This is a genomic window from Halomonas sp. 3H (assembly GCF_024206005.1).
GTDB lineage: Bacteria > Pseudomonadota > Gammaproteobacteria > Pseudomonadales > Halomonadaceae > Halomonas > Halomonas campaniensis.
Window position 1 is genome coordinate 2,695,010 of the sequence record NZ_CP100360.1, and the last position, 57,270, is coordinate 2,752,279.

The 57,270-nt window shown below is 66.6% G+C and carries 48 protein-coding genes, 2 tRNA genes and 3 rRNA genes (2 of these 53 only partly in view); 24 read left to right on the plus strand and 29 right to left on the minus strand.

Annotated features, from left to right (window positions below; all coding sequences use genetic code 11):
• The 3 genes from NFC98_RS12560 to NFC98_RS12570 all read left to right on the plus strand — a co-directional run.
• Positions 1–737, plus strand: the 3' portion of a protein-coding gene (locus tag NFC98_RS12560; protein ID WP_254275284.1) for an MATE family efflux transporter. The gene continues 712 nt to the left of window position 1, outside the view; the window shows 737 of its 1,449 coding nt (coding positions 713–1,449); the start codon falls outside the window, past its left edge; the stop codon is at positions 735–737.
• Between the two features lie 22 nt (positions 738–759).
• On the plus strand, positions 760–1,764 hold the full coding sequence (locus NFC98_RS12565; RefSeq protein ID WP_254275285.1) for a DUF3080 family protein: 1,005 nt from the start codon (positions 760–762) through the stop codon (positions 1,762–1,764).
• 115 nt (positions 1,765–1,879) lie between these two features.
• Positions 1,880–2,593, plus strand: coding sequence for a hypothetical protein (locus NFC98_RS12570; protein WP_254275286.1), 714 nt, complete (start codon positions 1,880–1,882; stop codon positions 2,591–2,593).
• Between the two features lie 77 nt (positions 2,594–2,670).
• Here NFC98_RS12570 and tusA read toward each other — a convergent pair whose 3' ends face one another.
• Positions 2,671–2,937, minus strand: a complete 267-nt coding sequence (gene tusA / locus NFC98_RS12575) for a sulfurtransferase TusA (protein ID WP_254275287.1) — start codon at positions 2,935–2,937, stop codon at positions 2,671–2,673.
• A gap of 43 nt (positions 2,938–2,980) precedes the next feature.
• On the opposite strand from tusA, the gene NFC98_RS12580 reads away from it, so the two are divergent.
• Positions 2,981–3,271 carry an antibiotic biosynthesis monooxygenase gene (locus NFC98_RS12580; protein WP_183332693.1) on the plus strand — a complete coding sequence of 97 codons (291 nt, stop codon included), beginning with the start codon at positions 2,981–2,983 and terminating at the stop codon, positions 3,269–3,271.
• 27 nt (positions 3,272–3,298) lie between these two features.
• Here NFC98_RS12580 and rlmM read toward each other — a convergent pair whose 3' ends face one another.
• Both rlmM and NFC98_RS12590 read right to left on the minus strand, forming a co-directional pair.
• On the minus strand, positions 3,299–4,366 hold the full coding sequence (gene rlmM / locus NFC98_RS12585) for a 23S rRNA (cytidine(2498)-2'-O)-methyltransferase RlmM (protein ID WP_254275288.1): 1,068 nt from the start codon (positions 4,364–4,366) through the stop codon (positions 3,299–3,301).
• Entirely contained in the window at positions 4,363–4,803 is a 441-nt protein-coding gene (locus tag NFC98_RS12590; protein WP_254275289.1) for a DUF2721 domain-containing protein, read from the minus strand. Before NFC98_RS12590 ends, rlmM begins: the two co-directional genes overlap by 4 nt.
• Positions 4,804–5,106: 303 nt before the next feature.
• Between NFC98_RS12590 and gdhA the strand changes: the two genes are divergently transcribed.
• Positions 5,107–6,459, plus strand: a complete 1,353-nt coding sequence (gene gdhA, locus NFC98_RS12595; RefSeq protein WP_254275290.1) for an NADP-specific glutamate dehydrogenase — start codon at positions 5,107–5,109, stop codon at positions 6,457–6,459.
• 521 nt (positions 6,460–6,980) lie between these two features.
• On the opposite strand, the gene rrf is transcribed toward gdhA, so the two are convergent.
• The 11 genes from rrf to NFC98_RS12650 form a co-directional block, all read right to left on the minus strand.
• A 5S ribosomal RNA gene (gene rrf, locus NFC98_RS12600) occupies positions 6,981–7,096 on the minus strand.
• Between the two features lie 86 nt (positions 7,097–7,182).
• Positions 7,183–10,071: ribosomal RNA gene (locus NFC98_RS12605) — 23S ribosomal RNA — on the minus strand.
• A 347-nt stretch (positions 10,072–10,418) separates the two neighbouring features.
• Positions 10,419–10,494 (minus strand) — tRNA-Ala (locus NFC98_RS12610).
• Positions 10,495–10,500: 6 nt separating this feature from the next.
• Positions 10,501–10,577: transfer RNA gene (locus tag NFC98_RS12615), tRNA-Ile, on the minus strand.
• A 98-nt stretch (positions 10,578–10,675) separates the two neighbouring features.
• A 16S ribosomal RNA gene (locus tag NFC98_RS12620) occupies positions 10,676–12,213 on the minus strand.
• Together the 16S, 23S and 5S rRNA genes with 2 tRNA genes alongside form the textbook arrangement of a ribosomal RNA operon.
• Before the next feature lie 648 nt (positions 12,214–12,861).
• Positions 12,862–14,343 (minus strand): 2-methylcitrate dehydratase, encoded by a 1,482-nt coding sequence (gene prpD, locus NFC98_RS12625; RefSeq protein WP_254275291.1) that lies wholly within the window; start codon positions 14,341–14,343, stop codon positions 12,862–12,864.
• Positions 14,344–14,472: 129 nt separating this feature from the next.
• Entirely contained in the window at positions 14,473–15,651 is a 1,179-nt protein-coding gene (gene prpF / locus NFC98_RS12630) for a 2-methylaconitate cis-trans isomerase PrpF (protein ID WP_254275292.1), read from the minus strand.
• A gap of 98 nt (positions 15,652–15,749) precedes the next feature.
• A complete protein-coding gene (gene acnD, locus NFC98_RS12635; RefSeq protein WP_254275293.1) occupies positions 15,750–18,365 on the minus strand; it encodes a Fe/S-dependent 2-methylisocitrate dehydratase AcnD in 2,616 nt (871 codons plus the stop codon).
• An 85-nt stretch (positions 18,366–18,450) separates the two neighbouring features.
• Positions 18,451–19,578 carry a 2-methylcitrate synthase gene (prpC, locus tag NFC98_RS12640; protein WP_254275294.1) on the minus strand — a complete coding sequence of 376 codons (1,128 nt, stop codon included), beginning with the start codon at positions 19,576–19,578 and terminating at the stop codon, positions 18,451–18,453.
• Positions 19,579–19,619: 41 nt separating this feature from the next.
• Positions 19,620–20,525 carry a methylisocitrate lyase gene (gene prpB, locus NFC98_RS12645; RefSeq protein ID WP_254275295.1) on the minus strand — a complete coding sequence of 302 codons (906 nt, stop codon included), beginning with the start codon at positions 20,523–20,525 and terminating at the stop codon, positions 19,620–19,622.
• A 31-nt stretch (positions 20,526–20,556) separates the two neighbouring features.
• Complete coding sequence (locus NFC98_RS12650) at positions 20,557–21,267, minus strand: GntR family transcriptional regulator (RefSeq protein ID WP_254275296.1); 711 nt, start codon at positions 21,265–21,267, stop codon at positions 20,557–20,559.
• A 228-nt stretch (positions 21,268–21,495) separates the two neighbouring features.
• On the opposite strand from NFC98_RS12650, the gene pabB reads away from it, so the two are divergent.
• Together pabB and NFC98_RS12660 are read left to right on the plus strand one after the other, a co-directional pair.
• Positions 21,496–22,857 carry an aminodeoxychorismate synthase component I gene (pabB, locus tag NFC98_RS12655; protein ID WP_254275297.1) on the plus strand — a complete coding sequence of 454 codons (1,362 nt, stop codon included), beginning with the start codon at positions 21,496–21,498 and terminating at the stop codon, positions 22,855–22,857.
• Between the two features lie 133 nt (positions 22,858–22,990).
• A complete protein-coding gene (locus NFC98_RS12660; protein WP_254275298.1) occupies positions 22,991–23,722 on the plus strand; it encodes a phosphoadenylyl-sulfate reductase in 732 nt (243 codons plus the stop codon).
• A gap of 62 nt (positions 23,723–23,784) precedes the next feature.
• Here NFC98_RS12660 and cysB read toward each other — a convergent pair whose 3' ends face one another.
• Positions 23,785–24,756, minus strand: a complete 972-nt coding sequence (gene cysB, locus NFC98_RS12665) for an HTH-type transcriptional regulator CysB (RefSeq protein WP_254275299.1) — start codon at positions 24,754–24,756, stop codon at positions 23,785–23,787.
• 275 nt (positions 24,757–25,031) lie between these two features.
• On the opposite strand from cysB, the gene trxA reads away from it, so the two are divergent.
• Positions 25,032–25,355, plus strand: coding sequence for a thioredoxin (gene trxA, locus NFC98_RS12670; protein WP_183331473.1), 324 nt, complete (start codon positions 25,032–25,034; stop codon positions 25,353–25,355).
• A 55-nt stretch (positions 25,356–25,410) separates the two neighbouring features.
• Here the strand turns inward: trxA and NFC98_RS12675 are convergent, their stop codons facing one another.
• Both NFC98_RS12675 and serS read right to left on the minus strand, forming a co-directional pair.
• Complete coding sequence (locus NFC98_RS12675) at positions 25,411–26,526, minus strand: AI-2E family transporter (protein ID WP_254275300.1); 1,116 nt, start codon at positions 26,524–26,526, stop codon at positions 25,411–25,413.
• A gap of 160 nt (positions 26,527–26,686) precedes the next feature.
• A complete protein-coding gene (gene serS / locus NFC98_RS12680; RefSeq protein ID WP_254275301.1) occupies positions 26,687–27,964 on the minus strand; it encodes a serine--tRNA ligase in 1,278 nt (425 codons plus the stop codon).
• A 195-nt stretch (positions 27,965–28,159) separates the two neighbouring features.
• On the opposite strand from serS, the gene NFC98_RS12685 reads away from it, so the two are divergent.
• From NFC98_RS12685 to NFC98_RS12705, 5 genes are all read left to right on the plus strand, one after another.
• Positions 28,160–31,351, plus strand: a complete 3,192-nt coding sequence (locus NFC98_RS12685) for an FAD-binding and (Fe-S)-binding domain-containing protein (protein ID WP_254275302.1) — start codon at positions 28,160–28,162, stop codon at positions 31,349–31,351.
• A 96-nt stretch (positions 31,352–31,447) separates the two neighbouring features.
• Positions 31,448–32,701, plus strand: a complete 1,254-nt coding sequence (locus NFC98_RS12690; RefSeq protein WP_254275303.1) for a sorbosone dehydrogenase family protein — start codon at positions 31,448–31,450, stop codon at positions 32,699–32,701.
• Between the two features lie 5 nt (positions 32,702–32,706).
• Entirely contained in the window at positions 32,707–33,327 is a 621-nt protein-coding gene (locus NFC98_RS12695; protein ID WP_254275304.1) for a cytochrome c, read from the plus strand.
• 361 nt (positions 33,328–33,688) lie between these two features.
• Positions 33,689–34,933, plus strand: coding sequence for a sorbosone dehydrogenase family protein (locus NFC98_RS12700; protein ID WP_254275305.1), 1,245 nt, complete (start codon positions 33,689–33,691; stop codon positions 34,931–34,933).
• A 91-nt stretch (positions 34,934–35,024) separates the two neighbouring features.
• Positions 35,025–35,345 carry a c-type cytochrome gene (locus NFC98_RS12705; protein ID WP_254275306.1) on the plus strand — a complete coding sequence of 107 codons (321 nt, stop codon included), beginning with the start codon at positions 35,025–35,027 and terminating at the stop codon, positions 35,343–35,345.
• 124 nt (positions 35,346–35,469) lie between these two features.
• Here the strand turns inward: NFC98_RS12705 and trpC are convergent, their stop codons facing one another.
• The 5 genes from trpC to gph all read right to left on the minus strand — a co-directional run bounded on the left by trpC (position 35,470) and on the right by gph (position 40,467).
• On the minus strand, positions 35,470–36,279 hold the full coding sequence (gene trpC, locus NFC98_RS12710; protein ID WP_254275307.1) for an indole-3-glycerol phosphate synthase TrpC: 810 nt from the start codon (positions 36,277–36,279) through the stop codon (positions 35,470–35,472).
• Between the two features lie 26 nt (positions 36,280–36,305).
• Complete coding sequence (gene trpD / locus NFC98_RS12715) at positions 36,306–37,325, minus strand: anthranilate phosphoribosyltransferase (RefSeq protein ID WP_254277840.1); 1,020 nt, start codon at positions 37,323–37,325, stop codon at positions 36,306–36,308.
• Between the two features lie 16 nt (positions 37,326–37,341).
• Positions 37,342–37,926, minus strand: a complete 585-nt coding sequence (locus NFC98_RS12720) for an aminodeoxychorismate/anthranilate synthase component II (protein WP_254275308.1) — start codon at positions 37,924–37,926, stop codon at positions 37,342–37,344.
• Positions 37,927–37,942: 16 nt separating this feature from the next.
• Entirely contained in the window at positions 37,943–39,439 is a 1,497-nt protein-coding gene (gene trpE, locus NFC98_RS12725) for an anthranilate synthase component I (protein ID WP_254277841.1), read from the minus strand.
• Between the two features lie 233 nt (positions 39,440–39,672).
• Positions 39,673–40,467 (minus strand): phosphoglycolate phosphatase, encoded by a 795-nt coding sequence (gph, locus tag NFC98_RS12730; protein WP_254275309.1) that lies wholly within the window; start codon positions 40,465–40,467, stop codon positions 39,673–39,675.
• A 146-nt stretch (positions 40,468–40,613) separates the two neighbouring features.
• On the opposite strand from gph, the gene NFC98_RS12735 reads away from it, so the two are divergent.
• Positions 40,614–41,912, plus strand: coding sequence for an NAD(P)/FAD-dependent oxidoreductase (locus NFC98_RS12735; RefSeq protein WP_254275310.1), 1,299 nt, complete (start codon positions 40,614–40,616; stop codon positions 41,910–41,912).
• Position 41,913: 1 nt separating this feature from the next.
• On the opposite strand, the gene NFC98_RS12740 is transcribed toward NFC98_RS12735, so the two are convergent.
• Entirely contained in the window at positions 41,914–42,198 is a 285-nt protein-coding gene (locus NFC98_RS12740) for a GIY-YIG nuclease family protein (RefSeq protein ID WP_254275311.1), read from the minus strand.
• Positions 42,199–42,202: 4 nt separating this feature from the next.
• A complete protein-coding gene (rpe, locus tag NFC98_RS12745; protein ID WP_254275312.1) occupies positions 42,203–42,904 on the minus strand; it encodes a ribulose-phosphate 3-epimerase in 702 nt (233 codons plus the stop codon).
• A gap of 184 nt (positions 42,905–43,088) precedes the next feature.
• Here rpe and cysP point away from each other — a divergent pair, with 184 nt between their 5' ends.
• The 4 genes from cysP to NFC98_RS12765 are packed head-to-tail and all read left to right on the plus strand — an operon-like array spanning position 43,089 to position 46,928.
• On the plus strand, positions 43,089–44,099 hold the full coding sequence (gene cysP, locus NFC98_RS12750) for a thiosulfate ABC transporter substrate-binding protein CysP (RefSeq protein WP_254275313.1): 1,011 nt from the start codon (positions 43,089–43,091) through the stop codon (positions 44,097–44,099).
• Positions 44,100–44,131: 32 nt separating this feature from the next.
• Positions 44,132–44,995, plus strand: a complete 864-nt coding sequence (cysT, locus tag NFC98_RS12755; protein WP_254275314.1) for a sulfate ABC transporter permease subunit CysT — start codon at positions 44,132–44,134, stop codon at positions 44,993–44,995.
• The gene (cysW, locus tag NFC98_RS12760; protein ID WP_254275315.1) at positions 44,995–45,822 is read left to right on the plus strand and encodes a sulfate ABC transporter permease subunit CysW; all 828 of its coding nucleotides are present in this window, start codon (positions 44,995–44,997) and stop codon (positions 45,820–45,822) included. The genes cysT and cysW overlap by 1 nt, the downstream gene beginning before the upstream one ends.
• Positions 45,819–46,928, plus strand: a complete 1,110-nt coding sequence (locus NFC98_RS12765) for a sulfate/molybdate ABC transporter ATP-binding protein (RefSeq protein WP_254275316.1) — start codon at positions 45,819–45,821, stop codon at positions 46,926–46,928. Before cysW ends, NFC98_RS12765 begins: the two co-directional genes overlap by 4 nt.
• 21 nt (positions 46,929–46,949) lie before the next feature.
• Here NFC98_RS12765 and NFC98_RS12770 read toward each other — a convergent pair whose 3' ends face one another.
• A complete protein-coding gene (locus NFC98_RS12770) occupies positions 46,950–47,375 on the minus strand; it encodes a GNAT family N-acetyltransferase (RefSeq protein WP_254275317.1) in 426 nt (141 codons plus the stop codon).
• Positions 47,376–47,528: 153 nt separating this feature from the next.
• Between NFC98_RS12770 and NFC98_RS12775 the strand changes: the two genes are divergently transcribed.
• A complete protein-coding gene (locus NFC98_RS12775; protein WP_254275318.1) occupies positions 47,529–48,119 on the plus strand; it encodes a YajG family lipoprotein in 591 nt (196 codons plus the stop codon).
• Between the two features lie 81 nt (positions 48,120–48,200).
• Here the strand turns inward: NFC98_RS12775 and NFC98_RS12780 are convergent, their stop codons facing one another.
• From NFC98_RS12780 to NFC98_RS12790, 3 genes are all read right to left on the minus strand, one after another.
• Entirely contained in the window at positions 48,201–48,842 is a 642-nt protein-coding gene (locus NFC98_RS12780; RefSeq protein WP_254275319.1) for a thiopurine S-methyltransferase, read from the minus strand.
• Between the two features lie 14 nt (positions 48,843–48,856).
• Positions 48,857–49,483: a TIGR04211 family SH3 domain-containing protein gene (locus NFC98_RS12785; protein ID WP_183331513.1), complete on the minus strand. Its 627-nt coding sequence runs from the start codon at positions 49,481–49,483 to the stop codon at positions 48,857–48,859.
• A 219-nt stretch (positions 49,484–49,702) separates the two neighbouring features.
• On the minus strand, positions 49,703–50,032 hold the full coding sequence (locus tag NFC98_RS12790; RefSeq protein WP_254275320.1) for a DUF1820 family protein: 330 nt from the start codon (positions 50,030–50,032) through the stop codon (positions 49,703–49,705).
• Between the two features lie 145 nt (positions 50,033–50,177).
• On the opposite strand from NFC98_RS12790, the gene miaB reads away from it, so the two are divergent.
• The 5 genes from miaB to lnt all read left to right on the plus strand — a co-directional run bounded on the left by miaB (position 50,178) and on the right by lnt (position 55,591).
• Positions 50,178–51,521, plus strand: coding sequence for a tRNA (N6-isopentenyl adenosine(37)-C2)-methylthiotransferase MiaB (gene miaB, locus NFC98_RS12795; protein ID WP_254275321.1), 1,344 nt, complete (start codon positions 50,178–50,180; stop codon positions 51,519–51,521).
• 80 nt (positions 51,522–51,601) lie between these two features.
• Positions 51,602–52,696, plus strand: coding sequence for a PhoH family protein (locus NFC98_RS12800; protein WP_254275322.1), 1,095 nt, complete (start codon positions 51,602–51,604; stop codon positions 52,694–52,696).
• Complete coding sequence (gene ybeY, locus NFC98_RS12805) at positions 52,693–53,211, plus strand: rRNA maturation RNase YbeY (RefSeq protein ID WP_254275323.1); 519 nt, start codon at positions 52,693–52,695, stop codon at positions 53,209–53,211. The genes NFC98_RS12800 and ybeY overlap by 4 nt, the downstream gene beginning before the upstream one ends.
• Positions 53,208–54,077 carry an HlyC/CorC family transporter gene (locus NFC98_RS12810; protein WP_254275324.1) on the plus strand — a complete coding sequence of 290 codons (870 nt, stop codon included), beginning with the start codon at positions 53,208–53,210 and terminating at the stop codon, positions 54,075–54,077. Before ybeY ends, NFC98_RS12810 begins: the two co-directional genes overlap by 4 nt.
• A 23-nt stretch (positions 54,078–54,100) precedes the next feature.
• Positions 54,101–55,591, plus strand: coding sequence for an apolipoprotein N-acyltransferase (gene lnt, locus NFC98_RS12815; RefSeq protein WP_254277842.1), 1,491 nt, complete (start codon positions 54,101–54,103; stop codon positions 55,589–55,591).
• Positions 55,592–55,734: 143 nt separating this feature from the next.
• Here the strand turns inward: lnt and phaC are convergent, their stop codons facing one another.
• Positions 55,735–57,270, minus strand: the 3' portion of a protein-coding gene (gene phaC, locus NFC98_RS12820; protein ID WP_254275325.1) for a class I poly(R)-hydroxyalkanoic acid synthase. 285 nt of this gene lie beyond the right edge of the window; the window shows 1,536 of its 1,821 coding nt (coding positions 286–1,821); its start codon lies beyond the right edge, outside the window; the stop codon is at positions 55,735–55,737.

A 57,270-nucleotide genomic window follows, 5' to 3' on the forward strand; every position in this document is an offset into this window, starting at 1 on the left:
CCCGCGCCTACGGCGAGGTCGAGCTCTGGCACTCGCCCACGCCGCCGCGCTGGCGGATGATCGGCGAACTGCTCCATGTGGGCGTGCCGATCGGCGTGGCGATCTTCGTCGAGGTGACCCTGTTCACGCTAATCGCCCTGTTCATTGCCAGCCTCGGCGAGGTGACCGTGGCGGCCCATCAGGTGGCCCTCAACTACACCTCAATCCTCTTCATGCTGCCGCTGTCGCTGAGCATGGCCCTGACGGTGCGGGTCGGCAACACCCTGGGACAGCAGCGCCCCGGCATGGCCCGGCGGGTGGCCTGGAACGGCATCCTGATCGCCCTGCTGGTCGCCGGCCTCAACAGCCTGCTGCTGTGGCTCACCGCCGAGCCGGTGATCGCGCTCTACACCCATGACCCGGCGGTGCAACGCCTGACGCTGTCGCTGGTCATACTGGCCATGATCTTCCAGGTCTCGGACTCGCTGCAGGTCAACCTGGCGGGCGCCCTGCGCGGCTACAAGGACACCCGGGTCATCATGTTCATCACGCTAGTGGCCTACTGGCTGGTCGGGCTGGCCGGCGGCCACTGGCTGGGAACCCGTGGCCTGTTCGGCCTGGTCGACCCGATGGGCGTTCACGGCTACTGGGTCGGCCTGATTGGAGGCCTCACCGCGGCAGCCCTGCTGCTCGGCGAGCGCCTGAGACGCATCAGCAAGGCGGTGGCACATGGACGAATCGACCTCTCTCTCAGCTAGGCCGGCCCTTCGGCAGGGGTGGGTGGCCACGGCCGTGGCGGCCCTGCTGCTGGCCGGTTGCGGCGGCGGCGGCGAGGGCAGCAGTGACACCCTGCTGATCGACTACCAGCAGGCGCTCGCCGCCCGACTGGGCATGGAGGCCCCCGAGCCCCGCCCCCCCGCCAACATCGGAGCCTTCCCCGAGCGTCGCGAACGGCTGGTGGAGATCCCGGAGACCCGCGACGGCATGCTCAACGTCTACGCCCTGCGCGAGTGCCATATCACCACCCTGGTCGCCGAGCGGAATAGCGCTCTGGGGCGGGTGGCCCCCGCCAGCCAGCGTTGGCTCTACGAGCTGGAGCTCTGGAAGCGCCTGGATGCCTGCCTGGCCAGCGACGTCCCGGAGCGCCTCGCCGAGGCCGACCGTGAGCGCCTGGAGCGCCTCGCCGCCATCAAGACCGAGCAGCTGCCCCGGGTCAGCTGGAACTCGCTGTTCGATTCCGACGAGTGGGTCAGGAGCTTCTCCCGGGTGAGTTCACCGCTGGCTCATGAGTCGTTGGCACCACCGCCTGCCCAACGCGATGCGCTGGCCTTCCTGCATGACCTGACGCGCCACCAGTTCCGGCCGGATCGCCAGCCCGATGCCGACCGCCTGGAAGGCCACCTGCAGGCACTCCAGACCCGCCCCTACACGGCCGAGCTGCTGCGCACCCTGATGCTGGCCGAACAGCGCCTCGAGGAGGCCTCCGACCTGCTGCAGATCGCACTGGACCGTCACGACGGCTGCACGCACACGGCCGGCAAGGAGGACGCCCCGACGGCGGTCGACATGGCCGCCTGGCTGAGGCGGCTCGAGGACGCGGCTACCAGCTGGCTTCAGGACATCGACACCCTGCTCGAGGCCCAGATCTCTGGCCCCCAGGCCGTCGGCGACTATCGCCGCCGATGGCTCTCGCTGGAGGCACCGGAGGCGCCGCTGCCCGCCTTCCAGGCTGCCCGCGAGCGACATGACACCCTGCGCGAGCGCCTCGATCGGCGCTGCCGATGACGCGCCAGGGGTTAACCTCCCGGAGCGACTGTGCTATTGGTGGAAGCGAGAGTGCAAGAGTGACGCAGTGCGCTACTGTCCGGCCGCCAGTTCACGCAGCATGTGGAGGGACACCATGGGAATCCCGCTGTCACCCCGCTCCGCCCGGGTCATCGACCTCGAGAGCATGCGCCAGCGTCAGCAAGCCCGACGCCGCCTGATTCGCCTCGCCCCCGAGCTGGATGGCCTGGAGATGGTCTATCGCCTCGCCTCCAGTCCCGACACCCTCTACGGCATGCCCCTGCTGGGATGGGGCCTGCGCGAGGATGGTGAGGTGGTCGGCCTGGTTCCCTGGATGGAGGCCCTGACGCCCTGCCACCGCCTCGACGACGAGGAGCATGGCAGCTTCGTCGGCTACCGGGACCCCGAGACGGAGGAGCTGTTCGAGGTGGCGCCCGAGCACAAGGTGCTGGAACTCGAGCATGCCGCCGCCTACTTCGACTACGAGGAGACCGAGCAGGTCACCCTCATTCAGCAGCTCCCCGAGACCCAGGGCACCCATGCCCTGTGCATGGACGAGGGGAATACCCCCTGGCAGCTCAAGCAGGTCTTCGGATGGCGGCTCTACAGCGACGGCGCCGTGGAGGCCCTGCTGGCGGACGAGCGCCTGGTGGAGTCGACCCCCATCCTGCCGGGCGATGCCTGCCTCTACCCGGGGCACAGCCGCCATCGGGTGGTCTACTTCTTCCAGCGCCAGATCGCCAACCGTATTCGCCGCGAGGACCCCGCCACCCTGGAGGCACTGGCCCTGATGGTGATGCCGGATGCCCCCGAGCCCCCGGCCGACTGAGGCGCGGGCCCTGCTGGTGATGCCGGATGCCCCGAGCCCCCGGCCGACTGAGGCGCGGGCCCGGCGGGCGGACAGGATTAGCCTAAACGGATAAAGTAGAGGTAGCTGCCGTCGTGCTCCTGCCGATGGATCAGCTCGTGCCCGAGAAAGTGGCAGAACTTCGGCACGTCGCGGGTGGTTGCCGGGTCGCTGGCAATCACCTTCAGCACCTGGCCGGCATGCATGTCACGCACCCTGTTGTGCATCAGCATGATCGGCTCGGGACAGTACAGCCCGGTGGTATCGAGCTCGACCTCGAAATCGGGCGGGGCGCCCTCGGGGTGGGTGTCACGGGGATCAACCATCGATGGCCTCGTCGTTGGGAACAATCAGTAGGGAGCAAGCTAGATGATCAAGATCATTATCGAACGTCGGATCATGCCCGGGCTAGAGGAGGAGTACGAGGAGGCCGCCCGTGAAGCCATGCGCCAGTCCCTGGGCGCTCGCGGCTTCGTCGGCGGCGAGAGTCTCGTCGAGCTCGGCCACAGCGACCGGCGTCTGATGATCACCAAGTGGCGCGACATGCGCGCCTGGAAGGAATGGTACACCAGCGAGGAGCGCTCTCGCGTCATGCAGCGCCTGCTGCCGCTGCTGACCGAGGAGGAGCGCATCCGCATCTACGAGCCGACGACCCACTGAGTCGCGTCGCTCCTCCCCACGTGCGTGTCAGCCGCGGAGCCGCACGTGCACCGTCACCTCCTCGCGGTCATGATAGAGGTGACGGCAGCCCACCTCCGCGGCAATGCCGGCCGAGGCCAGCGCCTCCGCGAGGCGCTCCAGGCACGCCGAGACCTCCGGCCAGCGTCGCTTCATCGGCAGCTTGAGATTGAATACCGCCTCACGGCACCAGCGCCGGATGAGCCAGCGCTCGACCATTGCCTCCACCCGAGCCGGCCGGTCCACGATATCGCAGACCAGCCAGTCGAGCCGACAGGGCGGCGCCCAGACGAAGCCGTCTTCCCGGAGGTGCTCCACCAGCCCGGTCGCCATCAGGCCCTTGTCCATCGGGCCGTTGTCGATGGCATAGACGTGCATGCCCCGCTGGACCAGCTGCCAGGTCCATCCCCCCGGTGCCGCACCCAGGTCGGCCGCCTGCATCCCCTCCCCCAGCCGCTCGTCCCACTCGTCCCGTGGCACGAACTCGTGCCAGGCCTCCTCGAGCTTCAGCGTCGAACGGCTCGGCGCCGCATGGGGGAAGCGCAGCCGACGAATGCCCCCCGGCATCTCGCTGCGGTTGCCGGGGAAGCTCATGCCGAGCTGGACCCGGTCGCCGGCACTCCAGAGCAGGTGCAGGCGGCGCCCGCCGGCCTTGCGGCGCAGTGCCCGGCGCTTCTTGAGCAGCGACGCCAGCGGTCGATCCAGCGCCTTGGCCAGCCCGGCCAGGGCCTTGCCGTCGTTGGTATCGGGCGTTTCCTGCCAGAACGACTCGAAGTTCCAGCCACTGGCCACCACCTGATCGACGATGGGGGAGAGGCGATCCTCACGGGAGAGCCGGAGCGGCGGTAGTGCCACCAGGCTCTGCCGAGCAAACACCAGCGAGCCCAGGGGCAATGCCCGGTGCAGTGCGTTGGCCGGCTCGCCACCGTCGAGCCGAAATCGCACGAAGCCGTCCCCGGGGGTGAAGAGCGCCTCCCCTGCCCCACCCGCGGCCGCGGCCTTCTCGGTGACCTCGGCAGCCAGGTCTGGCTCGAATCCCGCCCGGCAGTAGAACAGCAGCTCCGAGGGTGTGGTCATGACTCCTCTCCTGAACGATGCCGCACCGGCGGCGTTGTCGCATCAGCGGCCAACAGGTCCTCGATGTCCTGCAGCTGGACATTCAGGGCATTGGTCGAGATCTGGATCTCCCACAGGGAGTAGACCAGCGAGACGGACAGGCTCACCAGGCTGACACCGAACAGCACCATGCCCGGCAGCTCGAGGGAGAGAAATAGGGCAAACATCGAGAGGGTGCAGAGCAGGAAGCTCAGCACGCCCGCCAGCTGCATGCGCTTGGTGAGGGAGATGCGCTTGCGCAGCAGCAGGATCTGCCTGGCGTTGACCTCCTGATGCTGATTGCGCTCCTCATCTGCCAGCTTGCGAATCAGCTGGGCAAGGACCAGAAAGCGGTTGGTGTAGGCCAGCAGCAGCAGCGAGATGGCGGGGAACAGCAGCGCCGGGGTCGTCAGGGTCAAGGCAGGACTCCGCAGAGGAAAAAACGCCGCACATCATAGCAGCGCGACCCTTGCAGGGGCGACATCGCGCCCTCTCCGTTTAATAAACATTTATGAAGAAACCTCAATGCTCGATCTTGGTGCGGACATATTCGGCACTTTCAAGCGTTTTTGGCTCATATCAATGTCTAATCCACGCATGACCTATACAGTTGCTGCATAATGGTGCATTGCTTTATATTGTGGGTCCTATGAAAAACAATTTCAGACCGGGTCGACACCGCTGCGACCCCTACCACTCTCTTCACACGACAGGAATCGACGATGCCCTACGTTCACGACACTCTCGAGAGTCTGCGCAAGAGCAGCCCGGCCCAGACCGAGTTCTACCAGGCCGCCGAAGAGGTGCTGGAATGCCTGCGCCCGCTCTTCGAGCGCAGCCCGCACTACCATGATCACAGCATCATCGAGCGTATCGTCGAGCCCGAGCGCCAGATCATGTTCCGCATCTGCTGGACCGACGACGCCGGCAAGGTCCGGGTGAACAAGGGCTATCGTGTTCAGTTCAATTCGGCCCTGGGCCCCTACAAGGGCGGCCTGCGCTTCCACCCCAGCGTCACCTCCGGGATCATCAAGTTCCTCGGCTTCGAACAGATCTTCAAGAATGCCCTGACGGGCCTGCCCATCGGTGGCGGCAAGGGGGGCTCCGACTTCGATCCCAAGGGCAAGTCGGATGCCGAGATCATGCGTTTCTGCCAATCGTTCATGACCGAACTGCATCGTCATATCGGCCCGACCACCGACGTCCCGGCCGGCGATATCGGCGTCGGCGCCCGCGAGATCGGCTACCTCTACGGTCAGTACAAGCGGCTTACCGGGCGATACGAGGGCGTGCTTACCGGCAAGGGCCTCAACTGGGGCGGCTCCATCGGCCGCAAGGAAGCCACCGGCTACGGTGCCGTCTACTTTGCCCAGAACATGCTCAAGGCTCGCGGTGAAAGCATCGAAGGCAAGACCTGCCTGGTATCCGGTGCCGGCAACGTGGCGATCTACACCATCGAGAAGCTCTACGAACTGGGTGCCAACCCCGTGACCTGCTCTGACTCACGCGGCACCCTGCATGACCCGCGCGGCATCGACCTGGACCTGCTCAAGGAGCTCAAGGAGGTCAAGCGCACCTCCCTCGAGGCGTATCTCGGCCAGCACCCGGAGGCCAGCTACACCCCGGCCGACGACTACCCGGCCGACGGCCATGCGGTCTGGCGCATCAAGGGCGATATCGCCTTCCCCTGCGCCACCCAGAACGAACTCACCGAGGCGGATGCCGAGACGCTGCTGGGCAACGGCATCACCTGCATCAGCGAAGGTGCCAACATGCCGTCCACCGCTGCGGCCGTGGATCGCTTCCTGGCGGCCAGGATCGCCTACGGCCCCGGCAAGGCCGCCAACGCCGGCGGCGTAGCCACCAGCCAGCTGGAAATGGCACAGAACAGCAGCATGGAGCAGTGGCCCCTCGAGAAGGTCGACGCCAAGCTCAAGGAGATCATGGCCAATATCCACAAGCAGTGCGCCGACACTGCCGAGGAGTTCGGCGAACCGACCAACCTAGTACTGGGTGCCAACATCGCCGGTTTCCGCAAGGTGGCCGACGCCATGATCGACCAGGGCGTGGTGTAAGCCACGCCACTGCTTCACCTCCACGATCGAGAAAGCCCGGGCTTGATGGCCCGGGCTTTTCTTGGTCATGACCTTCTCTGCCGGAAGATGGCGGCAGTGAACGGCATCAGACGTACGGGTGGAAACCCCGGCGCGCCTGCGCCTGGCTCTGCGCCTCGGCAAGCCTCATCACCCCTCGCCACATGCCACGCAGCAGAGGCATGACAACAGCACGGCGGGAATTCGTCTGGTCCCAGATGGTGGGAAAGGTCATCCTGGCGGAACTCATGGATAAGGCCTCGCATCGCGATTCATGTTGCGATGCATTATACCATCGACTATAGACCAAGGTCTAACGGCATCGGCTCCGAGCCTGCGCCCGCAACGTAAAAAGCCCCGTGCTCTTTCGAACACGGGGCTTTTCATAATAGGTGCCTGACGATGATCGCGCCGGGCTCCGGAGGCCGGCACCCCGGGACTCTCCATGGGGAGACCCCCACAACGACGAAACCCCGACCAATGGCCGGGGTTTCTGAAAAGGTGCCTGACGATGACCTACTCTCACATGGGGAAACCCCACACTACCATCGGCGCTAAGCGGTTTCACTGCTGAGTTCGGCATGGGATCAGGTGGTTCACGCTTGCTATGGTCGTCAGGCGAAAAACGGAATCATGCTGGCAACGCGACACGTCTCTGCGTATCCGGCCCCTGTCGGTCGTCATCTCAGACCGCTTGGGTGTTATATGGTCAAGCCTCACGGGCCATTAGTATCGGTTAGCTCAACGCCTTGCAGCGCTTCCACACCCGACCTATCAACCAGCTGGTCTCGCTGGGCCCTTCAGGAGGCTCAAGGCCTCAGGGAAGTCTCATCTTGAAGGGGGCTTCCCGCTTAGATGCCTTCAGCGGTTATCCCGTCCGCACATAGCTACCCGGCAATGCCACTGGCGTGACAACCGGAACACCAGAGGTGCGTCCACTCCGGTCCTCTCGTACTAGGAGCAGCTCTTCTCAAACTTCCAACGCCCACGGCAGATAGGGACCGAACTGTCTCACGACGTTCTAAACCCAGCTCGCGTACCACTTTAAATGGCGAACAGCCATACCCTTGGGACCGACTTCAGCCCCAGGATGTGATGAGCCGACATCGAGGTGCCAAACACCGCCGTCGATGTGAACTCTTGGGCGGTATCAGCCTGTTATCCCCGGAGTACCTTTTATCCGTTGAGCGATGGCCCTTCCATACAGAACCACCGGATCACTAGAACCTACTTTCGTACCTGCTCGACGTGTCTGTCTCGCAGTCAAGCACCCTTATGCTCTTGCACTCAATGCACGATTTCCAACCGTGCTGAGGGTACCTTCGTGCTCCTCCGTTACGCTTTGGGAGGAGACCGCCCCAGTCAAACTACCCACCACACACGGTCCTCGATCCGGATCACGGACCTGAGTTAGAACGCCAATGATGCCAGGCTGGTATTTCAAGGTTGGCTCCACCCGAACTGGCGTCCGGGTTTCAAAGCCTCCCAGCTATCCTACACAAGCAACATCAGCGTCCAGTGTGAAGCTGTAGTAAAGGTTCACGGGGTCTTTCCGTCTAGCCGCGGGTACACAGCATCTTCACTGCGATTTCAATTTCACTGAGTCTCGGGTGGAGACAGCGTGGCCATCATTACGCCATTCGTGCAGGTCGGAACTTACCCGACAAGGAATTTCGCTACCTTAGGACCGTTATAGTTACGGCCGCCGTTTACCGGGGCTTCGATCAGGAGCTTCGCTTGCGCTAACACCATCAATTAACCTTCCGGCACCGGGCAGGCGTCACACCCTATACGTCCGCTTGCGCGTTTGCAGAGTGCTGTGTTTTTAATAAACAGTTGCAGCCACCTGGTATCTTCGACCGGTTCATGCTCCGGGCGCGAGGCCCTTCACACTACGCCGGCGTGCCTTCTCCCGAAGTTACGGCACCATTTTGCCTAGTTCCTTCACCCGAGTTCTCTCAAGCGCCTGGGTATTCTCTACCTGACCACCTGTGTCGGTTTGGGGTACGGTCCCACTGTATCTGAAGCTTAGAGGCTTTTCCTGGAAGCGTGGCATCAATGACTTCCGGACCGTGGTCCGTTCGTCTCGTCTCTCGGCCTTGGGGCACCGGATTTGCCTGATCCCCCAGCCTACTGACTTTCACCAGGACAACCAACGCCTGGCTCACCTAGCCTTCTTCGTCCCCCCATCGCAATACAGTGAGGTACGGGAATATTGACCCGTTTCCCATCGACTACGCCTTTCGGCCTCGCCTTAGGGGCCGACTCACTCTGCTCCGATTAGCGTCGAACAGAAACCCTTGGTCTTCCGGCGGGGGAGTTTTTCACTCCCCTTGTCGTTACTCATGTCAGCATTCGCACTCGTGATACCTCCAGCAAGCCTCTCGACTCACCTTCATCGGCTTACACGACGCTCCTCTACCGCTTGCCATTCGGCAAGCCCGTAGCTTCGGTACCTGGTTTGAGCCCCGTTACATCTTCCGCGCAGGCCGACTCGACTAGTGAGCTATTACGCTTTCTTTAAAGGATGGCTGCTTCTAAGCCAACCTCCTAGCTGTCTGAGCCTTCCCACATCGTTTCCCACTTAACCAGGATTTCGGGACCTTAGCTGACGGTCTGGGTTGTTTCCCTTTTCACGACGGACGTTAGCACCCGCCGTGTGTCTCCCACGCTCGCACTCACCGGTATTCGGAGTTTGCCTCGGGTTGGTAAGTCGGGATGACCCCCTAGCCGAAACAGTGCTCTACCCCCGGCGGTGATACGTGAGGCGCTACCTAAATAGCTTTCGAGGAGAACCAGCTATCTCCGGGCTTGATTAGCCTTTCACTCCGATCCACAAGTCATCCAAATCTTTTTCAACAGATCCTGGTTCGGTCCTCCAGTTGATGTTACTCAACCTTCAACCTGCTCATGGATAGATCGCCCGGTTTCGGGTCTATTCCCAGCGACTGGTCGCCCAGTTAAGACTCGGTTTCCCTACGCCTCCCCTATACGGTTAAGCTCGCCACTGAAAATAAGTCGCTGACCCATTATACAAAAGGTACGCGGTCACAGAACACGTCTGCTCCCACTGCTTGTACGCACACGGTTTCAGGATCTATTTCACTCCCCTCTCCGGGGTTCTTTTCGCCTTTCCCTCACGGTACTGGTTCACTATCGGTCAGCCAGGAGTATTTAGCCTTGGAGGATGGTCCCCCCGTCTTCAGTCAAGGTTTCACGTGCCCCGACCTACTCGATTTCACATGATCAGATTTTCGACTACGGGGCTATCACCCGCTATGGCCACGCTTCCCAGCGTGTTCGCCTAATCAGTCTCATGCTTAAGGGCTGGTCCCCGTTCGCTCGCCGCTACTGGGGGAATCTCGGTTGATTTCTTTTCCTCAGGGTACTTAGATGTTTCAGTTCCCCTGGTTCGCCTCCCAACACCTATGGATTCAGTGTGGGATACCCTGCTTGTGCAGGGTGGGTTTCCCCATTCAGAAATGCCCGGGTCACAGGTCGTTTGCCACCTCGCCGAGCCTTATCGCAGGCTTCCACGTCTTTCATCGCCTCTGGCTGCCTAGGCATCCACCGTGTGCGCTTCATCGCTTGACCATATAACCCCAAGGGGTCTGGTCCGCGATGACGATTCGACAATTGCCGGATACGCTTGAGACGTATCTCGTGTCCTTTCCTTGCGGAAAGAACGTTTGTCAGCATGATTCACATTGTTAAAGAGCAGACTGTCAATCGACAGTCATAAACCGGTCATTGCGCTGTGCAAGGATGGCTTATGACTGCGGATCCGATCAGGTAACGACTGTGTGGGCGGGGGCAGACTCTCATGCAAGAGAGATGGTGGAGCCAAGCGGGATCGAAGTCGAACGCGACCCCGGCGCGACCTCCTGGTGCCGGCAGGCGCTTTCCCAGCTGAGCTAAGGCCAAGTTCCTCAAGAGGAAATTGGTGGAGCCTAGCGGGATCGAACCGCTGACCTCCTGCGTGCAAGGCAGGCGCTCTCCCAGCTGAGCTAAGGCCCCGCTAAATGGTGGGTCTGGGCAGATTTGAACTGCCGACCTCACCCTTATCAGGGGTGCGCTCTAACCAACTGAGCTACAGACCCGGCTTCCAACCACTGGGTCCGCGACCCAAACAGTCTTTTGCTCTGGTCGATCAGGTAATTCATTGTGAGCACTTGCCGCGTGTCGGCGACGTCGTCGTTAAGGAGGTGATCCAGCCGCAGGTTCCCCTACGGCTACCTTGTTACGACTTCACCCCAGTCATGAACCACACCGTGGTGATCGCCCTCCGAAGTTAGGCTAACCACTTCTGGTGCAGTCCACTCCCATGGTGTGACGGGCGGTGTGTACAAGGCCCGGGAACGTATTCACCGTGACATTCTGATTCACGATTACTAGCGATTCCGACTTCACGGAGTCGAGTTGCAGACTCCGATCCGGACTGAGATCAGCTTTCTGGGATTAGCTCCACGTCGCCGCTTTGCAACCCTTTGTACCGACCATTGTAGCACGTGTGTAGCCCTACCCGTAAGGGCCATGATGACTTGACGTCGTCCCCACCTTCCTCCGGTTTGTCACCGGCAGTCTCCCTAGAGTTCCCGACCGAATCGCTGGCAAATAGGGACAAGGGTTGCGCTCGTTACGGGACTTAACCCAACATTTCACAACACGAGCTGACGACAGCCATGCAGCACCTGTCTGTGCGTTCCCGAAGGCACCAAGGTATCTCTACCAAGTTCGCACGATGTCAAGGGTAGGTAAGGTTCTTCGCGTTGCATCGAATTAAACCACATGCTCCACCGCTTGTGCGGGCCCCCGTCAATTCATTTGAGTTTTAACCTTGCGGCCGTACTCCCCAGGCGGTCGACTTATCGCGTTAACTGCGCCACTAAGAACTCGAGGCTCCCAACGGCTAGTCGACATCGTTTACGGCGTGGACTACCAGGGTATCTAATCCTGTTTGCTACCCACGCTTTCGCACCTCAGTGTCAGTGTCAGTCCAGAAGGCCGCCTTCGCCACTGGTATTCCTCCCGATCTCTACGCATTTCACCGCTACACCGGGAATTCTACCTTCCTCTCCTGCACTCTAGCCTGACAGTTCCGGATGCCGTTCCCAGGTTGAGCCCGGGGCTTTCACAACCGGCTTATCAAGCCACCTACGCGCGCTTTACGCCCAGTAATTCCGATTAACGCTCGCACCCTCCGTATTACCGCGGCTGCTGGCACGGAGTTAGCCGGTGCTTCTTCTGTGGGTGATGTCCTTCCTCGAGGGTATTAGCCCCAAGGCTTTCTTCCCCACTGAAAGTGCTTTACAACCCGAGGGCCTTCTTCACACACGCGGCATGGCTGGATCAGGCTTTCGCCCATTGTCCAATATTCCCCACTGCTGCCTCCCGTAGGAGTTCGGGCCGTGTCTCAGTCCCGATGTGGCTGATCATCCTCTCAGACCAGCTACGGATCGTCGCCTTGGTGAGCCATTACCTCACCAACCAGCTAATCCGACATAGGCTCATCCGATAGCGCAAGGTCCGAAGAGCCCCTGCTTTCTCCCGTAGGACGTATGCGGTATTAGCCTGGGTTTCCCCAGGTTATCCCCCACTATCGGGCAGATTCCTATGCATTACTCACCCGTCCGCCGCTCGACGCCTGGGAGCAAGCTCCCATCGTTTCCGCTCGACTTGCATGTGTTAGGCCTGCCGCCAGCGTTCAATCTGAGCCATGATCAAACTCTTCAGTTTAAGATCATATAGTCCTTACCCTTCAAGGAAGGAAGCGGACCAAACTTGGCTCAAGGTTCAAACGTTCTCAAAAAGACCCGAAGGTCTTTGACGAGTCGCTTGCCTTGATGTTTCAGTGACTGGTCACCGACACATCGACAAGCGCCCACATGAATTACCTGATCGATTGTTAAAGAGCGTCTCGCTTGCTGTCGCGACGTGAGCCGTGGCTCCCGTCTCGCCAGCGCCCTGCGAGGAAGGCGTATTCTACCGATTCGCTTCGGCGTGTCAAGCAGTGGTTGGCGAAGCGAACTTGCCGTATCTGCCGACCGCCCACCCCGTCGAGGGGGCGGCGAATCCCGTGGGACGCATTCTACCGAATCCGCGGTGACTGTCAAGCGAGGTGTTTTCGAAAACCCCAAGCAGAACAACCACTTCCCCCACTCTTCACCGCCTGCAACGTTGCCCGTCGCCGGCAGCGGATGCGTACTTTACGGCTTTCCCCCGAGGGGCGCAACCCCTTCCACCAGAAAAATGTAGCCCAGCTTCAGGCACTCTGCCATGACCCGGGACAACCTTCTGTCGGAGGCCACGGTCCGGACATGCCAGGCCGGAGCGATTGACCAGGGGCCCCTCGCCCGTGGTGCCTGGCAGCAGATCCCGGGAGAGTCAGATCACGAAGAGGTCCATGAACCGATTGACTGGCGTCTCTTCCAGCCGCGCCTGGTCACGACACAGTTCGAGAATCCTCTCGCAGCGCCCCGGTGGGAATCGAGTGGCCAGGTGACGCCGGTACTTCTCCTCCAGGACCGGGACTCCCTCTTGTCGGCGGCGGCGGTGACCGATCGGGTACTCCACTGCCACCTGCTCGGTCGCGCTCCCATCGGTGAAGAACACCTGGATGGCATTGGCGATGGAGCGCTTCTCGGGGTCGAGGTAGTCCCGGGTATAGCGAGGCTCCTCGACGACCTCCATCCTGACCCGCAACGCATCGATCTCGGGATGGGCCGCATGGAAGTCATCCTCGTAGTGCTCGGCGGTCAGCTCGCCGAAGATCAGCGGTACGGCCACCATGTACTGCAGGCAGTGGTCGCGATCTGCCGGGTTGGCCAGGTCCCCCTGCTTGGAGATGATGCGGATCGCCGACTCGTGGGTGGTGATGACGATACGCTCGACCTCGTCGAGGCGCCCCGCCACGTCAGGGTGCAGTGTGACGGCCGCTTCGCAGGCGGTCTGGGCATGGAACTCCGCCGGGAAGGCGAGCTTGAAGAGGATGTTCTCCATCACGTAGCTGCCGAACTCACGCTGGAAGCGAAACCTGCGCTCCGGCTCGGGCTTGACGGCAAGATCACGATTGGCGTGGCTGAACAGCACGTCGTAGAAGCCCCACTGGGGTGCCGTGAGGGCCCCGGGCACGCCCATCTCGCCGCGCAGGGCGATATCGGCCAGACGCACCGCTCGGGAGGTGGCGTCACCCGCCGCCCAGCTCTTGCGCGACCCGGCGTTGGGCGCGTGGCGATAGGTACGCAGGCTCTGGCCGTCGACCCAGGCGTGGGAGAGCGCAGAGAGGAGCTGCTCGCGGTCGGCGCCGAGCATCCTGGCCGCCACCGCGGTGGATGCGACCTTGACCAGCACCACGTGGTCGAGACCGACCCGGTTGAAGCTGTTCTCCAGCGCCAGGACCCCCTGGACCTCGTGGGCCAGGATCATCGCCTCGAGCACGTCGCGCATGACCAGCGGCGCCTCGCCCATGGCCAGGCGCTTCTGGGAGAGGTGATCGGCCACTGCCAGGATCGCCCCCAGGTTATCCGAGGGGTGGCCCCACTCCGCCGCCAGCCAGGTGTCGTTGTAGTCGAGCCAGCGCACGATACAGCCGATGTCCCAGGCCGCCTTCACCGGGTCCAGGCGGAAGGAGGTGCCGGGTACTCGGGCACCGTGGGGCACCACGGTCCCTTCCACCTGGGGTCCCAGATGCTTGGTGCACTCGGGAAAACGCAGCGCCAGCAGGCCACAGCCCAGGGTATCCATCAGGCAGAGCCGCGCGGTGTTCCAGGCCTCCGGGCTATCGATGCGGTAGTCGAGCACATAATCGGCGATCTTCTGCAGCTCGTCGTCGTAGGCCGGCCGCACATTGGCTTCCACGGTGCTCATCCTCTCCTCCTTCCGTATCCAGAGTGGCTACCCCCACTATAGATGAGGGCCTGAGGCATGAAGGAAGGCGCCCCTGGCCATCTGGACAGGGGCGCCTCTGTTCACGCGGCCTCGCCCCCAGGCGAGATCTCAGAAGCTGTCGCCGGGTATCCGCACGAAGCCTTCCATCAGCACCCGGGCGCTGCGGCTCATCACCGCCTCGTCGATCACCCAGCGCCCCTCCGTCAGGCTCGCTTCGGCGCCGACGCGCAGCGAGCCGGAGGGGTGGCCGAAGGTAACGGCATTGCGCTTGCCACCGCCGGCGGCCAGGTTGACCAGGGTGCCCTCGATGGCAGCGGCGGAGGCGATCGCCACCGCTGCGGTGCCCATCATGGCATGGTGCAGCTTGCCCATGGAAAGCGCCCGCACCAGCAGGTCGATGGACTCGGCCGTCACTTCCTTGCCGCTGGAAGAGGTGTAGCTCGCCGGAGGCGCCACGAAGGCCACCTTGGGAGTGTGCTGACGGCCGGCCGCCTCGGCCACATCCTTGATCAGGCCCATCTTCACCGCCCCGTGGGCGCGAATGGTCTCGAAGCGCGCCAGCGCCTCGGCGTCGCCGTTGATCGCCTCCTGCAGCTCGGTGCCGGTGTAGCCGAGTTCGGCAGCGTTGACGAAGACGGTAGGAATGCCGGCGTTGATCAGCGTCGCCTTGAGGGTGCCGACCCCAGGCACATCGAGGTCATCGACCAGGTTACCGGTGGGGAAGATCGCTCCCTCGCCGTCGGCGGGGTCCTTGAAGGCCACCGGCACCTCGGCCGCCGGGAAGGTCACGCCGTCCAGCTCGAAGTCGCCCGTCTCCTGCACCTGCCCATCGGTGATCGGCACCTGGCAGACGATGGTCTTGCCGATGTTGACCTGCCAGATGCGCACCTCCACCACGCCGTTGTCGGGGATGCGCACCGGGTCCACCAGGCCGTTGGCCACCGCGAAGGGCCCCACGGCGGCGGAGAGGTTGCCGCAGTTGCCGCTCCAGTCGACGAAGGCCTTGTCGATGGCGACCTGGCCGAAGAGATAGTCCACGTCGTGATCGGGACTCTCGCTCTTGGAAAGGATCACCGTCTTGCTGGTGCTGGAGGTGGCGCCGCCCATGCCGTCGATCTGCTTCTGGTAGGGGTCGGGGCTGCCGATCACCCGCATCAGCAGGCGATCCCGGGCCTCGCCGGGCACCTGGGCTGCCTCGGGCAGGTCGACGAGCCGGAAGAAGACGCCCTTGCTGGTGCCGCCGCGCATGTAGGTGGCGGGAATGCGAATCTGGGGAACGTGGGCCATGAAGGTCGCTTCCTTGATAGGTAAAGGGAGTAAAGATCGACCCGGGCCTTGCGGCGCCGGGTCGATGGGGCTCTACATCGTGAGGCGTTCGCCCGGCGTCAGCTGACCGCTTCGGCCGAGGACTCCAGGAAGTCCTTGGCGAAGCGCTGCAGCACGCCGCCGGCGGAGTAGACGGTGACCTCCTCCGCGGTATCCAGGCGGCAGGTCACCGGCACCCGATCGACCTCACCGGTCTTGCGGTGGATGACCAGCTCCAGGGTGGCGCCCGGGGCCGCCTCGCCCTCCACGTCATAGGTCTCGGTGCCGTCGAGCTGCAGGGTGTGGCGGGTGGTGCCCTCCTGGAACTGCAGCGGCATCACGCCCATGCCGATCAGGTTGGTACGGTGGATGCGCTCGAAGCCTTCCGCGACGATCGTCTCCACGCCGGCCAGGGCGACGCCCTTGGCCGCCCAGTCCCGGGACGAGCCCTGGCCGTAGTCGGCGCCGGCGATGATGATCAGCGGCTGCCTGCGGTTCATGTAGGTCTCGATGGCCTCCCACATGCGCATCACCTCGCCTTCCGGCTCGACCCGCGCCAGCGACCCCTGCACCACTTCGCCCTTCTCGTCGCGCACCATCTCGTTGAAGAGCTTAGGGTTGGCAAGCGTCGCCCGCTGGGCGGTGAGGTGGTCGCCGCGGTGGGTGGCGTAGGAATTGAAGTCCTCCTCCGGCAGGCCCATCTTGTGCAGGTACTCACCCGCCGCACTGTCCATCATGATGGCATTCGACGGCGACAGGTGGTCGGTGGTGATGTTGTCCGGCAGGATCGCCAGGGGCCGCATACCCTTGAGTCCCCGCGCAGCGGCCATGGTGCCCTCCCAGTAGGGCGGACGGCGAATGTAAGTGCTCTGCGGGCGCCAGTCGTAGAGCGGGCTCTCGGCCTTCTCGAAAGCGTCCAGGTCGAACATCGGGATGTAGACCTGCTTGAACTGCTCCGGCTTGACGAACTCGCCGACGATGGCGTCGATCTCCTCGTCGGAGGGCCAGAGGTCCTTCAAGGTCACCGGATTGCCGTCCTTGTCGGTGCCCAGCACGTCCTTCTCGATGTCGAAGCGCACGGTACCGGCGATGGCGTAGGCCACCACCAGCGCCGGCGAGGCAAGGAAGGCCTGCTTGGCGTAGGGGTGGATGCGGCCGTCGAAGTTGCGGTTGCCGGAGAGCACGGCGGTGGCATAAAGATCGCGGTCGATGATCTCCTGTTGGATCTTCGGATCGAGCGCCCCGGACATGCCGTTGCAGGTGGTACAGGCGTAGGCCACGATCCCGAAGCCGAGCTTCTCCAGCTCCGGCAGCAGGCCCGACTCCTCGAGATATAGCCGCGCGACCTTGGAACCCGGGGCGAAGGAGGACTTCACCCAGGGCTTGCGAATCAGACCGAGCTCGTTGGCCTTCTTGGCCAGCAGGCCGGCCCCCACCACGTTGCGCGGGTTGGAGGTGTTGGTGCAGCTGGTGATGGCGGCGATGATCACCGCGCCATCGGGCATCCTGCCCTCCTTCTCCTCCGCCTGGGCCTTGTCGTAGTCCACGGCGATGCCGCGCTCATGCAGGGCGCTGGTGGGCAGGCGGCGATGCGGGTTGGAGGGACCCGCCAGGTTGCGCTCGACGCTGGACAGGTCGAAGGTCAACACCCGCTCGTACTGGGCGCCGGCCAGGCTGTCGGCCCACAGGCCGGTCTGCCTGGCATAGGTCTCCACCAGCTCGACCTGCTCCGGCTCGCGGCCGGTGAGCGTCAGGTAGTCGATGGTCTGCTCGTCGATGTAGAACATCGCCGCGGTGGCGCCGTACTCCGGCGTCATGTTGGAGATGGTGGCGCGGTCACCGATGGTGAGGCTCTTGGCCCCCTCGCCGTAGAACTCGAGATACGCCCCCACCACGCGCTCCTTGCGCAGGAACTCGGTGATCGCCAGCACGATATCGGTGGCGGTGATGCCGGGCTTGGGCTTGCCGGTCAGCTCCACGCCGACGATGTCGGGCAGGCGCATCATGGAGGGGCGACCCAGCATCACGGTCTCGGCCTCAAGGCCGCCGACGCCAATGGCGATGACGCCCAGGCAGTCGATGTGCGGGGTATGGCTGTCGGTGCCCACGCAGGTGTCGGGATAGGCCACGCCGTCGCGGGCCTGGACCACCGGCGACATCTTCTCCAGGTTGATCTGGTGCATGATGCCGTTGCCGGCGGGGATGACATCAACGTTCTCGAAGGCGGTCTTGGTCCACTCGATGAAGTGGAAGCGATCCTCGTTGCGACGATCCTCGATGGCGCGGTTCTTGTCGAAGGCATCCGGGTCGAAGCCGGCGTGCTCGACTGCCAGGGAGTGGTCGACGATCAGCTGGGTCGGCACTACCGGGTTGACCTTGGCGGGGTCACCGCCCTGCTCGGCGATGGCGTCGCGCAGGCCGGCCAGGTCGACCAGCGCCGTCTGGCCGAGGATGTCGTGGCATACCACCCGGGCCGGGTACCAGGGAAAGTCCAGGTCGCGGCGGCGCTCGATCAGCTGCTTGAGGGCATCGGTGAGCAGCCCCGGCTCGCAGCGACGCACCAGCTGCTCGGCGAGCACCCGGGAGGTATAGGGAAGGGTGTCATAGGCACCGGGCTGGATCGCCTCGACGGCCGCACGCACGTCGAAGTAGTCCAGCTCGGTGCCGGGAAGCGGTTTGCGGTATTCGGTATTCATGGCGTGAGGGATCTCTTTCAGGCGTCGGGGCGAAGGGGAAGAAGGCCGGACGACCCGAGAAGGGTCGTCCGGGGGCGGCAATCGATCAGTCGCGCTGCTCGATGGGCACCCACTCGCTCTTCTCCGGGCCCACGTAGTCGGCGCTGGGGCGGATGATGCGGTTGTTGGCGCGCTGCTCGAAGACATGGGCACACCAGCCGGTGACGCGCGAGCAGACGAAGATCGGCGTGAACAGCTTGGTGGGGATGTCCATGAAGTGGTAGGCGCTGGCGTGGAAGAAGTCGGCGTTGCAGAACAGCTTCTTCTCGCGCCACATCACCGCCTCGACGCGCTCCGAGACCGGGTAGAGCACGCTGTCGCCCACGTCCTCGGCCAGCTTCTTCGACCACTCCTTGATGATGGCGTTGCGCGGGTCGGACTCGCGATAGATCGCGTGGCCGAAGCCCATGATCTTGTCCTTGCGCTCGAGCATGGCCATGATCTCGCGCTCGGCCTCGTCGGCGGACTTCCAGTTCTCGATCATGTCCATGGCCGCCTCGTTGGCGCCGCCGTGCAGCGGGCCGCGCAGGGAGCCGATGGCACCGGTCACGCAAGAGTGCATGTCGGAGAGGGTCGAGGCACAGACGCGCGCGGTGAAGGTCGAGGCGTTGAACTCGTGCTCGGCATAGAGGATCAGCGAGACGTTCATCACCCGGGCGTGCAGCTCGGAAGCCGGCTCGCCGCGCAGCAGGTGCAGAAAGTGGCCGCCGACGGACTCGTCGTCGGTCTCGGTCTCGATGCGCACGCCTTCATGGCTGAAGCGGTACCAGTAGCAGATGATGGAGGGCAGCACGGCCAGCAGGCGGTCGGAGGCGTCCTGCTGCTCGTCGAAGCTCTGCTCGGTCTCCAGGTTACCCAGCATGGAGGCGCCGGTGCGCATCACGTCCATGGGGTGGGCGTCGGCGGGAATCTGCTCCAGCACGGTCTTGAGGGCCTGGGGCAGGCCGCGCAGGCCCTTGAGCTTGGTGATGTAGGCGTCGAGCTCGGCCTGGTTGGGCAGCTTGCCCTTGAGCAGCAGGTAGGCGACCTCCTCGAACTTCGCCTTCTCGGCCAGCTCCTTGATATCGAAGCCGCGATAGGTCAGGCCGGAGCCGGTCTTGCCGACGGTGCACAGGGCGGTGGTGCCGGCGCTCTGGCCGCGCAGGCCGGCGCCGCCGATGGCTTTCTCTGCCATGGTCTCTCTCCTCTCGATGTGTTTCTGTCGCAGGGCACGCTTCAGGCGTCGCTGCCCTTCTCGGCAAGCTGGTTTTCGGCGAACAGGGCATCAAGCTTCTGCTCGAAGCTGTGGTAATTCAGGAAGTCGTAGAGCTCGTCGCGGGTCTGCATGAGATCGACCACGTCGCGCTGGTGGCCATTGGAATGGATGCTCTGGTAGACCTTGAGGGCCGCGGCGTTCATGGCGCGGAAGGCCGACAGCGGGTAGAGCACCATGCGGCAGCCCACCTCGCCCAGCTCCTGCTGGGAGAACAGCGGCGTGGCGCCGAACTCGGTGATGTTGGCCAGGATCGGCGCGTCGACGCGCTCGCAGAACGCCCGGTAGTCGTCCAGGGTGTGCACCGCCTCGGCGAAGATGGCATCGGCGCCGGCCTCGATGCAGGCCTGGGAGCGCTCGATGGCGGCATCCAGCCCGTCCTTCTGGAAGGCATCGGTGCGGGCGATCAGGTAGAAGTCCGGATCGATGCGCGCATCGGCGGCGGCCTTGACGCGGTCGACCATCTCCTGCTGGGAGACGATGGCCTTGTTGGGACGGTGGCCACAGCGCTTCTGGGCGACCTGGTCCTCGAGGTGCACGGCGGCGACGCCGGCACGCTGCATCTCCTTGACGGTGCGAGCGATGTTGAAGGCGCCACCCCAGCCGGTGTCGATATCCACCAGCAGCGGCACGTCGGTGGCGCCGCAGATGCGATGGGCGTCCTCGACCACGTCGTTCATGGTGGTCATGCCGAGGTCCGGCAGGCCAAAGGAGGCGTTGGCCACACCGCCGCCGGAGAGATAGATGGCCTGGTGGCCCACGCGCTCGGCCATCATGGCGGTGTAGGCATTGATGGTGCCGACGATGGGCAGCGGGCGGTTGGCCTCGAGGGCGGCGCGGAAACGCGCACCTGGGGTCTGCTGGGTCATGCTGGATCTCCTCATGTTGTCCGGGTCGGCCTCAGATGGTCGCCTCGGCTTCCTGCTTGAGAGTGGCGGCGTAGCGGTCGGCCACGTTGGTCCGCGAGGCACTGACGTGTCGTCGCATCAGCAGTTCGGCCAGCTCGGCGTCACCGGCCTCGATGGCATCGACGATACGGTGGTGCTCGACGAAGGCCCGCTGGGGGCGTGAGCCGCTGGCACTGAACTGGGTGCGATAGAGCCGCACCAGGTAGTAGAGGTCGTCGCAGAGCAGGGTCACCAGCATGCGGTTATGGCTTCCCTGAACGATACGATAGTGGAAGTCCAGGTCGCCCTCGCGCTGGTAGTAGGCCTCGCCCTTCTTGAGGTCGGCCTGGCGCTCGTGCATCGCCAGCACCTCGCGCAGCCCGGCGATCTCCTGAGTGGTCATGTGCTCGGCGGCCAGGCGGGCGGCCATGCTCTCCAGCGCCTCGCGGACATCGAACAGCTCGAGCAGCTCCTTCATGGAGAGCTTCACGACTCGCGCCCCCACGTGGGGCACCCGCTCGATCAGGCGATGGGCCTCGAGGCGACGCATCGCCTCGCGCAGTGGTCCGCGGGAGATCCCATAGGCCCGTGAAAGCCCCGGCTCGGTGATCTTGCTGCCCGGCGCCAGCTCGCCGCGGACGATGGCGTCCTGAAGCTGCTGGAAGACTCGCTCGGCGAGGGTGCGAACCTCGGGCGATGCTGTTTCGGATGCGGCTGAGTTCATGGCAATTGTCGACAATCAAACGATGAAGGCACTTTAGTCACTGGCCGCCACCGGGTCAACAGGCCGTCATGCCGGATCCGCTTAACCTTTGGTTGTAGACAACCGGGCGTAAAATGTCGCAGATGTCGACAATGCCGAAGGACCGCCGAGAAGGCCCTCCCGCGACCGGCAGGGACAAACGCGACCCGGCGCCCTAGAATGATGCGCCTGTTCAGGGAAGGCGCTTTGATGACACCACGACTCGAGATCACTCCCCTGCCATATCGGGCGGACCCGCTCGGCTACTTCTCCAGGCTGCGTCACCGCCCCGGCGCGGTGCTGCTCGACAGTGGCCGTCCGGTCGCGCCGGGCGGCCGCTACGACATCCTCTCAAGCGATCCCTTGAGCACGCTGGAGAGTCACGATCCGGGGGCCTCCACCCCCGGCGGGGAGACGCCCTTCGCCGCCCAGCAGCGGCTGCTCGACGGGCTGCGCCTGTCGGCTCCCGACAGCGACCTGCCCTTCCTCGGCGGGCTGATCGGCTACTGGAGCTACGACCTCGGTCGCGAGCTGGAGCCGGTCGGACGGCGAGCCGCCTCGCGAGTCGCCCTGCCGACCAGCCGGGTCGGCCTGTATGACTGGGCCCTGATCCAGGACCACCACGAACGGGCGTCCTGGCTGGTCGCCACGCCGGCACGGCGGCGCCAGGTCCTGGCGTGGCTCGACGCGGCCAGTACGCCACCGGGCGACTTTCGGCTCCGTGCGCCCTTTGCCGCGGAACTGAGCCGCGCCGCCTATCTCGAGCGCTTCGATGCGGTGCAGCGCTACATCCGCGCCGGCGACTGCTACCAGATCAACCTCGCTCAGCGCTTCAGCGCCCCCTACCGGGGCGACCTCTGGGCCGCCTACCTCCGCCTGCGCGAGGCGACGCCGACCCCCTTCGCCGGCTACATGGCCTGGCCCGTGGAACGCGGCGAACAGGCGATCCTCTCGGTCTCCCCCGAACGCTTCCTGAGCTGCCGGGAGGGCCGGGTGGAGGCCCGGCCGATCAAGGGCACCCGCCCACGCGGGGCCACCCGCGACGAGGATCGCCAACTGGCCGCCGAGCTGGAGGAGAGCCTCAAGGATCGGGCCGAGAACGTGATGATCGTCGACCTGCTGCGCAACGACCTGGGACGGGTCTGCCGGGTCGGCAGCGTCCGGGTACCGCAGCTGTGCGGCCTGGAGAGCTATGCCAACGTCCATCACCTGGTCAGCGTGATCACCGGCGAGCTGGACGCCGACCGGCGCCCCCTGGACCTGCTGGCGTCCTCGTTTCCCGGAGGGTCCATCACCGGGGCGCCCAAGGTGCGGGCCATGCAGATCATCGACGCCCTGGAGCCCAGCCGACGCAGCGTCTACTGCGGGAGCCTGGGCTATGTGGATGTGCGTGGCCGGATGGATACCTCGATCGCCATCCGGACCGCCGTGGCGGACCGGGAGCGGCTGCATCTGTGGGGGGGCGGCGGCGTGGTGGCCGACTCTAGCGGCGAGGCGGAGTATCGGGAGACCCTGGACAAGATCCGCCACCTGATGGCCGCCCTGGGCGCGCCCCTCGCCGACCCGCTTTAGGGAAGTAGGATCAAGGGCTATAAGAACCCTGGCAACCATTCCCTTAGGGAATAATAAGAACCCAACCAATCGATATTGGGGCGAGGGGCACCGCCTTTGCTAGGGTAGTGCGCTCCACAGCACGGGAGGCGCCATGACGACCTTCGACCCCAACCGTTTCGTCCTCGAACACGACCAGGCCACGCCCAAGGAGATCCTGCGGGCCGCCTACCAGGCCTTCGGCGAGCTGACCCTCTCCTTCTCCGGCGCCGAAGACGTGGTGCTGGTCGACCTGGCGCTCAAGGTCGCGCCGAAGGACGCGGTCCACGTCTTCGCCCTGGATACCGGACGCCTGCATCCCGAGACCTATGCCTTCATCGAGCGGGTCCGCAAGCACTACCACATCGAGATCGACGTGCGCTTCCCCGACCGCGAGGCCGTCGAGGCTCTGGTCCGGAAGAAGGGGCTCTTCAGCTTCTACCGTGATGGCCACCAGGAGTGCTGCGGCATCCGCAAGGTCGGGCCCCTGCGTGAGCGGCTGGCCGGCCTGCCGATGTGGGTCACCGGCCAGCGCCGCGACCAGAGCCCGGGCACCCGCTCCTCCCTGCAGATCGCCGAGCGGGACACCGCCTTCGGCAGCGAGGCGTCGCCGCTCTACAAGATCAACCCGCTCACCCACTGGTCGAGTGAGGAGGTCTGGACCCATATCCGGATGTTCGACGTGCCCTACAATCCCCTTCACGAGCGCGGCTTCGTGAGCCTCGGCTGCGAACCCTGCACCCGCCCCACCCTGCCGGGCCAGCACGAGCGCGAGGGGCGCTGGTGGTGGGAGGACCAGGCCGGCAAGGAGTGCGGCCTGCACGCCGCCAACCTGGCGACACGCTGACCTCCATGACACGACAAGGGCGCCCCGCGGGGCGCCCTTGTCGTGTGCGGCCACGAATCCGCTCAGCGCACCGGCAAGGCGATCTCGCTGAACAGCCCCTGCTCGTGGCGGGGCCCGGCGGCCAGGGCGGCATCGACCAGGTCGCGGTCAAGGTGGTCGGCAAATCCCTTGAGGAAGTCGTACATGTAGCCGCGCATGAAGGTGCCCCGGCGGATGCCGATCTTGGTGGTGGAACTCTCGAACAGATGCCCTGCGTCCAGCGCCACCAGGTCGGTGTCGTGCTGGGGATCCACCGCCATGTGGGCGACGATGCCCACTCCCATGCCCAGGCGCACGTAGGTCTTGATCACATCGGCATCGGCGGCGGTCAGCACCACGTTGGGCGTGAGCCCCCTCGCACGGAAGGCGTCGTCGAGCTGCGAACGGCCGGTGAAGCCGAAGACGTAGGTCACCAGCGGATAGCGAGCGAGCGCTTCCAGGGTGAGCTCGCCCTCCTCCGCCAGGGGGTGCCCCTGGGGAACCAGGATGCAGCGGTTCCAGCGGTAGCAGGGCAGCAGCACCAGGTCGTTGAAGAGTTCCAGCGACTCGGTGGCGATGGCGAAGTCGGCCTGGCCATCGCTGACCATCTGGGCGATCTGCTTGGGCGTGCCCTGCTGCATGTGCAGCGCGACATCGGGATACTTGCGAGTGAAGTCGCTGATCACCGGCGGCAGGGCATAGCGCGCCTGGGTATGGGTGGTGGCGATGGACAGGCTGCCGCGACGCTCGTCGCTGAACTCCTGGGCCACCTCCTTGATGTTGTCGGTCAGCCTGAGCACCTGGCCGGCCAGTTCGACGATGGCCTTGCCGGCGGGCGTCACGCGGGTGAGGTGCTTGCCGCTGCGGGCAAAGATCTCGACGCCGAGCTCGTCCTCGAGCAGCCGAATCTGCTTGGAAATGCCGGGCTGTGAGGTGAAGAGGCTCTGGGCGGTGGCCGACACGTTGAGATTGTGACGGGTGACTTCCCAGATATAGCGCAGCTGCTGCAGTTTCATGGTGGATTCGGCTCCCTGGACACTCTGGCAGGCGGTAGCCACGACGGGCGCTGGCGAGGCCAATTTGAAATAAAGAATATTTATCTAATCACTTTATAGCATATCAGAAGCGCCCGCGTCTCTACCTCGGCGAGGCCGGAATGGCCCTGCGGAGAGACACCCGCCGCCCCTGCCATTTGCCAGCGGTTCGGGCTGCCGCTAACATCGGCCGGCCAGGCATGCTGCTGGCATGCCCCCGATACGCTCGATGCAGCGCAACGCAACTGGAGAATCACATGGCCAACAACGTCGATGTCACCAACGCCAACTTCGAGCAGGAAGTCCTCAAGGCCGACACCCCGGTACTGCTCAAGTTCTGGGCCCCCTGGTGTGGTCCGTGCAAGGTGATGGCACCGGTGGTCGACGAGGTCGCCGAGGAGCGCAGCGGCAACCTCAAGGTCGTCAGCATCAACGTGGACGATGCCCCCGAGATCGCCGCCGAGCAGGGCGTGCGCGGCGTCCCCACCGTGATGCTGTTCAAGTCCGGCAGCAAGGTCGCTTCCCTGGTGGGCGCCCAGTCCAAGTCCCAGCTGTCGCAGTTCATCGACCAGAACGCCTGATTGCCAGGCGCGTCGATCCGATGATCGCCCCGGCCGGGGCGATCGCGTTTCGGGGTCAGGGACTCGCCCCGTCGCCCTCGTCGCCGTCCCGCTCCGAGAGTGGGCGATCCGCCTCCTCCAGCGGCTGGTCATCCCCCGGGCCCAGCAGGTGCGCGATCCAGCGGGTCTGGGGGTGGCTGTCCAGGGCGATCTTGAGCGTCATGGTCAACACCACCGACAGCAGCATCCCGGCGGCCCCGAAGACCCACCCCCACACCACCAGCGACAGGAAGGCGATGAAGGTGGAGAGGCCCAGGGCCCGTCCCATCCAGCGTGGCTCCACGATGTTGCCGAGCACGAAGTTGATGCCCAGGTAGGCCGCCGAGAGCAGCAGGGCATCGACCGGCCCGCCCTCGGGCGATACCAGCAGCAGCAGCACCGGGGGAATGGCCGCGATGGCCGAGCCGATATTGGGGATGTAGTTCAGGGCGAAGGCCAGCACGGCCCACAGCAGCGGGAAGTCGACCCCCACCAGCAGGCAGGCGACCCACACCAGCGCCCCTGTCACCAGGCTGATCAGGGTCTTCACCGCCAGGTAGCGCTTGAGGGTCAGGCTGAATTCGTTGAAGCGCTCCAGGCTGGGCGCCGGATTGCGCAGCGCCCGGGAGATCTTGTCACGAAAGTTCAGGGTCTCGAAGAGCATGAAGACCACCAGCAGGCCCACCACCACGCTCTGCATCAGCAGGTTGCCCAGCTCCCCCAGCAGTCCCGGCACCGCACTGCCCAGCTGCTCCACATCCAGCAGTTCGGCGAGCCGGTCGGTGTCGATGGCCAACCCCATCCTCGCCAGGCCATCCAGCATGCCCAGGTAGTAGTCGTAGAGCTTCTCCTCGATGCCGGGCAGGGCCTCGACGAAGGTGCCGAAGCTGTTGACCAGCAGCAGGCCGAGCAGCGACAGCAGCCCGCCGATCACCACCAGGGTGAGCCAGACGGCCAGGCGCAGGCTCAGTCCCAGGCGATTGAGCCACTGTATCGGGGCAGTGCAGACCACAGCGATGAAGACCGCCAGCAGCAGTGGCACCAGCAGGCTCGAGCCGGCCTTCATGCCCGACACGATTACCACCAGCGCCGCCAGTGCCAGCGTCAGGTTGAGGGGGATGATGCTCGGGGCATCATCGTCGGACAGCGACATCGAGAGAATCCTTGCGTCCCGGTAAGGCCACCATCATGCCCCCTGGCCGCTTCGGCAACAATCACCCGGACCGGGGCGTCGGCAGACTGACCGCGTCCATTGGCAGGCCCCTCGCCGATGGCAGGGGGCCTGAAGGCGATCATGATCGAGCCGGCGGTGATCAGCCGTTGATGGTCTCCACACCGCCCATGTAGGGGCGCAGCGCCTCGGGCACGCGGATCGAGCCGTCGGCCTGCTGGTGGTTCTCCATCACCGCCAGCAGGCAGCGCCCCACCGCCAGGCCGGAGCCGTTGAGGGTATGGAGCAGCTGCGGCTTCTTCTGTTCGGGGTGGCGGAAGCGCGCCTGCATGCGCCGCGCCTGGAACGCCTCGCAGTTGGAGACCGACGAGATCTCGCGGTAGGTGTCCTGGCTGGGCAGCCACACCTCGAGGTCATAGGTCTTGGCCGCACCGAAGCCCATGTCGCCGGTACACAGCGTCACCACGCGATAGGGCAGTTCCAGCGCCTGGAGGATCGCCTCGGCGTGGCCGCGCATCTCCTCCAGGGCCTCGTAGCTGGTCGTCGGGTCGACCAGCTGCACCATCTCGACCTTGTCGAACTGGTGCTGACGGATCATGCCGCGGGTATCGCGCCCATGGGAACCCGCCTCGCTGCGAAAGCACGGCGTATGGGCGGTGAGCTTCACCGGCAGCGCCCGGTGGTCGAGGATCTCGTCGCGGGCGAAGTTGGTCAGCGGCACCTCGGCGGTGGGAATCAGGTGGTAGCCACGTTCGTCGTCGAGGCGAAACAGGTCCTCACCGAACTTGGGCAGCTGGCCGGTACCGTGCAGCGAGGCCTCGTTGACCATGTAGGGGACATAGCACTCCTCGTAGCCGTGCTCGAGAGTCTGCTTGTCGAGCATGAACTGGGTCAGCGCCCGATGCAGCCGCGCAATGGGGCCGCGCATCACCGCGAAGCGCGCCCCGGTCAGCTTGGCGGCCAGGTCGAAGTCCAGGTGACCCCGGAGCGCCCCCAGGTCGACGTGGTCGCGCACCGTGAAGTCGAACACGCGGGGCGTGCCCCAGCGAAGGAGCTCGACGTTGTCCTCCTCGCTCTCGCCCACCGGCACGCTCTCGTGGGGCAGGTTGGGCAGGCCGCTGACCACCTCGTCCCACTCGGCCTGCACCTCGGCCAGACTCGCCTTGGCGGCATCGAGGCGCTCCCCCAGGTCGGAGACCTCGTCGAGCAGCGGCTGGATGTCCTCGCCCTGGGCCTTGGCCTTGCCGATCGCCTTGGAGCGGGTATTGCGCTCGTTCTGCAGGGACTCGGTCTCGGCCTGCAGCTCGCGACGCCGGGACTCCAGCGCCTCGAGACGGTCGGTATCGAGGGCGAAGCCTCGCTTGGCCAGTCGTTGGGCGACCATATCGAGGTCGCTGCGCAGCAGTTTGGGGTCGAGCATGGAATCCGGTCCGTTGCAGTCGGTGATGGAGAATGAAGAAAACAGGGGCAAACAGGCAGCCCATTGTAGGCAAAAGCCATCAGGGGCGCCACGCGCCGCCGCCAGGCGAGCCGACGGGTGCCGCCGGCGGGATGCGCGCCACCCGCCTGTCGCGGTAAAGTAGGAGCATTCCTCGCTTCCCCATGAAAGAGTGCCATGATCGCAAGACTGGACACCGCCGACGCCAGCACCACGCCGGGGCTGGCCGCCCCCTACCTGCGTTTTCTGGAGGCCCTGCGCGACGCCGGCTTCGAGGGCGAGATCGCCCCGGACTATGCCGCCCGCACGGTGCTTGCCACCGACAACTCCATCTACCAGCGCCTGCCCCAGGCGGTGCTCTATCCGAAGCATGGCGAGGACCTGGCGCGCATCGCCCACCTGGCCGGCCAGGTGGAGCACCGCCAGGTGGCGCTCACCCCCCGCGGCGGCGGCACCGGCACCAACGGCCAGTCGCTCACCGACGGCCTGGTGGTGGACGTCTCCCGGCACATGAACCGGATCCTGGAGATCGACGTGGAGGCCCGCCGGGTGCGGGTGCAGGCCGGGGTGGTCAAGGACCAGCTCAACGCGGCGCTCAAGCCCCACGGGCTCTTCTTCGCGCCGGACCTCTCCACCTCCAACCGCGCCACCATCGGCGGCATGATCTCGACCGACGCCAGCGGCCAGGGCAGCTGCGAGTACGGCAAGACGCGCAACCACGTGCTCGAGCTCGAGGTGCTGCTGCTGGGCGGCGAGCGGCTCGTCAGCCGCCCGGTGGAGGAGGCCGAGCTCGAGACGCTCTGCGCCCGCCAGGACGCCACTGGCCGCGCCTTCCGCACCGCCCGGGAGATCATCGACACCCAGGGCGAGCTGATCGCAGAGAAGTTCCCCCCGCTCAACCGCTGCCTGACCGGCTATGACCTGGCGCACCTGAGGGACGACCGGGGCCGGCTCGACATGAACAGCCTGCTGTGCGGCGCCGAGGGCTCGCTGGGCTTTCTCGACGAGGCGGTCCTCAACGTGCTGCCGATCCCGAAGCACTCGACCCTGGTCAACGTGCGCTACGCCGGCTTCATGGATGCCCTGCGCGACGCCAAGGCGCTCATGGCAAGCTCGGCCGGGCCCACCTCCATCGAGACGGTGGACGACAAGGTGCTGATGCTGGCCATGGAGGACTTCGTCTGGGACAGCGTGGCGGAGTTCTTCCCCGCTGGCGAAACCCCGGTGCGCGGCATCAACCTGGTGGAATTCAACGACGACGACCCCGACCGCCTCGCCAAGCGGGTCGCCGCCTTCTGCCGCCATCTGGAGGCAGACGCGAGCGTCGAGCGCCTGGGCTTCACGTTGGCCTCCGGCCGTGCCGCCATCCAGCGCGTCTACGCCATGCGCAAGCGTGCCGTGGGCCTGCTGGGCAACGCCAGGGGCGAGAAGCGCCCGATCCCCTTCGTGGAGGACACCGCGGTGCCCCCGGAGCACCTGGCCGACTTCATTGCCGAGTTCCGCGCGGCCCTGGACGCGCGCGGCCTCGAGTACGGCATGTTCGGCCACGTGGATGCCGGGGTGCTCCACGTGCGCCCGGCCATCGACATGAAGGACCCGGCGCAGGAGCAGCTGATCCGCGAGGTCTCCGAGGGGGTGGCCGAGCTGACGAGGAAGTACGGCGGCCTGCTGTGGGGCGAGCACGGCAAGGGGGTACGCTCGGAGTATGCGCCCCGCTTCTTCGGCGAGCTCTACCCCAGCCTGCAGCGGGTCAAGGCGGCCTTCGACCCCCACAACCAGCTCAACCCGGGCAAGATCGCAACGCCGCTCTCTATCCCGCCCGACGCCGCGGGTACTGCTTCTATCCCGCCCGACGCCGCGGGGAAGGCGTCTGACACCCCTGCCGCCGCCCAGGCGGAGGCGGTCAGACTGGTCGACCCGGGCCTGCTGACCATCGACGGCGTGACCACCCGCGGCCAGCTCGACCGCACCATCGACGAGCGGGTCTGGCAGGCCCACGCCGCCACCGTCTACTGCAACGGCAACGGCGCCTGCTACAACTACGATCCCAATGACGCCATGTGCCCCTCCTGGAAGGCGACCCGGGACCGGGTGCACTCCCCCAAGGGGCGCGCCAGCCTGATCCGCGAATGGCTGCGCCTGCAGGGCGAGGCCGGCGTCGACCTGGTCGAGGCGTCACGTCAGCAGCGGGCCGAGGGCGCCTGGGGCTTCGTGAAACGCTTGCCGACGCGCACCCTCAACACCCTGCGCCGAAAGCGCGAGGCAGACTTCTCTCACGAGGTCTATGACGCCATGGCCGGATGTCTCGCCTGCAAGTCCTGCGCCGGCCAGTGCCCGGTCAAGGTCAACGTGCCAGACTCCCGCGCGCTGTTCCTGGAGGCCTACCACGGCCGCTACCTGCGCCCGGTGCGCGACTATCTGGTCGGCACCACCGAGTTCCTGCTGCCCACGCTCTCGCGCATCGCCCCCACCTACAACGCCCTGATCGGCAGCCGCCTGGTGGACCGCCTGCTCGCCGGCCCCGTCGGACTGGTGGACAGCCCGCGGCTCTCCCGGGCCAGCCTGAGGAAGACCCTCGCCGCCTGGGGCGTAGCCGAGGCAACGCCCACTTCCCTGGGCCGGCTCACCGAGGCCCAGAAGGCCAGGAGCGTGGTGCTCGTCCAGGACGCCTTCACCAGCCACTTCGAGGCGACGCTGGTGCTGGACATTGTCGAGCTGCTCGGCCGGCTGGATATCCGGGTCTTCGTGGCACCCTTCTCTGCCAACGGCAAGCCGCTGCACGTGCAGGGCTTCCTCGGCGCCTTCGAGCGCACCGCCGGGAAGCAGGCCCGGCGGCTGCGCACCCTGGCGGAGTTCGGCGTACCGTTGGTGGGCATCGACCCGGCCATGACCCTCACCTACCGCCAGGAGTACGTGAAGGCGCTGGGCCCGGGGGCCGTGCCCGAGGTGCTGATGCTCCAGGAGTGGCTGGTGGCTCACTCGCCCACCCTGGCCAGCCACCTCTCTTCCAGCGGCCGGACCCTGAACGACCCCGGCTACCGGCTGCTCTCCCACTGCACCGAGAAGACCAACGCCCCGGGCAGCCCCAGGGCCTGGCAGCAGGTGTTCGCCGCCTTCGGCCTCAAGCTCGAGCTGGTCAGCACCGGCTGCTGCGGCATGTCCGGCACCTATGGCCACGAAGCCCGCAACCTCGAGACCTCCAGGACCATCTACGCCCAGTCTTGGCAGCCGGTGGTGGAGGAAGACGCCAACCAGGGCCGCCTGCTCGCCACCGGCTACTCCTGCCGCAGCCAGGCCAGGCGCTTCTCCGACATGGCCCTGCCCCACCCGCTGCAGGGGCTGCTGGAGGTACTGCGCCGGGCCGGCTGAGCCGATAGCAAGAATCTATCGTCCTGACTGTCTGCAAGCTCCTAGTCTGATACGTGGCATTCCGCTTACAACAAGATCAGAATCAGGAGCCTTGCCATGCCCCCTGCATGCCTGAAACGCCTCACCCTCGCGGTTTCCGTCGCCGGCCTTGCCGCCGCCGGCAGCCTGACGGCTGCCCTGGCCGATGACCACCAGCCCGCCTGGGCCCAGGGGAGATCCGCCGAGATGGCCGACTCCCCGCTGGCCCCGCACGCCACGCCGCTGACCGTCACCGCCCGCGAGGACATCCCCCTCGACCACCTGCGCCTGCCGGACGGATTCAGCGCGGAGATCTGGGCCCACGGCATGCCTGGAGCCAGGATGATGGCCCGCGGCGACGAGGGCACCCTGTTCATCGGCACCCGCGGCATCGGCCGTGTCTATGCGGTGCTCGACAACGGCAGCGAAGAACGCGAGCACAGGATCATCGCCGAGGGCCTGACCCAGCCCAACGGTGTCGCCTTCAAGGACGGCAGCCTCTACGTGGCGGCCATCAATCGCATCTTCCGCTACGACGACATCGAGACGCACCTGGCCAACGGCGAGGTCCCCGAGCCGGAGGAGCTGACCGAGGCCTTCGGCCTGCCCGACGATCAGCACCACGGCTGGAAATTCCTCGCCTTCGGCCCTGACGGACGGCTCTACGTGCCGGTGGGCGCCCCCTGCAACGGCTGCGAGGTCGACCCCGACACCCACGCCACCATCCACAGCTTCGAACCGGATGGGTCGGACATGCGCGTCGAGGCGCGCGGCGTCCGCAACAGCGTGGGCTTCGACTTCCACCCCGAGACCGGCGAGCTCTGGTTCACCGACAACAACCAGGACTGGATCAGCGAGCACGGACCCAACGACGAGCTCAACCGGCTCAGCGAAACCGGCGAGCACTTCGGCTTCCCCTACTGCCACGGCGTGGGCGTGATCGACCCAGAGCTCGGCGATGCCGACGCCTGCAACGGCACGACCCTGCCCGCCGCGACCCTCGATCCGCACACCGCCCCCCTGGGCATGCGGTTCTACAGCGGCGACATGTTCCCCGAGGAGTATCGCAATGCCATGTTCATCGCCAGTCGCGGCTCCTGGAACCGCACCCTGAGCGCCGGCTACGACGTGCGGGTGGCGATGATCTCCGACGACGGCGAGCGGGCGGGCATGTCCCCCTTCCTGGTCGGCTTCCTCGATCCCAGGGAGAACACCTTCTCCGGCCGCCCGGTGGATGTCCTGCAGATGCCCGATGGCGCCCTGCTGGTCTCCGACGAGCAAAACGGGGCCATCTACCGCATCAGCTACGAGACACCGAGCTACATGGAGTGACCCCGATGCCAGCACCCCAGCGCGCGCCCTTGCGGCGCGCCCTACTGGCGTCCGGCTCCCTCGCGGCCCTGCTCCTGATGCCGCCGGCGCTGGGCGATGTCTCGCCGGCGGCCGGCCTGCCCCTCGAGGAGCAGGTCGAGATCTGTGCCGCCTGCCATGGCAGCGACGGCAACTCGACCCGGGAAAGGACGCCATCACTGGCCGGCCAGCCGCCGCTCACCATCACCAACCAGATGATCTACTTCCGTGAACGCCTGCGCCAGGCGGAGGAGATGACGCCCCAGGCTCGCGGCCTCTCCGATGCCGAGATCCAGGCGCTGGCCGCCTACTATGCCGATCAACCGGTCGCCACCCCCGCGGGGGAGCCCGACGCCGACCTGATGGCCCGGGGCAGGGAACTCTCCCGAAGCCAGGGCTGTGGCAGTTGCCACACCGCCGACTACAGCGGCCGTGAGCAGATGCCCAGGCTTGCCGGCCAGCGGGAGGACTACCTGGTCCATGCCATGCGTGCCTACCGCGATCACACCCGGGGTGGCCCCGACACGACGATGATCGACATCATGCGCGGGGTCTCCGACGAGGAGATCGAGGCCCTGGCTCACTATCTGGCCCACGCCGGCAAATGAGCCTGCCATCGACTGCCCGGGACTTCCCGCCGGCAATGGAACAACCGCCTGGCTGGGTAAGGCAACGGTGAGTGTCGCCATGAGCCCGAGGCCGGATGCAGCTACATCACCGGGCTGGAGCTGAGTTTCTGAGCTACTGTTCAATGCCAGATGCCCAGGATATTGCCCCGGAGGGATGGAGCATGAGGGGTGGCCTGTCCGGGCCACCACAGCACCCTGCCCCGCTCGGAAACGTGTCGCCCGGATCGGGTGCCGACTCATTCCAAAAGGGCAGGCCACAGCACGCAGTCACTACAACGCCAACAAGACAGGAGAAGTCACGATGTCTCCAGGACTCACCAAACCGTCGGTCTATGCCATCATGGCCGCCGCCGTGATCGCCGGGTTGCCGGCCACGGCAATGGCCGGCAACCATGCCCCTACCCTGAGCCACAGCACGGTGCTCTCCGGTCTGGATAACCCATGGGACATAGCCTTCCTGCCGGACGGCACCATGTTCTATACCGAGAAGTGCCGCGGCATGTCGGTGCGCCTGCCCAGCGGGGACGTCCATCACCTGCTGGGAATGAAGGATGCCGAAGGCTATGCCACCACCGAGAGCGATCTGGTCTGTCAGGGCCAGGCCGGGATGAACGGCGTGGCCGTCGACCCCGACTTCGATGACAACCGCTTCGTGTATGTCTACTCGGCATCCGAGATGTCCGAGCCACGCACGAATCGCGTGCTCCGGTTGACGGTCAACAGCGACTTCGATGGCGTATCGGACCGCACCGACATCGTCGATGACATTCCCTACAAACCCGCCGCCACCGATCATCCGTTCGGGGATGCCGGCGCCCACAACGGCGGTCGCATCCGCTTCAGCCCGGATGATGGCTTCCTCTACGTCACCACCGGCGACAACCACAACAGTGAAATCCCCCAGTCACCCACCCAGCTCGGTGGCAAGGTGCTGCGCATCGACCGGGATGGCAATGCCGCGGAGGACAATGCTCCCCCGGGAGGGTTCGATTCCCGGATCTATACCTACGGCCACCGGAACGTCCAGGGCCTGACCTTTCACCCCGAGACCTCACAGCCCATCGTGACCGAGCATGGCCCCTGGCACTCCGACGAGGTCAATGCCCTGGTCAATGGCGGCAACAGTGGCTGGGACCCGCGCCCGAACATGGCCGGGCGGGGCGACTGCCCCGACAACTACTGCGGCTATGAACCCAACCAGATGGAGGGAATGAACCCGAAGGAGCGCGCTGCCTACATGCCGCTGACGGACACCAATGTCTACCCCAATGCCATGGTACCCGCCTGGCAGAACAGTGGCCTTTCCCAGGGCATCAGCGGCACTGACTTCCTGACCGGTGACCAGTGGGGCGCCTGGAACGGGCGTCTCGCCGTCGGCTTCATGGGCATCGGTTTCGGGGGAACGGCGGTAGGACAGCGCATCAACCTGCTCGCCCTCCACGAAAGCGGCGAAGCCGTCACCGATGTGGCGGAAATGCACCTTCCCATGGGGCCGGCCCGGTTCCGGTCGGTTGTCCAGGGGCCCGACGGCAGCCTCTATGTCGCCGTGGATGAAGGCGAAATCCACCGCATCACCCCGGAATAACCCGCTCCGGTATTCAATGCTCCATCTCAACCGCGAACCGCACTGCCCCAGGGCAGTGCGGTTCCTGTCGGAAGGTCACCGGAAAGATAACATGATGAAGATAGCGCTGCTGATTGCCGCAACCGCGGCTCTGACCATCGGCACGGCTAGTGCCGGGGAGCCGGACGAGTCTGTCGGAGAATCGCTGTACGCAAGTTCCTGTGCCCAGTGCCACGGCCCCGGGGGAAAGGGCATGGCGAGCTTTCCCTCACTGTCCGGCAGGGATTCAGATTACATCGCGTCGCGTCTCATGCAGTACCGCGACGGGGAAAGAGTGGGGGCCAATTCAGGCCTGATGATTCCGAATGCCGCGGGCCTGTCCGATGATGACATCGCCAATCTCGCGGCCTATATCTCGAGCGAATTTCAGTGACGCCTGCTCGATGTTCGCCCTGAGGGAACTCCCGGACGGCACTTATCGATCGATGGGAATATTGAAGAAGTGAGAGGAGGCCCGCGGAGCGGGCCTCCTGCCGTTGATTCGACCAGAGTAGCGGTCAGAAGAACAGCCGCCGCAGTGCCTCGCCGGGGTCGGCCTCGCGCATGAAGGCCTCGCCCACCAGGAAGGCATTGACGTCATGCTCGCGCATGCGCAGCACGTCGTCGCGGGTATGGATACCGGACTCGGTCACCACGGTGACGCCGGCCGGGATGCGCGGCAGCAGCTCCAGGGTGGTATCGAGCCGGGTGTCGAAGGTATGCAGGTCGCGGTTGTTGATGCCCACCAGGGAGAGGTCGAGCTTCAGGGCCCGATCCAGCTCCAGGGCGTCGTGGACCTCCACCAGCACGTCCATGCCGAGTTCCACGGCCTGGCGGTGCAGGTCGGCCATCCGGGCATCGTCCAGGGCGGCGACGATCAGCAGGATGCAGTCGGCGCCGATGGCCCGCGCCTCGCTCACCTGGTAGCCGTGGGTGATGAAGTCCTTGCGGATCACCGGCAGGTCGCAGGCCTCGCGTGCCTCGATCAGGTAGTCCTCATGGCCCTGGAAGAAGTCGGCGTCGGTGAGCACCGAGAGGCAGGCGGCACCGCCGGCGGCATAGCTGGCGGCGATCTCGCCGGGCCGGAAGTCCTCGCGGATCACCCCCCGGGAGGGCGAGGCCTTCTTGATCTCGGCGATGACCGCCGCGTCGCCCTCGGCGATCAGCCGATCGAGCGCCGCCACGAAGCCGCGCGGGGCGTCCTGCCTGGCGGCCAGGCGCAGCAGCTCGGCCTCGGAGACGGCCCGGGCGCGCTCGGCCACCTCCTCGTCCTTGCGGTCGAGGATGCGGGTCAGGATGGTGGGGGTCGCCCCCGGGGATGCGCTCATGGTGTGACTCCTTATTGGGGGTGCGCTCACTGCAGGAAGACACGGGTGAAATTGGCCAGCTCCCTGAGCTTCTCCAGGGGAAGCTTCGAAGCCTGGGCGTCCTGGGCCATGGCCACGCCCTCCTCGAGGCTGTCGGCCACCCCCGAAGCGTAGAGGGCGGCCCCGGCGTTGAGCGCGACGATGTCCGCCGCCGGCCCCTCGCCCACCAGCGCCTGCTCCACCAGGCGCAGGCTGTCCTCGGCGGACTGCACCCGCAGCGGATCCAGCGACTGGCGCTCGATACCCAGCGATTCGGGGGTGATCACGTACTCGCGGATCTCGCCCTCCCTGAGCTCGGCCACCAGGGTCGGCTGTGCCAGGGAGATCTCGTCGAGGCCGTCCTCGGCATGCACCACCAGCACGTGGCGGCTGCCCAGGCGGCGCAGCACCTCGGCCATCAGCGGCACCAGCTCCGGGGCATAGACGCCCAGCACCTGGTTGGGGGCGCCGGCGGGATTGGTCAGCGGCCCCAGGATGTTGAACAGGGTGCGCACGCCCATCTCGCGGCGCGGGCCCACGGCGTAGCGCATCGCCGGGTGGTGGTTGGGGGCGAACATGAAGCCCACGCCCACCTCCTCGATGCAGCGCGCCACCTGGTCGGCATCCAGATCCAGGTGGATGCCGGCCACCGCAAACAGGTCGGCGCTGCCCGACGACGACGACACGCCGCGGTTGCCGTGCTTGGCCACGTGGCCGCCGGCCGCCGCTACCACAAAGCTGGCCGCGGTGGAGACGTTGAAGAGGTTGGCGCCGTCGCCACCGGTGCCGACGATATCGACCACGTTCTCGGCGTTCAGGTGCACCGGCTTCATCAGCTCGCGCATCACCTGGGCCGCGGCGCTGATCTCCTCGGCGGTCTCGCCCTTCATGGCCATGCCCATCAGGAAGGCGGCGATCTGCGGATCGCTGGCCTCCCCGGTCATGATCTGGCGCATCACCTCATGGGTCTCGGCGAAGTTGAGGTTCTCGCGGCGCATCAGGGCGCCGAGGGCGTCTCGCATCTGCATCATGGCTCTCCTCGGCTCAGCGGCGCTTGAGAAAGTTGGCCAGCAGCTCATGGCCCTGGCGGGTGAGGATCGACTCGGGGTGGAACTGCACCCCCTCCACGTCGAGCTCTCGATGGCGCAGGCCCATGATCAGGCCCGGGGTGACGTCATCGTCGTCGGTCCAGGCGGTGATCTCCAGGCAGTCGGGCAGGGAGGCGCGATCCACCACCAAAGAATGGTAGCGGGTCACCTCCAGCGGGTCCTCGAGGCCCTCGAACACCCCCAGGCCCGAGTGGCGGATGGCCGAGGTCTTGCCGTGCATCACCTGGGGGGCGCGCACCACCTGGCCGCCGTAGACCTGGCCGATGGCCTGGTGGCCCAGGCAGATGCCGAGGATCGGCAGCCGTCCGGCAAAGTGGCGGATGGCCGCCAGGGAGATGCCCGCCTCGTTGGGGGTGCAGGGCCCCGGCGAGATCACCAGGTGGGTGGGCGCCATCGCCTCGATCTGCTCGAGGGTGATGGCGTCGTTGCGGTGGGTCGCCACCTCGGCGCCCAACTCCCCCAGGTACTGCACCACGTTGAAGGTGAAGCTGTCGTAGTTGTCGATCATGCAGACTTTCATGGGTCTCTCCGGCGCCTTATTCGAGGTTGTCCAGGCCGCGCTCGGCCATGGCCACGGCGCGGAACAGCGCCCGTCCCTTGTTGAGGGTCTCCTGCCACTCCATCTCGGGCACCGAGTCGGCGACGATGCCGGCGCCGGCCTGGACATGCAGCTGGCCGTCCTTGATCACCGCGGTGCGGATGGCGATGGCGGTGTCCATGTTGCCGTGCCAGGAGAGATAGCCCACCGCCCCGGAGTAGATGCCGCGCTTGACCGGCTCGAGCTCGTCGATGATCTCCAGCGCCCGGATCTTGGGAGCACCCGACACGGTGCCCGCCGGGAAGGTGGCGCGCAGGGCGTCCATGGCGGTGAGTCCCGGTTTCAGTCGCCCGGTGACGTTGGAGACGATATGCATGACGTGGGAGTAGCGCTCCACCACCATCTCCTCGGTGACCTTCACCGAGCCGGTCTCGCTGATGCGCCCGACGTCGTTGCGCCCCAGGTCGATCAGCATCAGGTGCTCGGCGCGCTCCTTGGGATCGGCCAGCAGCTCCGCCTCCAGCGCCCGGTCCTCCTCCTCGCTGCGTCCGCGCTTGCGGGTCCCGGCGATGGGTCGCACCGTCACCTCGCCCTCCTCCAGGCGCGTGAGGATCTCCGGCGAGGAGCCGGCCACCTGATGATCGCCCAGGTCGAGGAAGAACATGTAGGGCGAGGGATTGAGGCTGCGCAGCGCCCGGTAGAGGTCGAGCGGGGCGGCGCGATAGGGAATCGACATGCGCTGGGAGGGCACGCACTGCATCACGTCGCCGGCCAGCACATACTCCTTGATGGTCTCCACCGCGGCCTTGAAACCCGCCTCGGTGAAGCCGGAGGTGAAGTCGCCCTCCTCCACCGCGGCGCCGCCGGAGCCAGGGCTGATGGTGTTGAGGGTGGCGCTGCGCAGGCGGATCTCCAGCTCCTCCAGGCGCTGCACGGCGTCGCCGTAGGCCTCGGGCTCGGCGGGGTCGGCGTGGGTCCAGAGCGCGAGGCGACCCGAGAGGTTGTCGAACACCACCAGCTCGTCGCAGACCATCAGCAGGATGTCCGGCACGCCCAGCGGGTCGGGCTTGGCCGCGGCCGCCGCGCTGCGCAGGCGCGGCTCGATGTAGCGGATGGTGTCATAGCCGAAGTAGCCCACCAGGCCGCCGTCGAAACGCGGCTGGTCGTCGAGGCGCGGCACCCTGAAGCGGCCCTGGAACTGCTCGATCCAGGCCAGCGGATCCTCGACCTCCGCCGCCCCCTGGAGCTCGTCATCCACATAGTGGCGCACGCTGAAGCCCCGCACCTCGATGCGCTCGCGGCTGGGCAGCCCGATGATGGAGTAGCGCCCCCACTTCTCACCGCCCTGCACCGACTCCAGCAGGAAGGACCAGGGGCGATTGGCCAGCTTCAGGTAGGTGGAGAGCGGGGTGTCCAGGTCGGCCAGCACCTCGCGGGTGACCGGTATGCGGTTGTAGCCGGCGTCGGCCAGCTCGCGGAAACGTTCGGGGGTCATCATGCCCGGAGTCCTCGGGGTAACGGGGTGGCAATGGCGGGCGCGGGCGCGCCGGGGGTCAGGCTCGGAAGGCGAGCGTCACCATCGCCAGCCGCCGCGGGCAGGCGAGCGGGGCAGGCATCGGCTGAGGGCCAGGGTATCCGGCATCGTGCGGCTGATCATCGAGAGGCTTCCGCTTCTTATAGCAATAACATATTGATTGGGCCGCGCTTATAGCAAGAGCCGAAATCACGTTAAACGAGTTCCGCCAGCGATTCAACCACGCCGTCCGGGCCGCTTTCGCGCACCGGCTCGCCGTGGTTGTAGCCGTAGGGGACCGCCAGGGTGCGAAAGCCGGCCGCCTTGCCGGCGGCGATATCGTGGCGAGAGTCGCCCACCATCAGGCAGGCCTCCGGGGCCACCCCGAAGTGCTGCGCCACATGCCGCAGCGGCGCCGGATGGGGCTTCTTCTCGGGCAGGCTGTCGCCGCCCAGGCAGAGGGCGAAGTGCGCCTCCAGCCCGAACCCCTCGAGAATGGGCGCGATAAAGGCGTGGGGCTTGTTGGTCACCAGCGCCAGCGGCAGGCCGCGGCGGCGCAGTCCCTCCAGGCAGTCGCGCACGCCGGGGTAGAGCCGGGTATGGGCGCCGGGGTCGCGGCCGTAGTGATCCAGGAAGGTGGCATGGGCGCGCTCCAGCAGGGGCTTGTCGACCTCAGCAGCAGTGGCAAGCGAGGCTTTCCCGGCGACTGATCTACGAGGGGGCGCTGTGAACCCCTCCCTGGGCGCTACCGATGCCATCCCTGGCATAGGACCCCCTCTACGATCAGTCCCCGGCGCCTCGCTGGCATATGTTGCGAACCGCAGCGCGCGCTTCATCAATACCAGCGAGCCGTTGCCCACCCAGTCGCGCACCCTCGCCTCGCCGGCGGCGGGCAGGCCGAGGTCGGCCAGCGCCGCGTCCACCGCCAGCGCCAGGTCGGGCACCGAGTCGATGAGGGTGCCGTCCAGGTCGAAGGCGACCAGGCGAATGTCGTTCAGGATGGGGTGCATCGTCGTTCCTCTCCATTTATTCCGGGATGAAACCCTAGCCAAGGCCGACCTACGCACGCGTCGTTCACGTAGGCAGCCGCCATGGGGGCCGTCTATGCTGGAGGCGGCTTCTCCACGCTTCTCCTCACCTATTCCAGGAGTCACTCATGGCAGCTCCCCGCATCGTGGTGGTCGGCGGCGGCGCCGGCGGCCTCGAACTGGTCACCCGCCTCGGACGCCGCCTCGGCAGGCGTGGCCGCGCCGAGGTCGTGCTGGTCGACCGCAACCCTACCCACATCTGGAAGCCGCTGCTCCATGAGGTGGCCACCGGCGCCCTTGACTCGGGTCTCGACGAGGTCTCCTACCAGGGCCACGCCCGCGCCAACGGTTACCGCTTCCAGCGCGGCACCCTGTGCGACCTGGACCGGGAGCGCCAGCGCCTAACGCTGGACGCGGTGCTCGACGACGAGGGGCAGGAGGTGCTGCCGCCTCGCACCCTAGAGTACGACCGGCTGGTGCTGGCGCTGGGCAGCGTCAGCAACGACTTCGGCACCCCCGGGGTCGCCGAGCACTGCCACTTCCTCGACAGCCCGGAGCAGGCCGAGGCCTTCCGGCGCGACATGCTCAACACCTTCCTGCGCTTCAGCGACCCCGAGCGGCGCGCCCACTCCCACCTCACCATGGGCATCGTCGGCGCCGGGGCCACCGGGGTAGAGCTCGCCGCCGAGCTCTACGACGCCTCGCAAATGCTGCACAGCTACGGCTTCACCCGCCTCGACGCCGGCCAACTCTCGGTGCACCTGCTGGAGGCGGCCCCGAGGCTGCTGCCGGCGCTGCCGGAGCGCATCTCGAGGGCCGTGCACACGGAGCTCGAGAAGCTCGGCGTGACGATCCATCTGGAGACCCGGGTGACCGAGGTGGACGCCACCGGCTTCACCACCGCCGACGGCACGCGCATCGCCACCGATCTCGGCGTCTGGGCCGCGGGCATCAAGGCCCCGCCCTTCCTCTCGACGCTGGGACTCGCCACCGAGCGCAACCACCAGATCAAGGTCCACCCCAGCCTGCAGAGCCTCGATGACCCGGCCATCTTCGCCTTCGGCGACTGCGCCAGCTGTCCCCAAGCGAGCGGCAAGCCGGTGCCGCCGCGCGCCCAGGCGGCCCATCAGCAGGCCTCGCTGCTCTACCGCAACCTGCGCGCCAGCCTCGACGGCCGCCCGCTCAGGGACTTCACCTTCCGCGACCGCGGCTCATTGATCTCACTGGCTCACTTCGAGGCGATCGGCAGCCTGATGCGCGGCGCCTCGGCGCGCAGCCTGTTCGTCGAGGGGCACCTGGCGAAGTTCTTCTACGCCTCGCTCTACCGCATGCACCAGCGTGCCATCCATGGCAGCCTCAAGACCGCCGTGACCATGCTGGTGGACGGCCTCAACCGCTTCATCCGCCCACGCATGAAGTTGCATTGAGTCAGCGCTGGACCCGGGCCAGCCAGGCCCGCTTGCCGGCGGCCGATAGCCGCTTGATCTCGGCCTCGCGGCGCAGCGCCTCGCCATGCCCGCCCACCGGCTCGCTGTGGCGCAGGGTGAGGGGCCCCTTGCCACGCAGCGCCTTGGCGCCGCGTCCGGCGGCGTGCTCGGCCAGGCGCCGCTCCACGTCGGTGGTGATGCCGGTGTAGAGCGCCCCGCCCGCCGTCTCCACCAGGTAGAGGTGCCAGACCGGCGCCTCGCGCGGCGTTGCCTGCTCGGCGTTCACGGCCTCAGCGCACGCCGGCCAGCTGCTCGCGGAAGGCCTGCATCACGCCGTCGTAGCGATGCGGGTCGGCGTCGTTTCTGGCCTTGAACACCGCGGAGCCCGCCACGAAGGTATCGGCGCCGGCCCGAGCGATCTCGGCGATGTTCTCCACCTTGACCCCGCCATCGATCTCCAGGCGAATGTCGCGGCCTGAGGCATCGATGCGGCGGCGAGCCTCGCGCAGCTTGTCCAGAGTGCCGGGGATGAAGGACTGGCCGCCGAAACCGGGGTTGACGCTCATCAGCAGCACCATGTCGACCTTGTCCATCACGTAGTCGAGATACGACAGCGGCGTGGCCGGGTTGAACACCAGCCCGGCCCGGCAGCCGCCGTCGCGGATCAGCTGCAGGGAGCGGTCGATGTGGTCCGAGGCCTCGGGGTGGAAGGTGATGATGCTGGCCCCGGCGTCGATGAAGTCGCCGATCAGCCGATCCACGGGGCGCACCATCAGATGCACGTCGATGGGCGCGGTGACACCGTGCTTGCGCAGCGCCTCGCAGACCATGGGGCCGATGGTCAGATTGGGCACGTAGTGGTTGTCCATCACGTCAAAGTGGACGATATCGGCCCCGGAGGCCAGCACGTCGTCCACCTCCTCGCCCAGGCGCGCGAAGTCGGCGGAGAGGATCGAGGGAGCGATCAGGAAATCGCGGGTCGCATCGGTCATGGGAGGGTCCAGGCGGTCGTTCACGAAGAGTGCGCATTCTAGCAGAGGCACCCGGAGCCGGCAGCGCGAGGGGACGCCGTGCCGCTGCAGAGAAATAGATCAAAATAGAATAAAAAATATCATTGTAATTACTATTGGTCGAACTTACCCTTCCGACAATGCCAACGAATGTCGGAGTGACTCCATGACCCTGCGCCCCCGTTTACCGCACGCCCTGCTCGCCATCGCCCTGGGGGCCGGCCTGGCCGGTCCCACCACGGCGGCCGAGCGCGAGCTGCTCAACTCCTCCTATGACATCGCCCGCGAGCTGTTCGCCGCCGTCAACCCCGCGTTCATCGCCCACTGGCAGGAGACCCAGGGCGAGGAGGTGGCGATCAGCCAGTCCCACGGCGGCTCCTCCGCCCAGGCCCGCGCCATCCTCCAGGGGCTGCGCGCCGACGTGGTGACCTACAACCAGGTCACCGACGTGCAGGTCCTGGCCGACGGCGGCCTGGTGGACGCGGCATGGCAGGAGGCCCTGCCCAACAACGCCTCCCCCTACTACTCCACCACCGCCTTCCTGGTGCGCAAGGACAACCCCAAGGGGATCGAGAGCTGGGATGACCTGGTCCGCGAGGACGTGCGCATGGTCTTCCCCAACCCCAAGACCTCCGGCAACGGCCGCTACACCTACCTGGCGGCCTGGGGCTTCGCCGAAGCGGAGTTCGAGGGGGATGAAGAGAAGATTCATGACTTCATGCGCACCTTCCTGGGCAACGTGGCGGTGTTCGACACCGGCGGCCGCGGCGCCACCACCAGCTTCATCGAACGCGGCCTGGGCGACGTGCTGATCAGCTTCGAGTCCGAGGTGAACAACATCCGCGGCGAGTACGGCAGCGATGACTACGAGGTGATCGTGCCGCCGGTGAGCATCCTGGCCGAATTCCCGGTCGCGGTGGTCGCCCCCAATGCCGAGCGCAACGGCAACCTCGACCTGGCCCAGGCCTACGTGGAGTACCTCTACAGCGAGGAGGCCCAGCGCCAGCTCGCCGGCTTCAACTACCGCGTGCACCACGAGGCGGTGGTAGAGGAGTTCGCCGACGCCTTCCCCGAGACCGAGCTGCTGCGCGTCGAGGAGGTGTTCGGCGGCTGGGACGCGGCCATGGAGGAGCATTTCGCCAACGGCGCCCTGCTCGACCAGCTGCAGCGCCGCTGACCCCACGGAACCCTCGGAGACGAGCCACGCCCATGAGCACCCGCGCCCTTCCCTTCGCGTTCGGCCGCACCCCCAGGCGGGTGCTGCCGGGGTTCGGCCTGTCGCTGGGCGTGAGCCTGCTGTTCATCTCGCTGGTGCTGCTGCTGCCGATGACCGGCCTGTTCGGCCAGCTGGCGGGTCTCAGCCTGGCAGAGTACTGGGCAATCATCAGCGATGGCCGGGTGGTGGCCAGCTACACCGTGACCATCGGCGCCGCCGCGCTGGCGGCGCTGATCAACGCCGCCTTCGGCCTGCTGCTGGCCTGGGTGCTGGTGCGCTACGAATTTCCCGGCAAGCGCCTGCTCGACGCCCTGATGGACCTACCCTTCGCCCTGCCCACGGCGGTGGCCGGCATCACCCTGGCCACCCTCTACTCGAGCAACGGCTGGATGGGACGCCTGCTCGAGCCGCTGGGGCTGCAGGTCGCCTACACCTGGGTAGGCATCGCGCTGGCCATGGCCTTCACCAGCATTCCCTTCGTGGTGCGCACGGTGCAACCGGTCCTCGAGGACCTGCCCCAGGAGGTGGACGAGGCCGCGCTGACCCTGGGCGCCACCGATGGCACCGCCTTTCGCCGGGTGATCCTGCCGCACCTGTGGCCGGCACTGGTCACCGGCACGGGCCTGGCCTTCGTGCGCTCCCTGGGCGAGTTCGGGGCGATCATCTTCATCGCCGGCAACATGCCCTACGAGACCGAGATCACCGCCCTGATGATCTTCGTGCGCCTCCAGGAGTATGACTACGCCGGCGCCTCGGCCATCGCCTCGGTGGTGCTGTTCGTGTCACTGGCGCTGCTGCTGGCGATCAACATCTGGCAGGGGCGCTTCGCCCGGCGCCTGCATGGAGGACGCGGCTGATGCAACGAATCGGTGATGCCCCGGCGGTGCGCCGGGCCCTGATCCTCGCCGCCGTGGCACTCGCGGCGCTGTTCCTGCTGCTGCCGCTGGTGGCGATCTTCGCCCAGGCCTTTGCCCAGGGCGTCGGCATCTTCTGGAGCAACGTCAGCGACCACTACACCCTGCGCGCCATCGGACTGACGCTGTTCATCACCGTGCTGACCATCCCGGTCTGCCTGGTGTTCGGGGTGGCCCTGGCCTGGCTGGTGACCCGTTTCAGCTTCCCGGGGCGGCGCCTGCTGCAGACCCTGATCGACATCCCCTTCGCGGTGTCACCGGTGGTGGCGGGCCTGATCTACCTGCTGCTCTACGGGCGCAACGGCTGGCTGGGCGGCTGGCTCGACGGTCACGACGTGCAGCTGATGTTCGCCTGGCCGGGCATCCTGATGGTGACCATCTTCGTCACCTGCCCCTTCGTCGCCCGGGAGCTGATCCCGCTGATGCAGGCCCAGGGCTCCCGCGAGGAGGAAGCCGCCGTGACCCTCGGCGCGCCGGGCTGGACCCTCTTCCGCCGGGTCACCCTGCCCAACATCCGCTGGGCGCTGCTCTACGGGGTGATCCTCACCAACGCCCGGGCGGTCGGCGAGTTCGGCGCCGTCTCGGTGGTCTCCGGGGCCATCCGCGGCCAGACCAACACCCTGCCGCTTCACCTGGAACAGCTCTACCAGGACTACAATACCGTCGGCGCCTTCGCCAGCGCCTCGCTGCTGGCGCTGATCGCCCTGCTCACCCTGGCCGCCAAGGCCGGACTGGAATGGCGCGCCGCGCGCCAGGAGGCCCTCGCATGAGCATTCGCCTGCACAATATCGGCAAGCACTTCGGCTCTGGCCGCCAGGGCACCCGGGCGCTGGAGCCGGTCAACCTCGACATCCAGGAGGGCGAACTGGTCGGCCTGCTCGGGCCTTCCGGCTCGGGCAAGACCACCCTGCTGCGGATCATCGCGGGGCTGGAGAGCCCCGACCGGGACGGCGGCGCCCGCATCCTGTTCGGCGACCGCGACGTCACCGACGTGCACGTGCGCGATCGGCGGATCGGCTTCGTCTTCCAGCACTATGCGCTGTTCCGCCACATGACGGTGTTCGACAACGTCGCCTTCGGCCTCACCGTGATGCCGCGCCGGAACCGCCCCACCAGCGGCGAGATCCGCGCCCGGGTCCACCGCCTGCTGGAGATGGTACAGCTGGAGTCGCTGGCCGGCCGCTATCCGGCGCAGCTCTCCGGCGGCCAGCAGCAGCGGGTGTCGCTGGCGCGTGCGCTGGCCCTGCGCCCCGACGTGCTGCTGCTCGACGAGCCATTCGGGGCCCTGGACGCCAAGGTTCGCCAGGACCTGCGCCGCTGGCTGCGCCACCTGCATGACGAACTGGGCTTCACCAGCCTCTTCGTGACCCACGACCAGGAGGAGGCGCTGGAACTCTCCGATCGCGTGGCGGTGATGAGCAACGGCCGCATCGAGCAGATCGACACGCCGGACGACCTCTACCGCGCGCCGGGCAACCGCTTCGTCTTCGAGTTCCTGGGCGATGTGAACCACCTGGAGGGCGAGGTGCGCGGCGGCATCCTTACCTGCGGCGACGCGCGCCTCTCGGTGGAGCTGCCGGACGGCCCGGAGGAGCTGCTGCTGCGTCCCCACGAGGTGAGGCTGGTCGAGGCCCCGAGCCCGGAGGCCCGGCTGCCGGCCACGGTCACCGCCATCTCCCCGGTGGGGGCCGAGGTCCGCGTGGAACTCGCCGCCGACTGGATGGCCGCCCCCTGGCTCGCCACGGTGCGCCACGCCGACTACGAGCGGCTCGACCTGCGCCGCGGTCAGCGGCTCTTCGTCGAGCCGCGGCGCTGGCACCGCTTCCCCGAGGGCCGCGAGTCACGGCGGGTCGCCCCCCGGGCCAGCCTGGCCTGAGGCCAATGACGCGGGAGGGAGCTAGCGATCCCAGCTCATCAGGATCTCCCGCTCGCCGGTGAGCGGCTCCACGCGCTCCTCCACGGGCTGGAACCCCAGGCGCCGATAGAAGGAGACGGCGCGGACGTTGCGCGAATAGACACACAGGCTGAGATGCGTCCGGGCCGCCATGGCGTGGGCCAGCAGGCGGGAGCCATGGCCATAGCTCTGTACGTCGGGGTCGATGAACAGCGCCTCCAGGTGGTCGCCATTCAGGGCGGCGAAGCCGATCACCCGCCCCTCCACTTCCAGCACATGGACCTCGGCACGGGGCAGGTGGTCGCGAGCCATGGCCTCGTGCCGGGACTCCCAGAACTCGGCGGGAATGAAGTCGTGGGCCAGGCGCGAGGCGCGTAGCCAGATATCGGCGAGGGTCGGGAAGTCCTCGGGCGTGGCGGAACGTATCATGTCAGGCATCCATCGGGATTTGCCGATAGTGTAACCTCACGGCCCGGGCCGTTGCCCGCAGGTTTTCCGGCGCCTGGCCGGGGCGATATACTCCCTGCCAGGCTCCACCCCCGGCCGCCTGCCGGCACCCAGCCCCTCGGGAGACTCACCACCATGCCGCGTCGCCTCTTCCTCCGCCTCCTGGCCACCCTGCTGGCCGGCAGCTGGCTGGCCGGTTGCGCCAGCCCCCACTACCTGCAGCTCAACCCCCAGCGCAGCGCCGACGTCCCGGTGACGGGCAGCGGACAGGCGATCACGGTGATCGCCGTGGATGGGCGCGACAGCGAGGTGATCGGCACCCGCACGGGCAGTGCCATGTCGACGGCCACCATCACCGTCAATGCCCACGAGCTCGTACCGCAGCTGCAGCGCGAGGCCGAGCGTGCGGTCCGCGACATGGGCTTTCGCCCCACCACCGAGCGTGCCGAGGGTCGCCCCAGCCTGACCCTGACCCTCGACCATCTGGGCTACGAGCGTGGCCAGAGCCGCCCGGTGGTCGACGAGGCGCGCCTCGAGGCGGTGTTCATCGCCGAGGCGCGCAACGGCGGCAACACCTATACCGGCACCTATACCTCGCGCCGCACCCAGACCTATGCCGTGCGCCCGGATCGCGACACCAACACCCGCATGGTCAACGACCTGCTCTCCGATGGCCTGGACCGCGCCTTCCGGGACCCGGAACTGGGCCGCCTGCTGGCCCGCTGAGCCGGCACCGCCGCCATCACGCAACGAGGGCGCCCCATGGGGCGCCCTCGCCGTGTCCTGGCCGACTCGCATCACCGTCGGCTACTCCATGGGACCCCGCCGCACCAGAGCCCAGACGCTCTCGCGGAAGCCGCTGCCCGGCTCCGGCTCCCCGTCCTCCAGGTGGGTGACCCGGAAGTTGGGCTCGAAGAGTTCACGCACCTCCTCGGCGGGGACGCTGAAGGGCGGCCCCGACGCCTCCTCGCCGGGAGCACGGGTCAGGCTGATCAGCAGCCCCCGTGCACCCGGCGGAATCAGCTGGGCCAGGTGGAAGGCGTAGCGCTGGCGAGTGGCCGGCGGCAGGGCGATCAGGGCGGCGCGATCGTAGAAGGCGCCGAGCTCCGCCGCCTGCTCGATGTGGAAGTGGAAGAAGTCCCCCTGCCACAGCTCCACATTGCCCTGGCGGCACACCTCGAAGGCGCCCTGGCGATAGCGGGAGACCATGCCCGCACCCTCCGCCACGAACTGCTCGATGGCCTCGGGCGCCAGCTCGATGCCCAGCACCGGGTGGTCATGCTGGCCGAGCCAGCGCATGTCCAGGCTCTTGCCGCACAGCGGCACCAGTACCTTGGTACCGGGCCGGGCGCCGAGCAGCGGCCAGTGACGAATCAGTGCCGGATGGGGGCGATCGCGGTGGAAGCCGATACGCCCCTCCCGCCAGCGCTCCCGCCATTCATTGGCCATGGTCTCCCCCGGGCTCAGAACCAGCGGTCGCGTTTCCGCCGACGGCGTGGCAGGTGGGGCACGATCAGCCCCACCAGCAGGCCCGCGCCGGCCACCCCGCCACCGTACATGAAGTAGCGCATCAGCAGGTCCTCCTCCTGGGTATCCAGACGCGCCTGCAGCTGGCGGACGCTCTGGCGCGACTGCTCGGCCTCGGCGTCGAGCTCGCGGTTGCGTGCCTCCAGCTCGGCAATGCGCGCCTCGCGGGTCTCCAGGGTCTCGCGCTGGGCAGCGGTGCGGCTCTCCCACTGCTCGTTGATGCCCTCGAGCTCGGCGGACAGCTCGGCCACCTGCTGTTCGAGTGCCGGCAGCCGCACCTGGGCGCTGGGGGTCTCCTGCAGCTCGTTGGAGAGCACCCAGACGGTATTGCCGTCGGCGTTCTCGACCCGCGAGTAGTCACCGCTGGTCTCCAGCACGCTGACAGGCTCGCCGGCGGTCAGCGTACCGACAATGCGGTAGCCGTCGGTGGGACCGCTGCGCACATAGGTGGTGAGGGAGTCGGAGACCCAGTGGGTCGCCTCGGTCTGCTGGGCCTGCAGTGGCAGGGCGAGGAGCCCCAGGGCCACGCCCAGGCTGAGTCGTTTGAAGTCGTGTTTGGTCATGCCGTCGTCCTGGCTAAAGCTGGTGGGGTTCCACGCTGACGCGACCCGTGGCCACCGTCGGCTTCCTGCCCACGGCGGCGCGATGAGACGGAGTGTCTGTCCACAGCTCCTGTGGACAACTGCCGGGAAAACCGCTGGACAGCCGCCGCCAGGCCCGCGGGGGCGGCCGCCGGCACGGCCTGGTCACTCTCTGACCAGGCGGCCCGCCTGGCCCGTGGCTCAGCGGTCCTGCCGGGAGGGTGGCGCGAAGGGCCGCGGGAACTCGGCGACCCGTCCCTCGCTCTTCACTGCCCGCGGCGGCCCCTCGCGCTCCACCTCGTCGATGCGCACGATGGCGTTCAACGGCAGGTAGCTGCGGCTGACCCCGTCGAAGGTCCGCCGCAGCTTGTCGGCAGAGGGGTCCACCACCAGCTTGGAGGCATCGTCGAAGACGAACTCCTCGACCTCGATGAAGCCCCACAGGTCACTCTGGAAGATCTCGCGAGCATAGAGCTCCCAGACCTCCCCCTGCTGGTGGAAAACCACCCGATAGATCGGCTTTGCCGCCATGGTGCTGAGTGTTCCTCGACACGGTATTCCGACACGAGGCGCAAGAGTAGCATACTCCCGGGGAGTGCGGCCCATGCTGGCTCCCCCGCCCGGCGGCGCGTACAATACCTGGCTACTTTTCTCAAGGCACGGCCCACTCTCTCTTATGGCGAAGAAACTCTTCATCAAGACGCACGGCTGCCAGATGAACGAGTACGACTCCGCCCGCATGGCGGATCTGCTCGGTGAATCCCACCGGCTCGAGCTCACCGACGACGAGCGCGAGGCCGACGTCATCCTGCTCAACACCTGCTCGATCCGCGAGAAGGCCCAGGAGAAGGTGTTCCACCAGCTCGGCCGCTGGAAGAAGCTCAAGGAGGCCAACCCTGACCTGGTGATCGGCGTCGGCGGCTGCGTGGCCAGCCAGGAAGGCGAGGCGCTGCGCAAGCGGGCCCCCTACGTGGACATGGTGTTCGGCCCCCAGACGCTGCATCGGGTGCCGGCCATGCTCGATTCGCGCCAGCAGGAGCAGATCTCGGTGGTAGACGTCACCTTCCCGGAGATCGAGAAGTTCGACCACCTGCCCAAGCCAAGCGCCGACGGCGCCACCGCCTTCGTGTCGGTGATGGAGGGCTGCTCCAAGTACTGCACTTTCTGCGTGGTGCCCTATACCCGCGGCGAGGAGGTCTCCCGGCCCTTCGAGGCGGTAATGGACGAGGTGGTCCACCTGGCCGACCAGGGGGTGCGCGAGATCAACCTGCTGGGCCAGAACGTCAACGCCTATCGCGGCGAGAACCAGTTGGGCGACGAGATCGACCTGGCCGAGCTGATCGCCTGTGTGGCGGCGGTAGAGGGCATCGACCGCATCCGCTTCACCACCTCCCACCCGGTGGAGTTCACCGACAGCCTGGTGGAGGCCTATGGCGAGATCCCCGAGCTGGTCAGCCACCTCCACCTGCCGGTGCAGGCCGGTTCCGATCGGATACTCGCCGCCATGAAGCGCGGTCACACCGTCGAGGAGTACGTCGAGAAGATGGAGCGCATTCGCGCACTGCGCCCCGATATCAGCTTCTCCTCCGACTTCATCGTCGGCTTCCCCGGCGAGACCGACGAGGACTTCGCGGCCACCATGGACCTGATCCATCGCATCGGCTTCGACCACTCCTTCAGCTTCGTCTACTCGGCGCGCCCCGGCACCCCGGCGGCCGGCCTGGTGGACGACACCCCGGAGAGCGTCAAGAAGCAGCGCCTGGCGATCCTCCAGGAGCGCATCAACCAGCAGGCGATGCAGATCAGCCGGCGCATGGTGGGCAGCACCCAGCGCATCCTGGTCACCGGCTTCTCGCCCCGCGACCCGGGCCAGCTCTCCGGACGCACCGAGAACAACCGGGTGGTCAACTTCCGCGCCGCCAACCCCATGGAGCTGATCGGCTTCTTCGTCGACGTGGAGATCACCGAGGCGCTGCCCAACTCCCTGCGCGGCGAGCTCGCCTCGCCCGAGATCCACTGACGCCGCGGCCCCTTTATTGCCCCGGCAGGCGCCGGGGCAGTAAGCTGCCCTAAATCCAACTTCCATGGGACCCGCCCGTCTTGAGCCAGCCATCCTCCCAGGCCAACCGCATCATCACCCTCACTCTCGAGCCCAATGACCCGCGCCGCCTGGCCAACCTGTGCGGCCAGCGCGACGAGCACCTCAAGCTGGTGGAGGCGCGCCTGGGCATCACCCTGCGCAACCGCGGCAACATCTTCCAGCTGGCCGGGCCCATCCACCGGGTCAAGGCCGCCGCCAACCTGCTCGAGCATCTCTATCGCGAGACCGAGGCCAGCGACCTGGAGCCGGACACCGTTCACCTGTTCCTGCAGGAGTCCGGCCTCGAGGCGCTGGAGGAAGAGGAAGGCGTCGAGGCCGACGGCGAGGTGCTGCTGCGCACCCCCCGCGCGCTGATCAAGCCCCGCGGGCTCAACCAGCAGGGCTACGTGCAGAGTATCCGCGCCCACGACATCAACTTCGGCATCGGCCCGGCCGGCACCGGCAAGACCTACCTCGCCGTGGCCGCCGCGGTGGAGGCCCTCAACCAGCAGGAGGTGCGTCGTATCCTGCTGGTGCGCCCCGCGGTGGAGGCCGGCGAGAAGCTCGGCTTCCTGCCCGGCGACCTGGCCCAGAAGATCGACCCCTACCTGCGCCCGCTCTATGACGCCCTCTACGAGATGATCGGCTTCGAGCAGGTCGCCAAGCTGATCGAGCGCCAGGTGATCGAGATCGCCCCGCTGGCCTACATGCGCGGGCGCACCCTCAACAACGCCTTCATCATCCTCGACGAGAGCCAGAACACCACCCGCGAGCAGATGAAGATGTTCCTCACCCGCATCGGCTTCGGCTCCACCGCAGTGATCACCGGCGACGTGACTCAGGTTGACCTGCCCCGCGGCCAGAGCTCGGGGCTGATCCAGGTGCTCGATGTGCTCAAGGGCACGCCCGGCATCGGCGTCACCCACTTCGCCGCCAAGGACGTGGTGCGCCATCCGCTGGTGCAGCGCATCATCGAGGCCTATGACCACTTCGAGGCCGAGCAGGAAGCCGTCGAGCGCGCCCGCAAGCAGGCCCGGGAGCAGGAGCGCGAGACGCTGCGCCTGGAACGCCAGGAGCGTCAGGAGCGCATCGACCGCGAGCGCGGCGAGTCATGAGCCTCCCCCGGGTCGACCGCCAGGTGGCCATCGAGGCCGAGGGACTGCCGCCCCAGGCCGATCTCGAGACCTGGGTGGCCGCCGTGCTGGCCCGCCACGACGTGCCCGCCGACAGCGAGCTCACCGTGCGCCTGGTCGATGCCGCCGAGAGCCAGGCGCTCAACCGCGACTATCGCGGTCGCGACAGGCCTACCAACGTGCTCTCGTTCCCCTTCGAGTGTCCCCCCGGGGTCGCCCTGTCGCTGCTCGGCGACCTGGTGATCTGCCACCCGGTGGTGGTCCGGGAAGCCGCCGAGCAGGACAAGTCGCTCGCCGATCACTACGCTCATATGGTGGTGCACGGCACCCTGCACCTGCTGGGCCATGATCATCTCGAGGATGACGAGGCCGAGGCGATGGAGCAGCTCGAACGCGAGATTCTCGCCGAGTTCGGCATCGCCGACCCCTACCGTCACGACCCGGGAGAGGCCCCGGGCGCCGCCCCCGATTCCGAGGACAAGAGAACCGACGCATGAGCGAAGACCGATCGAGCGGCCAGGGCAACAAGTCCTGGCTCGAGAAGTTGTTCAGCGCCCTTTCCAGCGACAGTGACGAACCCAGCTCCCGCGGCGAACTGCTGGAGTTCCTGCGCCAGGCGGCGACCCGCCTGAAGCTCGAGCAGGACGCCATGATGATCATCGAGGGCGCCCTGCAGATCAGCGACCAGCAGGTCCGCGAGGTGCTGATCCCGCGCTCCCAGATCACTGCCATCGCCCTCGACCAGCCGCTGGAGGAGTACCTGCCGGTGATCCTCGAGACCGGCCACTCGCGCTATCCGGTGATCGGCGAGAACCTCGACGAGGTCAGGGGCATCCTGCTAGCCAAGGACCTGCTGCCACTGCTGCGCGGCGGCCAGGAGAATGGCCGGCCGTTCCGCCTCGAGGAGGTCGTGCGCCCGGCGCTGTTCGTGCCGGAGTCCAAGCGCCTCAACAGCCTGTTGAAGGAGTTCCAGGACACCCACAACCACATGGCGATCGTGGTGGACGAGTATGGCGGTACCGCCGGCATCGTCACCATCGAGGATATCCTCGAGGAGATCGTCGGCGAGATCGAGGACGAGCACGACGCCGATGAGGAGGAGGATATCCGCGAACTGGGCGAGGGCCGCTTCGCCATCCGCGCCCTGACCCCCATCGAGGATTTCAACGAGCGCTTCGCCACGCGCTTCTCCGACGAGGAGTTCGACACCCTCGGCGGCCTGGTGATGCAGCGCTTCGGTCACCTGCCCGGACGGGGCGAGCATACCGAGATCGGCGGCTGGCGCTTCACCGTGCTCAACGCCGACAACCGCCGCATCCGGTTGCTGGAGGCAGAGCCCTGCGACGGACCGGACGACGACTAGTCCCGCCCCCAAGGAAGGTCATGATGCACCAGCTGCGCTTCTCCCCGGCCCTCGGCTGCCTGATGGCAGTGATCGCCGGGGGACTCACCACCCTTACCGCCTCCCCCTTCGAACTCTGGTGGCTCGGCCCGGTCGCCGTGGGCCTGGTCTACCTGGGCATCCATGCCCTGTCGCCCGCCCAGGCCGCCCTGCGGGGCTGGTGCTACGGGCTCGGGCTGTTCGGCTCCGGGGCCTCCTGGGTCTATGTGTCGATCCACGACTACGGCTATACCGGCGTGCCCCTCGCCCTCTTCCTCACGGCCCTGTTCGTGGCCAGCATGGCCCTGTTCCCGGCCGTGACGCTGTGGCTCTATCGGCGGCTGTGCGGGCCGCGCCTGGCGGCGCTGAGCTTCGCCGGCGCCTGGGTGCTGGGCGAATGGCTCCGGACCTGGCTGTTCACCGGCTTTCCCTGGCTGCTGCTGGGCTCGGCCCACGCGGACTCGCCGCTGGCCCCCTGGGCACCCGTCGGCGGCGTCTACCTGCTGTCGCTGATCACCGTCCTGACCGGCACCCTGGGCGTGCAGTTCCTGATGCGCCGCTGGTGGGCCGCGGCCCCCGTGGCCGCCCTATGGCTCATCCCCCTGGCACTGCCCTCCCACTGGACCCAGCCCACCGGCGAGCCGCTGCGGGTCGCGCTGCTCCAGGGCAACCTCCCCCAGCTGATCAAGTGGACCCCGGAGGGGCAGCGCGTCGCGGCCAATACCTACAGCGAGCTGACCCGCGCCCAGCCCGACGACCTCGACCTGGTCGTCTGGCCCGAGGCCGCCCTGCCGATGTTCGAGGAAGAGGCCCGGCCGATCCTGGAGCGCGTGCAGTCCAACCTGTCGCCCGACACCGCCCTGCTCACCGGCATCCTGCAGCGCGACGGTCGGGGCCTCTATTTCAACAGCGTGATCGGGCTCGGCAACGCCGAGGGTCAGTACCGCAAGGAACACCTGGTCCCCTTCGGCGAGTACCTGCCGCTGGAGAGCCTGCTGCGCGGCACCATCGCCTTCTTCGACCTGCCCATGCCGGCCATGACGCCGGGCCCGGCCCGGCAGGCACCGATCCTGGCGGCCGGCACCTCCATCGGCAACGCTATCTGCTACGAGATCATCTACGCCGACCTGGTGGCCGAACGCGCCAGGGAGAGCGAACTGCTGCTGACGGTCTCCAACGACACCTGGTTCGGCCGCTCCATCGGCCCCCTCCAGCACCTGCAGATGGCCCGCCTGCGCGCCCTGGAGAACGGCCGCTACCTGCTGCGCGCCACCAGCAACGGTGTCACCGTGATCGTCGACCCGACGGGGCGTGTCACCGCCCGCGCTCCCCAGTTCGAGGTGGCCAGCATCACCGGCCAGGTGCAGCCCATGACGGGCCTGACACCCTTCACTCGCACCGGCAGCTGGCCGACCTGGCTGCTCGCCGCGCTGCTGGTACTGCCGGGGTTACAGCGCCGAGCGGCCAGCGCCGAGCGCCGAGCGGGTCGGCATTAAGCTTATCCCCTCGCTGGCCATGGCCCGTGGCGGGAGAACCTCTGGGCCGGAGCCTTCCACCTCTCCATCACGCAAGAACCCCATCGAGCCGAAGCCCGATGGGGTTCCTTTCTGCTGGGCGCCAGACGCTTTCAGCTCGGCGCTTATTGCTCGCCCAGCACCTCGGGGATGGTCATCCTGACATAGCGCCCCGGGGCGGGTTCGAGGATGTCCAGCTCGCCTTCGCCGGGCTGACGCGCCGGCACCATCTTCTCCGGGTCTGCGTAGCCGTTCCCGGTGATCCACGCCTGCCAGTGGGGCCACCAGGAGCCCTCGTGCTGCTGGGCCCCCTCGAGCCACTTCTCCGGGGTCTCGGGCAGTTCGTCATTGGTCCAGTAGCCGTACTTGTTCTTGTGCGGCGGGTTGACGATGCCGGCGATATGGCCGGACCCGCCCAGCACGAAGGTCACCGGCCCCTTGGGCAGCAGCGCGCCGTAGTAGGTGCTGTTCCACTTGGCGATGTGATCCTCGCGGGTGGAGATGAAGTAGCTCGGGGTCGACACCTTGCGCAGGTCGATCTTGACGCCGTCGAGCTCGATGCCGCCCGGCTCCACCAGGCGGTTCTCCATGTACATGTGACGCAGGTACCAGCCATGGGTCGCCGCCGGCAGGTTGGTGCCGTCGGTGTTCCAGTAGAGCAGGTCGAAGGGCGCCGGCACGTCCCCCTTCAGGTAGTTGCTGATGTAGAAGGACCAGAAGAGGTCGTTCTCGCGCAGCAGGTTGAAGGAGAAGGCCATGACGCGGCCGTCCAGGTAGCCGTCGCGCTCCATCTTCGCCTCGATCCCCTGCAGCACCGGCTCGCTCAGGAAGACGCCGATCTCGCCGGGGTCGCGGAAGTCCTGGAGGGTGGTCATGTAGGTGACCGACTTCACCTTGCGTCCGCGGCGGGTGCTGGTGAGGTAGGCGACCGTGGAGGCTGCCAGGGTACCGCCCACGCAGTAGCTCATCAGGTTGACCGACTTCTCGCCGGTGGCCTGCTCGATGGCCCCCATGGCGGCGATGGGGCCGAGCTGCATGTAGTCGGCCCAGGTCAGGTCGCGCTGCTCGGGCCCGGGATTTCGCCAGGAGATCAGGAAGACGGTGTGTCCCTGCTCCACCAGCCACTTGACCAGGGAGTTGTCCTCACGCAGGTCGAGGATGTAGTACTTGTTGATCCAGGGCGGCATCACCAGCAGCGGTGTCTTGAAGACCTGCTCGGTGGTGGGCGTGTACTGGATCAGCTGGATCAGCTCGTTCTCGTAGACCACGGCCCCGGGGGTCACGGCGATGTTCCTGCCGACCTCGAAGGCGCTGCGATCGGTCATGGTGACGTTGAGCCCCTCGGCGGAGTTGGCCAGGTCATCCCGCAGCCGGGCCAGGCCATCGATCAGGTTCTGGCCCCGGGTCTCCTGGGTCCTGCGCATCACCTCCGGGTTGGTGGTGACGAAGTTGGTGGGCGCCATGGCATTGACCAGCTGGCGGGCATAGAAGCCCAGCCGCTGCTTCTGGTCCTCCGGCAGATCGAGGCCGTCGATCAGCTCCTCCACCAGCCGCTGGAACAGCAGGTACTGCTGCATGATCGCCAGATAGTAGGGGTCCTGGGTCCAGGCCTCGTCCTTGAAGCGGCGATCGCCCTTCTGCGGGGTCACCAGCGGTTCGAC

Coding starts and splice junctions, on each gene's coding strand:
- NFC98_RS12570 (WP_254275286.1), top strand. CDS start 1,880: ATGGGAATCCCGCTGTCACCCCGCTCCGCCCGGGTCATCGACCTCGAG.
- tusA (WP_254275287.1), bottom strand. CDS start 2,937: ATGGTTGATCCCCGTGACACCCACCCCGAGGGCGCCCCGCCCGATTTC.
- NFC98_RS12580 (WP_183332693.1), top strand. CDS start 2,981: ATGATCAAGATCATTATCGAACGTCGGATCATGCCCGGGCTAGAGGAG.
- rlmM (WP_254275288.1), bottom strand. CDS start 4,366: ATGACCACACCCTCGGAGCTGCTGTTCTACTGCCGGGCGGGATTCGAG.
- gdhA (WP_254275290.1), top strand. CDS start 5,107: ATGCCCTACGTTCACGACACTCTCGAGAGTCTGCGCAAGAGCAGCCCG.
- prpD (WP_254275291.1), bottom strand. CDS start 14,343: ATGAGCACCGTGGAAGCCAATGTGCGGCCGGCCTACGACGACGAGCTG.
- prpF (WP_254275292.1), bottom strand. CDS start 15,651: ATGGCCCACGTTCCCCAGATTCGCATTCCCGCCACCTACATGCGCGGC.
- acnD (WP_254275293.1), bottom strand. CDS start 18,365: ATGAATACCGAATACCGCAAACCGCTTCCCGGCACCGAGCTGGACTAC.
- prpC (WP_254275294.1), bottom strand. CDS start 19,578: ATGGCAGAGAAAGCCATCGGCGGCGCCGGCCTGCGCGGCCAGAGCGCC.
- prpB (WP_254275295.1), bottom strand. CDS start 20,525: ATGACCCAGCAGACCCCAGGTGCGCGTTTCCGCGCCGCCCTCGAGGCC.
- NFC98_RS12650 (WP_254275296.1), bottom strand. CDS start 21,267: ATGAACTCAGCCGCATCCGAAACAGCATCGCCCGAGGTTCGCACCCTC.
- pabB (WP_254275297.1), top strand. CDS start 21,496: ATGACACCACGACTCGAGATCACTCCCCTGCCATATCGGGCGGACCCG.
- NFC98_RS12660 (WP_254275298.1), top strand. CDS start 22,991: ATGACGACCTTCGACCCCAACCGTTTCGTCCTCGAACACGACCAGGCC.
- cysB (WP_254275299.1), bottom strand. CDS start 24,756: ATGAAACTGCAGCAGCTGCGCTATATCTGGGAAGTCACCCGTCACAAT.
- trxA (WP_183331473.1), top strand. CDS start 25,032: ATGGCCAACAACGTCGATGTCACCAACGCCAACTTCGAGCAGGAAGTC.
- NFC98_RS12675 (WP_254275300.1), bottom strand. CDS start 26,526: ATGTCGCTGTCCGACGATGATGCCCCGAGCATCATCCCCCTCAACCTG.
- serS (WP_254275301.1), bottom strand. CDS start 27,964: ATGCTCGACCCCAAACTGCTGCGCAGCGACCTCGATATGGTCGCCCAA.
- NFC98_RS12685 (WP_254275302.1), top strand. CDS start 28,160: ATGATCGCAAGACTGGACACCGCCGACGCCAGCACCACGCCGGGGCTG.
- NFC98_RS12690 (WP_254275303.1), top strand. CDS start 31,448: ATGCCCCCTGCATGCCTGAAACGCCTCACCCTCGCGGTTTCCGTCGCC.
- NFC98_RS12695 (WP_254275304.1), top strand. CDS start 32,707: ATGCCAGCACCCCAGCGCGCGCCCTTGCGGCGCGCCCTACTGGCGTCC.
- NFC98_RS12700 (WP_254275305.1), top strand. CDS start 33,689: ATGGCCGCCGCCGTGATCGCCGGGTTGCCGGCCACGGCAATGGCCGGC.
- NFC98_RS12705 (WP_254275306.1), top strand. CDS start 35,025: ATGATGAAGATAGCGCTGCTGATTGCCGCAACCGCGGCTCTGACCATC.
- trpC (WP_254275307.1), bottom strand. CDS start 36,279: ATGAGCGCATCCCCGGGGGCGACCCCCACCATCCTGACCCGCATCCTC.
- trpD (WP_254277840.1), bottom strand. CDS start 37,325: ATGCAGATGCGAGACGCCCTCGGCGCCCTGATGCGCCGCGAGAACCTC.
- NFC98_RS12720 (WP_254275308.1), bottom strand. CDS start 37,926: ATGAAAGTCTGCATGATCGACAACTACGACAGCTTCACCTTCAACGTG.
- trpE (WP_254277841.1), bottom strand. CDS start 39,439: ATGACCCCCGAACGTTTCCGCGAGCTGGCCGACGCCGGCTACAACCGC.
- gph (WP_254275309.1), bottom strand. CDS start 40,467: ATGCACCCCATCCTGAACGACATTCGCCTGGTCGCCTTCGACCTGGAC.
- NFC98_RS12735 (WP_254275310.1), top strand. CDS start 40,614: ATGGCAGCTCCCCGCATCGTGGTGGTCGGCGGCGGCGCCGGCGGCCTC.
- rpe (WP_254275312.1), bottom strand. CDS start 42,904: ATGACCGATGCGACCCGCGATTTCCTGATCGCTCCCTCGATCCTCTCC.
- cysP (WP_254275313.1), top strand. CDS start 43,089: ATGACCCTGCGCCCCCGTTTACCGCACGCCCTGCTCGCCATCGCCCTG.
- cysT (WP_254275314.1), top strand. CDS start 44,132: ATGAGCACCCGCGCCCTTCCCTTCGCGTTCGGCCGCACCCCCAGGCGG.
- cysW (WP_254275315.1), top strand. CDS start 44,995: ATGCAACGAATCGGTGATGCCCCGGCGGTGCGCCGGGCCCTGATCCTC.
- NFC98_RS12765 (WP_254275316.1), top strand. CDS start 45,819: ATGAGCATTCGCCTGCACAATATCGGCAAGCACTTCGGCTCTGGCCGC.
- NFC98_RS12770 (WP_254275317.1), bottom strand. CDS start 47,375: ATGATACGTTCCGCCACGCCCGAGGACTTCCCGACCCTCGCCGATATC.
- NFC98_RS12775 (WP_254275318.1), top strand. CDS start 47,529: ATGCCGCGTCGCCTCTTCCTCCGCCTCCTGGCCACCCTGCTGGCCGGC.
- NFC98_RS12780 (WP_254275319.1), bottom strand. CDS start 48,842: ATGGCCAATGAATGGCGGGAGCGCTGGCGGGAGGGGCGTATCGGCTTC.
- NFC98_RS12785 (WP_183331513.1), bottom strand. CDS start 49,483: ATGACCAAACACGACTTCAAACGACTCAGCCTGGGCGTGGCCCTGGGG.
- NFC98_RS12790 (WP_254275320.1), bottom strand. CDS start 50,032: ATGGCGGCAAAGCCGATCTATCGGGTGGTTTTCCACCAGCAGGGGGAG.
- miaB (WP_254275321.1), top strand. CDS start 50,178: ATGGCGAAGAAACTCTTCATCAAGACGCACGGCTGCCAGATGAACGAG.
- ybeY (WP_254275323.1), top strand. CDS start 52,693: ATGAGCCTCCCCCGGGTCGACCGCCAGGTGGCCATCGAGGCCGAGGGA.
- NFC98_RS12810 (WP_254275324.1), top strand. CDS start 53,208: ATGAGCGAAGACCGATCGAGCGGCCAGGGCAACAAGTCCTGGCTCGAG.
- lnt (WP_254277842.1), top strand. CDS start 54,101: ATGCACCAGCTGCGCTTCTCCCCGGCCCTCGGCTGCCTGATGGCAGTG.